The 56636-nt window shown below is 71.5% G+C and carries 52 protein-coding genes, 1 pseudogene and 1 riboswitch (2 of these 54 running past the window's edge); of the genes and pseudogenes, 21 read left to right on the plus strand and 32 right to left on the minus strand.

The window, feature by feature from the left end; all coding sequences use genetic code 11:
- Both U5640_RS09485 and U5640_RS09490 read left to right on the plus strand, forming a co-directional pair.
- A protein-coding gene (locus U5640_RS09485; protein WP_340375355.1) for a PaaX family transcriptional regulator C-terminal domain-containing protein crosses the window boundary here: on the plus strand, positions 1–97 show its 3' end. 716 nt of this gene lie to the left of the window's left edge; only the last 97 of its 813 coding nucleotides appear in the window; its start codon lies beyond the left edge, outside the window; the stop codon is at positions 95–97.
- 211 nt (positions 98–308) lie between these two features.
- The gene (locus U5640_RS09490; protein WP_340375356.1) at positions 309–797 is read left to right on the plus strand and encodes an ATP-binding protein; all 489 of its coding nucleotides are present in this window, start codon (positions 309–311) and stop codon (positions 795–797) included.
- Between the two features lie 13 nt (positions 798–810).
- Here U5640_RS09490 and argF read toward each other — a convergent pair whose 3' ends face one another.
- Together argF and U5640_RS09500 are read right to left on the minus strand one after the other, a co-directional pair.
- The gene (argF, locus tag U5640_RS09495) at positions 811–1818 is read right to left on the minus strand and encodes an ornithine carbamoyltransferase (RefSeq protein ID WP_340375357.1); all 1008 of its coding nucleotides are present in this window, start codon (positions 1816–1818) and stop codon (positions 811–813) included.
- 99 nt (positions 1819–1917) lie between these two features.
- Positions 1918–3141, minus strand: a complete 1224-nt coding sequence (locus U5640_RS09500) for an arginine deiminase (protein ID WP_340375358.1) — start codon at positions 3139–3141, stop codon at positions 1918–1920.
- Positions 3142–3288: 147 nt separating this feature from the next.
- Here U5640_RS09500 and U5640_RS09505 point away from each other — a divergent pair, with 147 nt between their 5' ends.
- From U5640_RS09505 to U5640_RS09515, 3 genes are all read left to right on the plus strand, one after another.
- A complete protein-coding gene (locus tag U5640_RS09505; RefSeq protein ID WP_340375359.1) occupies positions 3289–4452 on the plus strand; it encodes an SPFH domain-containing protein in 1164 nt (387 codons plus the stop codon).
- A complete protein-coding gene (locus tag U5640_RS09510) occupies positions 4449–5348 on the plus strand; it encodes a hypothetical protein (RefSeq protein ID WP_340375360.1) in 900 nt (299 codons plus the stop codon). The genes U5640_RS09505 and U5640_RS09510 overlap by 4 nt, the downstream gene beginning before the upstream one ends.
- Positions 5349–5454: 106 nt before the next feature.
- Positions 5455–6552, plus strand: a complete 1098-nt coding sequence (locus U5640_RS09515) for a hypothetical protein (protein WP_340375361.1) — start codon at positions 5455–5457, stop codon at positions 6550–6552.
- Between the two features lie 2 nt (positions 6553–6554).
- On the opposite strand, the gene U5640_RS09520 is transcribed toward U5640_RS09515, so the two are convergent.
- From U5640_RS09520 to U5640_RS09560, 9 genes are all read right to left on the minus strand, one after another.
- On the minus strand, positions 6555–9107 hold the full coding sequence (locus U5640_RS09520; protein ID WP_340375362.1) for a polynucleotide kinase-phosphatase: 2553 nt from the start codon (positions 9105–9107) through the stop codon (positions 6555–6557).
- Positions 9104–10588 (minus strand): 3' terminal RNA ribose 2'-O-methyltransferase Hen1, encoded by a 1485-nt coding sequence (locus U5640_RS09525; protein ID WP_340375363.1) that lies wholly within the window; start codon positions 10586–10588, stop codon positions 9104–9106. Before U5640_RS09525 ends, U5640_RS09520 begins: the two co-directional genes overlap by 4 nt.
- A 96-nt stretch (positions 10589–10684) precedes the next feature.
- The gene (locus U5640_RS09530; RefSeq protein WP_340375364.1) at positions 10685–11104 is read right to left on the minus strand and encodes a YeeE/YedE thiosulfate transporter family protein; all 420 of its coding nucleotides are present in this window, start codon (positions 11102–11104) and stop codon (positions 10685–10687) included.
- Positions 11104–11742 (minus strand): YeeE/YedE thiosulfate transporter family protein, encoded by a 639-nt coding sequence (locus U5640_RS09535; RefSeq protein WP_340375365.1) that lies wholly within the window; start codon positions 11740–11742, stop codon positions 11104–11106. The genes U5640_RS09530 and U5640_RS09535 overlap by 1 nt, the downstream gene beginning before the upstream one ends.
- 411 nt (positions 11743–12153) lie before the next feature.
- On the minus strand, positions 12154–13107 hold the full coding sequence (locus U5640_RS09540; RefSeq protein ID WP_340375366.1) for a DUF4232 domain-containing protein: 954 nt from the start codon (positions 13105–13107) through the stop codon (positions 12154–12156).
- Between the two features lie 102 nt (positions 13108–13209).
- Positions 13210–14130: an LLM class F420-dependent oxidoreductase gene (locus U5640_RS09545; RefSeq protein WP_340375367.1), complete on the minus strand. Its 921-nt coding sequence runs from the start codon at positions 14128–14130 to the stop codon at positions 13210–13212.
- Between the two features lie 58 nt (positions 14131–14188).
- On the minus strand, positions 14189–14698 hold the full coding sequence (locus U5640_RS09550) for a DUF6099 family protein (protein WP_340375368.1): 510 nt from the start codon (positions 14696–14698) through the stop codon (positions 14189–14191).
- A 224-nt stretch (positions 14699–14922) separates the two neighbouring features.
- Positions 14923–15249, minus strand: a complete 327-nt coding sequence (locus tag U5640_RS09555) for a nucleotide pyrophosphohydrolase (protein ID WP_067247192.1) — start codon at positions 15247–15249, stop codon at positions 14923–14925.
- On the minus strand, positions 15246–16394 hold the full coding sequence (locus U5640_RS09560; RefSeq protein WP_340375369.1) for an ATP-binding protein: 1149 nt from the start codon (positions 16392–16394) through the stop codon (positions 15246–15248). The genes U5640_RS09555 and U5640_RS09560 overlap by 4 nt, the downstream gene beginning before the upstream one ends.
- Before the next feature lie 39 nt (positions 16395–16433).
- On the opposite strand from U5640_RS09560, the gene U5640_RS09565 reads away from it, so the two are divergent.
- Complete coding sequence (locus U5640_RS09565) at positions 16434–16688, plus strand: hypothetical protein (RefSeq protein ID WP_340375370.1); 255 nt, start codon at positions 16434–16436, stop codon at positions 16686–16688.
- Positions 16689–17364: 676 nt separating this feature from the next.
- Here U5640_RS09565 and U5640_RS09570 read toward each other — a convergent pair.
- Positions 17365–17745, minus strand: a complete 381-nt coding sequence (locus U5640_RS09570; protein ID WP_067247198.1) for a cell division protein SepF — start codon at positions 17743–17745, stop codon at positions 17365–17367.
- A 246-nt stretch (positions 17746–17991) separates the two neighbouring features.
- Here U5640_RS09570 and U5640_RS09575 point away from each other — a divergent pair, with 246 nt between their 5' ends.
- Positions 17992–19683, plus strand: coding sequence for a hypothetical protein (locus U5640_RS09575; protein WP_340375371.1), 1692 nt, complete (start codon positions 17992–17994; stop codon positions 19681–19683).
- Between the two features lie 11 nt (positions 19684–19694).
- On the opposite strand, the gene U5640_RS09580 is transcribed toward U5640_RS09575, so the two are convergent.
- Complete coding sequence (locus tag U5640_RS09580; RefSeq protein WP_340375372.1) at positions 19695–20210, minus strand: YceI family protein; 516 nt, start codon at positions 20208–20210, stop codon at positions 19695–19697.
- Between the two features lie 113 nt (positions 20211–20323).
- Here U5640_RS09580 and U5640_RS09585 point away from each other — a divergent pair, with 113 nt between their 5' ends.
- Positions 20324–20932, plus strand: a complete 609-nt coding sequence (locus U5640_RS09585; RefSeq protein ID WP_340375373.1) for a MarR family transcriptional regulator — start codon at positions 20324–20326, stop codon at positions 20930–20932.
- A gap of 270 nt (positions 20933–21202) precedes the next feature.
- On the opposite strand, the gene U5640_RS09590 is transcribed toward U5640_RS09585, so the two are convergent.
- Both U5640_RS09590 and U5640_RS09595 read right to left on the minus strand, forming a co-directional pair.
- Positions 21203–22816 (minus strand): MFS transporter, encoded by a 1614-nt coding sequence (locus U5640_RS09590; RefSeq protein ID WP_340375374.1) that lies wholly within the window; start codon positions 22814–22816, stop codon positions 21203–21205.
- A gap of 184 nt (positions 22817–23000) precedes the next feature.
- Positions 23001–23651 (minus strand): TetR family transcriptional regulator, encoded by a 651-nt coding sequence (locus U5640_RS09595; protein WP_340375375.1) that lies wholly within the window; start codon positions 23649–23651, stop codon positions 23001–23003.
- Between the two features lie 208 nt (positions 23652–23859).
- Between U5640_RS09595 and U5640_RS09600 the strand changes: the two genes are divergently transcribed.
- The 3 genes from U5640_RS09600 (at position 23860) to U5640_RS09610 (ending at position 27482) form a co-directional block, all read left to right on the plus strand.
- Positions 23860–24306, plus strand: coding sequence for a Fur family transcriptional regulator (locus U5640_RS09600; RefSeq protein WP_067247206.1), 447 nt, complete (start codon positions 23860–23862; stop codon positions 24304–24306).
- Between the two features lie 27 nt (positions 24307–24333).
- The gene (gene katG / locus U5640_RS09605; RefSeq protein WP_340375376.1) at positions 24334–26520 is read left to right on the plus strand and encodes a catalase/peroxidase HPI; all 2187 of its coding nucleotides are present in this window, start codon (positions 24334–24336) and stop codon (positions 26518–26520) included.
- Between the two features lie 365 nt (positions 26521–26885).
- Positions 26886–27482, plus strand: coding sequence for a histidine phosphatase family protein (locus tag U5640_RS09610; RefSeq protein WP_340375377.1), 597 nt, complete (start codon positions 26886–26888; stop codon positions 27480–27482).
- A gap of 46 nt (positions 27483–27528) precedes the next feature.
- On the opposite strand, the gene U5640_RS09615 is transcribed toward U5640_RS09610, so the two are convergent.
- The 4 genes from U5640_RS09615 to U5640_RS09630 form a co-directional block, all read right to left on the minus strand.
- Positions 27529–28281, minus strand: a complete 753-nt coding sequence (locus U5640_RS09615) for a CbtA family protein (protein ID WP_340375378.1) — start codon at positions 28279–28281, stop codon at positions 27529–27531.
- A gap of 19 nt (positions 28282–28300) precedes the next feature.
- Positions 28301–28522: a CbtB-domain containing protein gene (locus U5640_RS09620; RefSeq protein ID WP_055632059.1), complete on the minus strand. Its 222-nt coding sequence runs from the start codon at positions 28520–28522 to the stop codon at positions 28301–28303.
- 36 nt (positions 28523–28558) lie between these two features.
- Positions 28559–28716, minus strand: a riboswitch (cobalamin riboswitch).
- A gap of 536 nt (positions 28717–29252) precedes the next feature.
- On the minus strand, positions 29253–30914 hold the full coding sequence (locus tag U5640_RS09625; RefSeq protein ID WP_340375379.1) for a hypothetical protein: 1662 nt from the start codon (positions 30912–30914) through the stop codon (positions 29253–29255).
- A gap of 34 nt (positions 30915–30948) precedes the next feature.
- On the minus strand, positions 30949–31155 hold the full coding sequence (locus U5640_RS09630) for a hypothetical protein (protein WP_340375380.1): 207 nt from the start codon (positions 31153–31155) through the stop codon (positions 30949–30951).
- A gap of 594 nt (positions 31156–31749) precedes the next feature.
- On the opposite strand from U5640_RS09630, the gene U5640_RS09635 reads away from it, so the two are divergent.
- The 8 genes and pseudogenes from U5640_RS09635 to U5640_RS09670 all read left to right on the plus strand — a co-directional run bounded on the left by U5640_RS09635 (position 31750) and on the right by U5640_RS09670 (position 39011).
- The gene (locus tag U5640_RS09635; RefSeq protein ID WP_340375381.1) at positions 31750–32094 is read left to right on the plus strand and encodes a hypothetical protein; all 345 of its coding nucleotides are present in this window, start codon (positions 31750–31752) and stop codon (positions 32092–32094) included.
- Positions 32095–32126: 32 nt separating this feature from the next.
- The gene (locus U5640_RS09640) at positions 32127–33269 is read left to right on the plus strand and encodes an EcsC family protein (RefSeq protein ID WP_340375382.1); all 1143 of its coding nucleotides are present in this window, start codon (positions 32127–32129) and stop codon (positions 33267–33269) included.
- A 472-nt stretch (positions 33270–33741) separates the two neighbouring features.
- A pseudogene (gene aspA / locus U5640_RS09645) lies at positions 33742–34012 on the plus strand (aspartate ammonia-lyase); the annotation flags it as partial.
- 17 nt (positions 34013–34029) lie between these two features.
- Positions 34030–35478, plus strand: a complete 1449-nt coding sequence (locus U5640_RS09650; protein ID WP_340375383.1) for a four-carbon acid sugar kinase family protein — start codon at positions 34030–34032, stop codon at positions 35476–35478.
- The gene (locus U5640_RS09655) at positions 35478–36341 is read left to right on the plus strand and encodes a class II fructose-bisphosphate aldolase (RefSeq protein WP_340375384.1); all 864 of its coding nucleotides are present in this window, start codon (positions 35478–35480) and stop codon (positions 36339–36341) included. The genes U5640_RS09650 and U5640_RS09655 overlap by 1 nt, the downstream gene beginning before the upstream one ends.
- Positions 36342–36440: 99 nt before the next feature.
- The gene (locus tag U5640_RS09660; RefSeq protein WP_340375385.1) at positions 36441–37190 is read left to right on the plus strand and encodes an aspartate/glutamate racemase family protein; all 750 of its coding nucleotides are present in this window, start codon (positions 36441–36443) and stop codon (positions 37188–37190) included.
- A 189-nt stretch (positions 37191–37379) separates the two neighbouring features.
- Positions 37380–38192 carry a 2-oxo-tetronate isomerase gene (gene otnI, locus U5640_RS09665; RefSeq protein WP_340375386.1) on the plus strand — a complete coding sequence of 271 codons (813 nt, stop codon included), beginning with the start codon at positions 37380–37382 and terminating at the stop codon, positions 38190–38192.
- Between the two features lie 465 nt (positions 38193–38657).
- A complete protein-coding gene (locus U5640_RS09670) occupies positions 38658–39011 on the plus strand; it encodes a cupin domain-containing protein (protein WP_340375387.1) in 354 nt (117 codons plus the stop codon).
- Positions 39012–39085: 74 nt separating this feature from the next.
- On the opposite strand, the gene U5640_RS09675 is transcribed toward U5640_RS09670, so the two are convergent.
- The 8 genes from U5640_RS09675 to solA form a co-directional block, all read right to left on the minus strand.
- Entirely contained in the window at positions 39086–40069 is a 984-nt protein-coding gene (locus tag U5640_RS09675; RefSeq protein WP_340375388.1) for a D-2-hydroxyacid dehydrogenase, read from the minus strand.
- Position 40070: 1 nt separating this feature from the next.
- A complete protein-coding gene (locus tag U5640_RS09680; RefSeq protein WP_340375389.1) occupies positions 40071–41522 on the minus strand; it encodes an NAD-dependent succinate-semialdehyde dehydrogenase in 1452 nt (483 codons plus the stop codon).
- Between the two features lie 41 nt (positions 41523–41563).
- Positions 41564–42844: an FAD-binding oxidoreductase gene (locus U5640_RS09685; protein ID WP_340375390.1), complete on the minus strand. Its 1281-nt coding sequence runs from the start codon at positions 42842–42844 to the stop codon at positions 41564–41566.
- A 369-nt stretch (positions 42845–43213) separates the two neighbouring features.
- Positions 43214–43981: an amino acid ABC transporter ATP-binding protein gene (locus tag U5640_RS09690; RefSeq protein ID WP_340375391.1), complete on the minus strand. Its 768-nt coding sequence runs from the start codon at positions 43979–43981 to the stop codon at positions 43214–43216.
- The gene (locus tag U5640_RS09695) at positions 43978–44895 is read right to left on the minus strand and encodes an amino acid ABC transporter permease (RefSeq protein ID WP_340375392.1); all 918 of its coding nucleotides are present in this window, start codon (positions 44893–44895) and stop codon (positions 43978–43980) included. The genes U5640_RS09690 and U5640_RS09695 overlap by 4 nt, the downstream gene beginning before the upstream one ends.
- Before the next feature lie 43 nt (positions 44896–44938).
- Complete coding sequence (locus U5640_RS09700) at positions 44939–45958, minus strand: ABC transporter substrate-binding protein (protein WP_340375393.1); 1020 nt, start codon at positions 45956–45958, stop codon at positions 44939–44941.
- A gap of 119 nt (positions 45959–46077) precedes the next feature.
- Positions 46078–46758 carry a haloacid dehalogenase type II gene (locus U5640_RS09705; RefSeq protein WP_340375394.1) on the minus strand — a complete coding sequence of 227 codons (681 nt, stop codon included), beginning with the start codon at positions 46756–46758 and terminating at the stop codon, positions 46078–46080.
- 132 nt (positions 46759–46890) lie between these two features.
- A complete protein-coding gene (solA, locus tag U5640_RS09710; RefSeq protein WP_340385022.1) occupies positions 46891–48027 on the minus strand; it encodes an N-methyl-L-tryptophan oxidase in 1137 nt (378 codons plus the stop codon).
- 279 nt (positions 48028–48306) lie between these two features.
- Here solA and U5640_RS09715 point away from each other — a divergent pair, with 279 nt between their 5' ends.
- Entirely contained in the window at positions 48307–49929 is a 1623-nt protein-coding gene (locus U5640_RS09715) for a PucR family transcriptional regulator ligand-binding domain-containing protein (protein WP_340375395.1), read from the plus strand.
- 43 nt (positions 49930–49972) lie between these two features.
- On the opposite strand, the gene U5640_RS09720 is transcribed toward U5640_RS09715, so the two are convergent.
- The 3 genes from U5640_RS09720 to U5640_RS09730 form a co-directional block, all read right to left on the minus strand.
- Complete coding sequence (locus U5640_RS09720) at positions 49973–51031, minus strand: tartrate dehydrogenase (RefSeq protein ID WP_340375396.1); 1059 nt, start codon at positions 51029–51031, stop codon at positions 49973–49975.
- Between the two features lie 73 nt (positions 51032–51104).
- Positions 51105–51989, minus strand: a complete 885-nt coding sequence (locus U5640_RS09725) for a LysR family transcriptional regulator (protein WP_340375397.1) — start codon at positions 51987–51989, stop codon at positions 51105–51107.
- Between the two features lie 385 nt (positions 51990–52374).
- Complete coding sequence (locus U5640_RS09730) at positions 52375–53643, minus strand: aminotransferase class III-fold pyridoxal phosphate-dependent enzyme (protein ID WP_340375398.1); 1269 nt, start codon at positions 53641–53643, stop codon at positions 52375–52377.
- Between the two features lie 225 nt (positions 53644–53868).
- Here U5640_RS09730 and U5640_RS09735 point away from each other — a divergent pair, with 225 nt between their 5' ends.
- Complete coding sequence (locus U5640_RS09735; protein WP_340375399.1) at positions 53869–55554, plus strand: PucR family transcriptional regulator ligand-binding domain-containing protein; 1686 nt, start codon at positions 53869–53871, stop codon at positions 55552–55554.
- Between the two features lie 285 nt (positions 55555–55839).
- On the opposite strand, the gene U5640_RS09740 is transcribed toward U5640_RS09735, so the two are convergent.
- Positions 55840–56118 carry a hypothetical protein gene (locus U5640_RS09740; protein WP_340375400.1) on the minus strand — a complete coding sequence of 93 codons (279 nt, stop codon included), beginning with the start codon at positions 56116–56118 and terminating at the stop codon, positions 55840–55842.
- Between the two features lie 127 nt (positions 56119–56245).
- Positions 56246–56636 carry the 3' portion of a CoA transferase subunit B gene (locus U5640_RS09745; protein ID WP_340385024.1) on the minus strand. The gene runs 245 nt beyond the window's last position, so 391 of the gene's 636 nt are visible here — the last part of the coding sequence; its start codon lies off the right edge, out of view — the gene reads right to left on this strand; it ends in the stop codon at positions 56246–56248.

Genomic DNA, 56636 nt, shown 5'->3' on the forward strand with positions numbered 1-56636 from the left:
GCTCCCGGCGGACTGGCCCGGAGCCCGTTCGGCGGCGGTCTTCCACGGACTGCACGAGCGACTGCGTGACGCGGGCGCGGAGTTCGCGGGGGTGTGACCCCGCACCGGGGCGTTCGTCCTGGGACAAAGGTAAGTATTCTTACCGCCCTCCACACCGGGAGGGCGGTTTTTCCTGTACGGCCCCCTGCCGTGTCACCGCTCGTCAATAACGCGGTAACAACGGGAGCAGGCAGGCGAGATGGGGCGTTGGGCGGGGTAAGCAACCCGTTAGTCGTACCATTCCTGAAAGTTGAAGGCAGGACCACCTGATGTCGATCACGGGACCCTGCGCCAAGAACGGACTCGCCTTGCAAGATCGCCCCTCCGACTCGGCCGCCTCCTGGCGGATCGCACTGCCGCACTCCGCCGCGGCCGTGCCGGTGGCCCGTGCCCTGGTCCGTACGGCGCTGGCGGAGCTGGAGCACGGAGCGGACAGCGACACGGCGGAGCTGCTCACGGCCGAGCTGGTGGCGAACGCCGTGGAGCACACGGCCGCCGGGGACGCCCCGATAGAGCTGGTGGTGGAGCTGCGCCCGAGCGGCTGCCAGGTCGAGGTGCACGACCCCGACCCCATGCCGCCGGGCGATCTCACCCGTCCCTCCGGCGCGGAGCCCGACCCCTGGCTGGAGCACGGGCGGGGGCTGCTGCTGATCCGTGCCCTCAGCTCGTCGTGCGGGCACCGCCCCACCGCCCAGGGCAAGGCGGTGTGGTTCCGGCTGGCCGTGGTGCCTCCGCAGTGGCGGCCGCGGCCCGAGTGAGGCGGGCCCCGGGTCAGGCGAGGGTGGCGACCAGGACGGCCTTGATGGTGTGCAGCCGGTTCTCCGCCTCGTCGAAGACGACCGAGTGGGCGGACTCGAAGACCTCGTCGGTGACCTCCAGCGAGTCCAGGCCGTGGGCCTCGAAGATCTCGCGGCCCACCTTGGTGCCGAGGTCGTGGAAGGCCGGCAGGCAGTGCAGGAACCGGACGTCCGGGTTGCCGGTGGCGCGCAGGACGTCCATGGTCACGGCGTACGGGCCGAGGGCGGCGATCCGCTCGTCCCAGACCTCCTTCGGCTCCCCCATCGACACCCAGACGTCGGTGGCGACGAAGTCGGCGCCCTGCACGCCCTCGGCGACGGACTCGGTGAGCGTGATCCGGGCGCCGCTGGCCTCGGCCAGCTCACGGGCCCGGTCCACGACCTCCTGGGCGGGCCAGTAGGTCTTCGGCGCGACGATCCGTACGTCCATGCCGAGCAGGGCCCCGGTGACCAGGTAGGAGTTGCCCATGTTGAAGCGGGCGTCGCCGAGGTAGGCGAAGGCGATCTCCGGCAGCGGCTTGGCGGTGTGCTCGGTCATCGTCAGGACGTCGGCGAGCATCTGGGTGGGGTGCCAGTCGTCGGTCAGACCGTTGTAGACGGGCACACCGGCGTACGCGGCGAGCTCCTCGACCTTGTCCTGGCTGTCGCCTCGGTACTCGATGCCGTCGTACATCCGGCCCAGCACCCGCGCGGTGTCCCTGACCGACTCCTTGTGGCCGATCTGCGAGCCGGAGGGGTCCAGGTAGGTGGTGGCGGCGCCCTGGTCCGCGGCGGCGACCTCGAAGGCGCAGCGGGTGCGGGTCGAGGTCTTCTCGAAGATCAGCGCGATGTTCTTCCCGCGCAGGTGCTGGACCTCGGCCCCGGCCTTCTTGGCGGCCTTCAGCTCGGCGGCCAGCTCGATCAGGCCGCGGAACTCCTCCCCGGTGAAGTCCAGTTCCTTGAGGAAGTGGCGGCCGGCGAGGGCGGTCGGGACAGTCGCCATGGGGGCGCTCCAGAGGTACGAGAACGGGACTGTGGAAGTCTATACGACGAATAGCATTTCTATACAGTCCCGTCGGCCGGAACGTCGCTCACGCGTTCGTTACACGGCCCCCCGTTCGACGGGGCAGCTCATACAGCGCGGCCCGCCCCTGCCCCGCCCCAGTTCACTGCCCGGGATCTCGATCACTTCGATGCCCTGCTTGCGCAGATGGGTGTTGGTGGTGGCGTTGCGTTCGTAGGCGACGACGACACCCGGTTCGACGGCGAGGACGTTGCAGCCGTCGTCCCACTGCTCCCGCTCGGCCGCGTGCACGTCCTGGGTGGCGGTGAGCACGCGGATCTCGCTGAGGCCGAGGGCGGCGGCGACGGCCCGGTGCATGTGCTCGGGCGGATGGTCGGTGACCTTCAGTTCCTTCTCGCCGACGCCCGGCTCGATGGTGTACGAGCGGAGCATGCCGAGGCCGGCGTACTGGGTGAAGGTGTCGCCGTCGACCATCGTCATCACGGTGTCGAGATGCATGAAGGCGCGCCGCTTCGGCATGTCCAGGGCCACGATGGTCTGCGCCGAGCCCGCCGCGAACAGCTTGTGGGCGAGCATCTCCACGGCCTGCGGGGTGGTCCGCTCGCTCATGCCGATGAGGACGGCGCCGTTGCCGATGACGAGGACGTCGCCGCCCTCGATGGTCGACGGATAGTCGGCCTGACCCTCGGACCAGACGTGGAAGCCCTCCCCGCGGAAGAGCGGGTGGTGGCGGTAGATCGCCTCGAAGTGCACGGTCTCCCGCTGCCGGGCGGGCCAGCGCATGGCGTTGACGGCGACGCCGTCGTAGATCCAGGCGGAGGTGTCGCGGGTGAAGAGGTGGTTGGGCAGCGGGGCGAGGAGGAACTCGTCGAGGTCCATGACGTGGAAGCGCACGGAGGTCGGCTCGGGGTTGGCCGCCAGGAACTCCCGTTTGGTCATGCCGCCGACGAGGCTCTCGGCCAGGTCGGGCGCGGACAGGTTCTCGAAGGCGGCGCGGAGGTGGTCGGTGGCGAGCACCCCGTACTCCTTCTCGTCGAAGACGCGGTCCAGGACGAGCGCGCGGGCCGCCGGGACCTCCAGGGCCTCGACGAGCAGATCACCGAACAGATGGACCTCGACGCCCCGGTCGCGCAGGACGTCGGCGAACCCGTCATGCTCGGCGCGTGCCCGGCGCACCCAGAGCACGTCGTCGAAGAGCAGCGCGTCCTTGTTGCTGGGGGTGAGCCTCTTGAGCTCGAGATCCGGCCGGTGCAGGATGACGCGGCGCAGCGGCCCGGCCTCGGAGTCGACATGGAATCCCATGCCTCCATCCTGACCACCGGCGCCCGCCTTCACCCCCTCTTGTGTCGTTTCGCAACCGCTTGTTTCCGCCCTTTTTTCGTCCCCTTGACGACAAGTGATCCTTCCGATTATCGTCTCAGTGACGACAATCAAGGCGAGGGGGGCCTCATGGCCGACATCACCCGCCGGTTCGGCTGGCGCCATCTGCGCGGCGCACCGACGGCACACATCCGCCACCACCGCGCGGGCACCCTGGTGCACGACGGCCCGGGGCTCAGCTTCTGGTTCCGCGCGCTCACCGCCGCGCTCTCCGAAGTACCGGTCGACGACCGCGAGCTGGCCATGACCTTCCACGCCCGCACGGTCGACTTCCAGGACGTCACCGTGCAGGCGACGGTGACCTACCGGATCAGCGACCCGGCCGTGGCCGCCGCCCGCCTCGACTTCTCCGTCGACCCGGACACCGGCGTCTGGCGCGGCGCGCCGCTGGAGCAGCTCGGCACCCTGCTCACCGAGACGGCCCAGCAGCACGCCCTGGACGTCCTCGCCCGTACGACGCTGGCGGCGGCGCTGGTCGACGGCGTGACGGCGGTACGGGAACGGGTCGCGGCGGGGCTGGCGGCGGAACCGCGGCTGCCCGCGACGGGCATCGAGGTGGTCGCCGTACGCGTGATGGCGCTGCGCCCCGAGCCGGAGGTGGAGCGCGCGCTGCGCACCCCGGCCCGGGAGCAGATCCAGCAGGAGGCCGACCGGGCGACGTACGAACGGCGGGCCGTGGCGGTCGAGCGGGAGCGCGCCATCGCCGAGAACGAACTGGCCAGCAGGATCGAACTGGCCCGGCGCGAGGAGCAGTTGGTCGAGCAGCGCGGCACCAACGCCCGCCGTGAGGCGGAGGAGACCGCGGCGGCCGACCGGGTCCGGGCGGAGGCCGAGGCGACGCGGACCGTCCGCCTCGCGGAGGCGGAGGCCGCGCGCTCGGTGAAGCTCGCGGAGGCCGAGGCCGCCAAGCAGGTGCATCTCGCGGACGCCGAGGCGCGGCGCACCGAGCGGCTGACCGAGGCGGAGTCGGCGCGCACGGTGAAGCTCGCGGAGGCCGAGGCGGCCCGTTCGGTACGGCTCGCCCGCGCCGAGGCCGTCGGCGCGCGCGAGGTCGGCGAGGCCCGCGCCCAGGCGCAGGCGGCCTGGCTGCGGGTCCACGCGGACGTCGACGTCACGACCCTGCACGCGCTGACCGGCACCCGGCTCGCGGAGAACCTGCCGCACATCGACAGCGTCACCATCTCGCCGGACGTGCTGACCGGCCTGCTCGCCAAGCTGGGAGCGCGGGAGTGAGTCTCGCCCCGCGGGCCGTACTGGTCCACCGCACCACGGAGTACGAGGACCTGGTGGCCCGGCACGGCACCCACGGCCAGGCCGCCTTCTTCCTCTCCTCCCGGGGCCGGGACGTCGAGGAGATCGCCGAACGGCACCGCCGCACCCGGCGCGCGCTGGCGGAGGTGACCTCGGCGATCCCCCTGACCTGGCGCCAGAGCCAGGTGGAACGGGCCGACCTGGACCGCTTCCTGTTCGCACCGGAGGACGTGGTCGTCGTGGTGGGCCAGGACGGTCTGGTGGCGAACGTCGCCAAGTACCTGACCGGGCAGCCCGTGGTCGGCATCGACACCGACCCCGGCCGCAACCCGGGCGTCCTGGTCCGCCACCGCCCCGCCGACGCCGCCGCCCTGCTGCCCTCGGCGCTCGCCTCCGCGACCGGGGTGTCGGAACTGACCATGGTCGAGGCCGTCGCCGACGACACCCAGCGGCTGCTGGCCCTCAACGAGATCTACCTGGGCGCCGCCGGGCACCAGACCGCCCGCTACCGCCTGGGCCTCGACGACGACGGGGGTGTCGTCGAGGCCCAGGCCTCCTCGGGTGTGCTCGTCGGCACCGGCACCGGCGCCACCGGCTGGATCCGCTCGGTGTGGCAGGAGCGCGGCGGGGGACCCCGGCTGCCGACGCCGACGGAGGAACGGCTGGTGTGGTGCGTCCGGGAGGCGTGGCCGTCACCGGCGACCGGGACCTCGTACGTCGCGGGCGAACTGACCGGCGGGAGCCGGCTGACGCTCACCGTCGAGTCCGAGCGGATCGTGGCGTTCGGGGACGGCATCGAGAGCGACGCGGTGGAGCTGACCTGGGGGCAGACGGTACGGGTCGGGGTGTGCGGGCAGCGGCTGCGGCTGGTGGGGTGAGCGACACGCCCTGAGCCGATAGGGCTAAATACGGGACCGTGGCGGCGCGTCGGCACGGGGGCGTGGGACACCTCATGTAAACGCCCCCCGATGACGGGAGTCCGCCTTGCCCCCCATACGTACGGTCCCGCGGAAATGGCGCGCCCGCTGCGCCCTCACCGGGATCCTCGCCGCCGTCGCGGTGCTGTGCGGGATGCTGCCCGCCGGTGCCGCCACCGGACTGAACTGGATCACGCTGCCCTCCGAGCCGACGGCTCTCGCGAGCGCGGCCGGCACCGCCGCACCCTGCCCACGTGGGCAGACCGGCAACTGCCTCTACTCCGTGGGCGGTGTCGTCGACGACACCGCCCTGGCCACGGTGCGCTCGTACAACCGGAGCACCAACAGCTGGACGACCCTGTCGAGCCTTCCCTCGCCGCGGAGCCTCCTGGGAGCGGCCGCAGCCCCGTGTCCGGCGGGGCTGAGCGGAACATGCGTGTACGCCGTCGGAGGCGAGCGGGACAAGGTCCCGCTCGCGACCGTCCAGTTCTACAACCCCGCGACGGGCAGCTGGTCCACGGTGACGTCGCTGGGGACGGCCCGGTCGGCGCTCGGGGTGGCGGCGGCGCCCTGCCCGACAGGTCAGACCGGGACCTGCGTCTACGCCGTCGGCGGTGTCGGTGCCAGCGGCGCGCTCGCGACCGTGGAGGCGTTCAACCCCGCCACCAGAACCTGGACCACGGTCGCGTCACTGCGCCGGGCCCGCCAGAACCTCGGCGCGACGGCCGCACCCTGCCCGGGCACCCAGACGGGTACCTGCGTCTACGCGGTCGGCGGGTTCGACTCGGACTACTCGGACACGGTGGAGTCCTACAACCCGGTCACCAGGGCCTGGAGCCTCGTGACACGGCTCCCCGTCGCCCGGTCGTCCCTGGCCGTGGCCTCCACGACCTGCCCACCGGGCCAGACGGGCCTGTGCGTGTACGCAGCGGGCGGCGTGAACATCGACGCGCAGGACACCGCCCTGTCGTTCAATCCGGCGTCCAACGCCTGGACCACCCTGCCGTCCCTGCCGACTGCCCGCTACCGGGCGGCCGCGGCGGCTCTTCCCTGTCCCCCCGGAGCCACCGGCAACTGCTTCTACGTCGCCGGTGGCTACACGGACACCGGTGAGGTGGCCACCCTGGAGGCCCTCGACCCGCCGCTGGCGCGCGGCGGGCGCTGACCTCACAGTCGCGGGTCGACCGGCTCCGACTCCAGGGCCAGCACCCCGAACACCGCCTCGTGGACGCGCCACAGCGGCTCGCCCTCCGCGAGGCGGTCCAGGGCCTCCAGGCCCAGCACGTACTCGCGGATCGCCAGCGAACGCTTGTGGTTGAGGAAGCGTCCGCGCAGCCGGGCGAGGTGGTCGGGGCGGGTGTACTCCGGGCCGTAGATGATCCGGAGGTACTCCCGGCCCCGGCACTTGATGCCGGGCTGCACCAGGCGGCCCTCGCCGTCGCGGACCAGGGCGCCGAGCGGTTTGACGACCATGCCCTCGCCGCCCCGGCCGGTCAGCTCCAGCCACCAGTCGACACCGGCGGCCACCGACGCGGGGTCGCCGGTGTCGACGTGGAGCCGGCGGGTGGTCTGCAGCAGCCCGCTGGCGTCGTGCTCCACCAGCCGGTCCAGCAGGGCCAGTTGCTCGTCGTGCGGCAGGCCCGCGAGGCTGCGGCCCTGGACGGCGAGCAGCTGGAACGGGGCCAGGCGTGCACCGTCCAGGCCGTCCGTCGGCCAGCAGTAGCGGCGGTACGCCGCCGTGAACGCGGCCGCGTCCGAGGCACGCTCCCGCTGCCGGGCCAGCAGGTCCGTGACGTCGACGCCCCGGGCCGCGGCGCCCTCCAGCGCGGCCAGCGCGCCCGGGAAAACGGCTCCGGAGGCGGCGCCGACCGCCGCGTACTGGGACCGCAGCAGCCCGGACGCCTTCAGCGACCACGGCATCAGCTCGGCGTCCAGCAGCAGCCAGTCGGTGTCCAGCTCCGTCCACAGGCCCGCCGCGTCCACCGCCGCCCGCAGCCGCCCGAGGACCTCCTCGGTCACCGCCGCGTCGTCGAAGAACGGCCGGCCGGTACGGGTGTAGAGCGACCCGGTGGCCCCTCCCCCGACGCCGAAGCGCCGGCGCGCGGCCTCCGCGTCGCGGCACACCAGGGCGACCGCGCGCGAGCCCATGTGCTTCTCCTCGCACACGACCCGCTCCACGCCGTCCTTCGCGTACTGCGCGAACGCCTCCGCAGGGTGCTCCAGATAGCCCTCCACCTGGCTGGTGGCGGTCGGAGCCATGGTCGGCGGGAGGTACGGCAGCAGCCGCGGGTCGACCGCGAACCGGCTCATGACCTCCAGTGCCGCCGCCGCGTTCTCCTCCCGGATCGAGACGCGCCGCTGCCCGTCGTAGCGGGTCTCGACGATCCGGCGGCCGTGGACGTCCGCCAGGTCGAGCGGCCGCCCGTCGTGCCCGCCGGGCGCCTCCGACCGCAGCGGCTTCACCGGCTCGTACCAGACCTGCCGCGCCGGTACGTCGACCAGCTCGCGCTCCGGCCAGCGCAGCGCGGTGAGCTTGCCGCCGAAGACGGCGCCGGTGTCCAGGCAGATGGTGTTGTTCAGCCAGGTCGCCTCGGGGACGGGGGTGTGGCCGTAGACGACCGCGGCCCGGCCCCGGTAGTCCTCCGCCCACGGGTAGCGCACCGGCAGCCCGAACTCGTCGGTCTCGCCGGTGGTCTCGCCGTACAGCGCGTGCGAGCGGACCCGGCCGGAGGTGCGGCCGTGGTACTTCTCCGGCAGACCGGCGTGGCAGACCACCAGCCGGCCGCCGTCGAGGACGTAGTGACTGACGAGTCCGTCGATGAACTCCCGTACCTCGGCGCGGAACTCCTCGCTCTCGCCCTCCATCTGCGCGATGGTCTCGGCCAGTCCGTGGGTGTGCTGGACGGTGCGGCCCTTCAGGTGGCGGCCGTACTTGTTCTCGTGGTTGCCCGGCACGCACAGCGCGTTGCCCGACTTCACCATGGACATCACACGGCGCAGCACCCCGGGGCTGTCCGGGCCGCGGTCGACGAGGTCACCCACGAAGACGGCCGTCCGGCCCTCCGGGTGCACGCCGTCGGCATAGCCCAGCTTGCCCAGCAGCGACTCCAGTTCGGCGGCGCAGCCGTGGATGTCGCCGACGATGTCGAACGGACCCGTGAGATGGGTCAGGTCGTTGAAGCGCTTCTCGGTGACGACGGTGGCGTTCTCCACGTCCGCCACGCCCCGCAGCACGTGCACCTTGCGGAAGCCCTCGCGCTCCAGGTGGCGCAGCGAGCGGCGGAGTTCGCGGGTGTGGCGCTGGATGACGCGGCGCGGCATGTCGGCGCGGTCGGTGCGGCCCGCGTTGCGCTCGGCGCACACCTCCTCGGGCACGTCGAGCACGATGGCGACGGGCAGCACGTCGTACTGCTTGGCCAGGTCGATCAGTTGCCGGCGGGAGTCCTGCTGGACGCTGGTGGCGTCGACGACCGTACGGCGGCCGGCGGCCAGCCGCTTGCCCGCGATGTAGTGCAGGACGTCGAAGGCGTCCCGGGTGGCGCTCTGGTCGTTCTCGTCGTCGCAGACCAGGCCGCGGCAGAAGTCGGAGGAGATGACCTCGGTGGGCTTGAAGTGCCGCCGCGCGAAGGTGGACTTGCCGGAGCCCGAGGCGCCGATCAGCACCACGAGGGAGAGGTCGGTGACGGGAAGCACCCGGCCCTTGTCCGCTGTCTCGGTCATGCCGCCTTCGCCTCCTTCTTCTGCGGGGTGCCGGCCGTGGGGGTGGTCAGGGTGAACACGGCCATCTGGGTGGGCGGGCCCACCTCGGGGTCGTCCGGCCCGACAGGGACGAACTCCACGATGTAGCCGTGCCGTTCGGCGACGGCGCCCGCCCAGCCGCGGAACTCCTCGCGGGTCCACTCGAAGCGGTGGTCGCCGTGCCGTACATGTCCGGCGGGGAGGGACTCCCAGCGGACGTTGTACTCGACGTTCGGGGTGGTGACGAGGACCGAGCGGGGGCGGGCCGCGCCGAACACCGCGTACTCCAGGGCGGGCAGCCGGGGCAGGTCGAGGTGCTCGATCACCTCGCTGAGCACGGCCGCGTCGTAGCCCTTGAGCCGGGTGTCGGTGTAGGCGAGCGAGCCCTGCACCAGCCGGACGCGGGACGCCTGCCGCTCGCCCATCCGGTCCAGCTTCAGCCGGCGCGCGGCGATGGTGAGCGCGCGCATCGACACGTCCACACCGACGATCTCGGTGAACCTCGGGTCCTTCAGCAGGGCCTGCACCAACTGGCCCTGGCCGCAGCCGAGGTCGAGCACCCGGGCGGCACCGGCGGTGCGCAGCGCCTCGATGAGCGCGTCGCGGCGCTGCACGGCCAGCGGGGTCGGCTTCTCCTCGGTCTCGGCCTCCTCCCCGACGGCGTTGTCGATGTCCTCGACCGCGCTGTCGTCGGTCTCGGCGAGCCGCACCAGCTCCAGCCGCTCCATGGCCTGCCGGGTCAGCGACCAGCGGCGGGAGAGGTAGCGGCTGGTGATCAGGCGCTGCTCGGGGTGCTCGGACAGCCAGCCCTCACCGGCGCGCAGCAGCTTGTCGACCTCGTCGGAGGAGACCCAGTAGTGCTTGGCGTCGTCGAGGACCGGCAGCAGCACATAGAGGTGGCGCAGGGCCTCGGCGAGGGTCAGGGTCCGCGACTCCAGGACGAGCCGTACGTACCGCGAGTCGCCCCACTCCGGGAACGCGGGGTCCAGGGGCACCGGGTCCGCGGTCACCGTCCAGCCGAGCGGCTCGAACAGCGCCCGGACGAGAGCGGGGCCGCCGCGGGCGGGCAGCGCGGGCACCTCGATGCGCAACGGCCTTGCCTGCGCGGGCAGTTCCGGTTTCGCGGCGCACACGGCCCGCATCGCGCTGGAGAAGACGCCGCTGAGCGCGACGGCCAGCAGCGAGGAGGCCGCGTACGGGCGGTCGTTGACGTACTGGGCGAGCGCCGCGTCGGGTGCGCCGCCACGGCCCTTTCCCTTGCCGCGCCGGACCAGCGCCACGGCGTCCACCTCCAGCAGCAGCGCCGCCGTGCAGCGTTCGGGGTCGGCCTCGGGGTAGAGGACGTGGGCCCTGCCGTAGGACGTGGAGAACGCCTGCGCCTTGCCGGGATGCTTGTGCAGCAGATAGCCCAGGTCGGTGGCGGGGCGTTCGGGGGTGCCGGTGGTGGTGATCGTCAGGAACACGTGACCGAGTATGAGCGCCCGTGGGCCCCGGGCGGTAACGGATTACCCCAGGGCGATCGGCGCCCCTTGCGGGGCCGCACAGGTCACCCGCCGCGCTCACCCTTCGCAGGAGCCCCTCTCGATGCGGATGAGGTGCCGGCCGCTGGCCCAGCGGCACAGCCTGACCCCGACGACGATGCCCGCGATGGTGGCCAGGGCGGGCAGGTAACCACTGGCGACCTGGACGACCGGGATCGCCGGGCATCCGCCGGAGATCGCCCAGCCGATACCGAACAGGACCGCGCCGGGGACCACACCGGCGTGGATGCGCCCTCCGCCCCGGCGCACCCGGAGCAGGGCGAACACACTCGCGATCACCACGACGGCGCCGAAGAAGGAGAGGAGCATCCGCGGGTCCTGGAAGGTGAACATGCGGTTCAGCTCGGCGTAGTCACCGAACCCGATGCGGGTCACGGTGAAACCGAGAGCCAGCCCGGTCAGGAGGTTGGCCAGCAGGAGTCCGCCCCGCGTGCGCATCAGATCACCTTCCACAGGAGGAACGACACCGCGACGGCGGTTCCGAAGAACGTGGCCGTGGCGACGAGACTGACGGGGCTGAGCCGACCGCAGCCGTTGAGCCCGTGCCCCGAACTGCAGCCACCGGCCAGCCGGGTGCCGAAGCCGACCAGTACGCCTCCCGAGAACAGCAGGGCGATCATGGCGACGGGGTTGCCGGTCACCAGGTGCCGGTAGCCGGCGCCCATGTCGAAGCGGAGGTCGAAGCGCCCGGAGGTCACGGCGGCGATCAGTCCGCCCACAAAGATCGAGATCAGCAGGACGGCCTGGGTGACCAGCGGAGCGGGGCGCGACTGTGCGCCTCGACGGGATTTGGCCGGAGGCGTGGGGGCAGCCCCGGTGGGCACGGGCGGGGCGGACGCGGGCGCGGCGGGCAGGGTGCCGAAATGGTCGGCGGTGGCAGCGACGAGGGCGGCGACGAGAGCCTGTTCGTCCGCCAACCCCGCTTCCCTTCGCTCCACTTCGGCTTCGCGCCGCCAGTGCAGTACGCGCTCCCAGGCCCCGGACACCCCGAACGACCGGTCCGTCGCGAGGGTGTAGCCGATGGTCAGCACGGCGAGCCCGAGAGCACCCGCCCACCATGGCCAGTAGGCGCTCATGCGTTACCTCTCATCCACTCCGCCAACCGGGCCCACCAGCCCGGCTCGGGCTTCTCGGGGGCCGGCGGCGGCTGTTCGGCGAGTCCGGGACCGCGCTTCGCGGGAGCGGTGGGTGCTGTCCTGGGCGCCAGATGACGGGCGTGCCGCCCGTTGGGCAGGAGGGTGATCGGCACCCGCTCACCGGTGAGTGAGACCTGGTAGCGCGCGCAATCACGCCAGTTGGCCTCGTTGTCACAGTAATAGGTGCGCCAGCCCGCCAGACTCTCGTTGAGATGAGGGAAGAGCGGGCACGTCGAAGAATGTAAGCAACCCACGGAAAGATCAAATCATCATTCGCATCGGCCAACAAGGCATGTGAATACTAAAGCGTCGCCTGCGGAGCAGCGGCCCCGGGGGCGTGGGAAGGTCCGGTCAGTGGCCGGCCGGCTTCCAGGCGCCGACGCCCAGCCTGCCGGTGGTGCCGAGGTCGAGGCGGGGGGCGATCATGACCGGGGCGGCGCCGGACCTGGCGCGGATGCGGACGTACGGGACGTTCACGGGGTCGGTGCCGGCGTCGGTGGTGTTGCGCCAGACCAGGCCCGAGACGGCGCTCTCGCCGGGCTTCAGGGTGAACGCGCGGGGCGGGTCGTCGTAGCCGGTGCCCGTGGCGATGCTGTCGCCGCCGTGGAGGATGCGTACCCCCTCGACCGGGGCGCGGTCCTCGCCGAGGAGGGTGAGCAGGGGGTAGCCGTCGAGCGGGTAGTCCTTCTCGCCGCAGTTCTCCAGGCGCAGTCCGACGACGCGCAGGCCCATCGCGGCGTCGCCGTCGTCGGCGGTGAGGCGGATCCCGGTGGCCGGGCAGACGCCCGCCTGCGCCGGGGCCTCGGCAGCGGGCACCTTGAGGACCTGGGCCACCTTCACCGTGGTCACCGGCGAGGCACCCGGGGCGAGGACGCCCAGCTCGACGGTGCCGCGTACGGTCCTGCCCGCGCCCACGTCCCGCACGGTCACCCACTGGTTGCCCATGACCTCGCCCGCGCTCGTCGTGAAGTCGAAGAGCACGGTGTACGTCAGCGCCTCTTCACCGTCGTTGGCGACCTCGTAGGCGGCGGAGACGCCGGAGTCGTCGGCCAGGCGGTCGGCATGGACGGTCCAGTCGGACGCGCTGGGCCCGGGGGTGGGGGTGGCGGCGGGGAGGGTCACGGCGGTGACGCGGACGCCGTCCACGGGCGGGGCGGTGACCGGGGTGCGGGACGCCGGGAAGGCGGCTCCCACGCCGCCGCGGCCGTCGCCCGCGCGGTCCGTTCCGCAGGCCGTGGCGAGCAGGAGCACGGCGGCGACGGCCGGCAGCAGGCGGGGGCGGCGGAGGGTGCGGGGTGGGCGCATCCGCTCACCCCATCAGCCGGGGCCCGCACGGACTGTGACGGAGGCCATAGTTCCGGTCACAGGCGTGTCACAGACCACCGGATGCGCCGCGCCGCCCCGGGACTACAGCTGGGACTGCACCTCGGCGGAGATCAGCTCCAGGTGGTCGAGGTCGTGCAGGTCGAGGATCTGGAGGTAGAAGCGGCGGGAGCCGGTCTCGGCGTAGCGGCCGATCTTCTCGACGACCTCGGCCGGGGTGCCGGCCAGGCCGTTGGTCTTCAGCTCGTCGACCTCGCGGCCGATCGCGGCGGCCCGGCGGGCGACCTCCTGGTCGTCCTTGCCGACACAGACGACGAGGGCGTTGGAGTACGTGATGCCGTCGGCGTCGCGGCCGGCCTCCTCGGCGGCGGCCCGGACCCGGCCGAACTGGCGCGCGCTGTCCTCGACCGAGGCGAACGGCATGTTGAACTCGTCGGCGAACCGGGCCGCGAGGCGGGGCGTGCGGGTCGCTCCGTGACCGCCGATCAGCACGGGGATCTTCGGCTGCGCGGGCTTGGGCAGCGCGGGCGACGCGGTGAGGTCGTAGTGCTCACCGTGGAAGTCGAAGGTCTTGCCGGACTCGGTGGCCCACAGACCGGTCACGATCTCCAGCTGCTCCTCCAGGCGGCCGAACTTCGCCTGGGGGAAGGGAATGCCGTACGCCTTGTGCTCCTCCTCGAACCAGCCCGCGCCGAGGCCGAGTTCGACGCGCCCGCCGGACATCTGGTCCACCTGTGCGACCTGGATGGCGAGGACGCCGGGCAGCCGGAAGGTGGCGGCGGTCATGAGCGTGCCGAGTCGGATGCGGCGGGTCTCGCGGGCGAGGCCCGCCAGCGTGATCCAGGCGTCGGTGGGGCCGGGAAGACCGTCGACGTCGCCCATCTTCAGATAGTGGTCGGAGCGGAAGAAGGCGTCGAAGCCCAGGTCCTCGGTGGCCTTCGCCACGGTGAGGAGGGTGTCGTAGGTGGCGCCCTGCTGGGGCTCGGTGAAGATACGAAGATCCATGCCTCCCATCCTGCACCGCGGGGTCCCCGTCCGCCCCGGGGGTCCCGGTCCCCGGGAGTCATCGCTCCGGTAAGGCCACCCCCGCCACGCCCTCCTTCTCTCCCCGCGCCTCGCGCTCCTCCCGCTCCTCCCTCGCCGCCAGTTTGCGCAGCATCTCCAGGACGCGGTCCCGGGACTCGTCGGCCGCGTCGATGGCCTCCATGCACTGCCAGTAGGTGCCCTGGTCGTCCGCCGCGCTGGCCAGGGCCACCAAAGCGATGCCGACCTCGCCGAGCAGCGCGCCCAGGTCGAGCAGGGCCGCGCGGGCGTCCTCCAGCGCGGTGAGCTGTGCGGCCAGCAGATCGGCGTGGTCGAGGTCGGGGGTGTCCAGCACGCCACAGCCCCGGCCCGCGAGCTCGGTCAACCCAAGGGCCTCGCCGCGCAGTTCGGGCGGGCCCGAGACGGCCAGCCGACTTCCCAGTGCCTGGGCCAGTGCCTGGGCCTGCCACACCTCCGTGAGAATCTCCGCCCGGCCCACGCTGCCCGCGAGCGCGTGCCTGCTGGTCAGGATGAGCCGCACGGCGTCCATGCGCCACCCCCGTCTGTCCGACGTGCTCCTCGCACGTCCGTCCGGACTCCCTTGCGCACCGCCCTCGCGCACAGAGAGCGTTCCACTACCCAGAGTGAAGGCCTGTGGGGCGAAAAGCCAGAGGAAGACGGAAATCTGTGGACAACAAATCGATTTCGGCCCGCCGGACGACTCCGGAGAGTGAAACCGGACCGGAGGAGTCCAGGGTCAGCCGTACGGCAGGCCTACGGCGCCGGGAACCTGCGTTCGTTGCGGTCGATCTTCGCGTCGAGGGCGGCGAGCGGATCGACGCCGAGCACCTCGCAGAGCTGGAGCAGATACGCGAGGACGTCGGCGACCTCGTCCGTCACCCGGTGCGCGGTCTCCGGGTCGTCCATGACCCGCGCGGACTCCTCCGGGGTCAGCCACTGGAAGATCTCGACCAGTTCCGAGGCCTCCACGCTGAGCGCGGAGACGAGGTTCTTGGGGGTGTGGAAGGGCTGCCAGTTCCGTGCGGCCGCGAACTCGGCCAGTCTGCGCTGGAGTTTCGCCACGTCGAGGTGTTCTGTCACTTACCCAGGTGTACCACCGTGACGCCGGGGGTCCGGGCCGCCCAGGAGGGGTCGCTGACCGTGCCGACGCAGCGGATGTGCCCGCGGTCCGCCATCCGCACGGCGAGCCGGAGCAGACCGGCGCGCTGGCGCGGGTCCAGGCCGCGGTCGAGGTTGTCGCAGAGCAGGGTGAGCGCCTGCATCGCGGAGGGCACCTCGCCGGCCGTGTCCAGGTCGAGGACGCCGGGGCCGGTGAGGAGGACCAGGGCGAGGGCGACGTAACGCAGTTCGCCGTAGCCGAGGCGGGCGAGTTCCGTCCCGGTGCCGTCGCCGCGGTCGAGCACCGCGCGGACCGTGCCGTCGGGCAGGGGGTCGGCACGCAGGTCGACGATCCGTCCGGCGCAGCCGGCGTCGAGGGCGGCGACCAGTTGGCCGTGGCGGCGGGCGCACTCCTCGCGGGTGCGCCAGAGCACGTCGGCGAGGTTGTCGCAGCCGCCGAGCAGCCGTCCGGAGCCGAGGGGCACCGGGGTGCCCATCCACTCCGGCTGGGGGTCGCAGACGAAGACCGAGCGCAGGGCGACGACCATCTGTTCGGCGGCGGCGAGGACCTGCCGCTGCCCGTCGGTCCGGCCGGAGACGCGCAGCGGCAGCAGGGCGGTGCCGAGGCGGTCGTCGGGGAGGGGGGCGCGGGTGACGGGGGCGGATCCGCCGGTGTGCCAGGCGGCCTGCACCGTACGGCGTCCGGGATCGCGCAGCGCGGTCTCCAGCAGCACGAGTCCGTCGGTGCTCAGCCGCTCCCCCACGATCCGCAGCTCGGGTTCGGCCTGCACGGCGATGTCGAGGCGGACCGGGCCCTCGGGGCCGTCGGCGGTGCAGCCGATCCGGAAGCCGCGGCGCCGCTGCGCGTCGGGGCGGGCCCGCTCGGGGACGCAGGAGAGCGGATCGGGGAACACGTCGGCGACCCGCGCCCCGCCGCCCAGCCGTGCCAGCGCTTCGTACGCCCGCACCGCCGAGGTCTTTCCGCTCCCGCTGTCCCCCGCGATCACGGTCACGGCGCCCAGCGGAACCCGCACCCGCCGATGCCCGGCGAACGCGGCCAGCCGCAACTCGGTCACACAGGGGCGCAGGGGCCGAGGCGGTACGACCGCGGCGCCGGAAACCCGCACACCCTCAAAACCGTCCGCAGGCACGGAGTCCTCGACCGGGTGACCGCCGACGAGCGCCTCACCGAGACCGGCCCCACGGTCGCCGACACCCGCACCGACGGCCCTCCCGGTGACGAGCGGGAGGGGGCCACCGGGCGGGGTGGGACGGCCACCGCCGGACACACCGTCACAATCGGCGACACCGTCGACGCCGGTCGCGCCGTCCGGACACCCGGCGCCGCCCGAGACGGGCCCGGCAAGGGGGTCAACAGCGGGCACGCCGTCCCAAGCGGCAGGGCTGCCGGGAGCAGCTGAGCCCTCCGGACGCCCGACATCGACCAGGACGGGCCCGGCAGGACGGCCAACGACGGGCACACCATCACAAGCGGCGGCACTGTCGACGCCAGCCGCACCCGCCGGACACCCGGCGGCGGACCGCACGGGAGCCACGGCGCCGTCGACGCCAGCCGCGCCCGCCGGGCGCCCGGCAGCGAACGGGGCGGGAGCCGCGGTGCGGTCCCGGGCAGCCGGCCCGTCGGGAGTTGCAGCAGGGGCAGCGGGAGCCATGCCGGCCGAACCGGCCGGACGACCGACGGCCAGCGGGACAGAACCGGCAGGGCGGCCCGCGGCGGCAGCCGGGCCGGCCGGGCGAGCGGCGGCGGCGGCAGCCGGACCGTCCCGGTCGGCAGGGCGAGCAGCAGCGGCAGCGGCAGCCGGACCGTCCCGGTCGGCAGGGCGAGCGGCGGCGGACGGGGCGCGGTCGCAACCGGGCGCCGCAGCGCGGTCGGCGGCGGTGCTGTCGGCGCGAGCCGCGTCGGCCGGGCGGTCGGGGGCCGGTAGGGCGGCCCGATCCGCCGGACGGTCGGTGTCGGGGTGGGGGGACGGGGCGGGGGGCGCGGTCATATGCGGACCGTAGGGGTCCGGCCGGCGGGCGAACCGTTCCGGCCCGGAGGACTTCCTACGATCGAGCGACAAGCCCGGCTGACACCCCCTACACCCCCGCGCCCTCCATGAGCCCGCTCACCTCGGTGCCCGGCGGGGTGAGGAGGAAGACGTTGCGGTCGACGCGGTGCATACCGCTGGCGAGGCCGAAGACGACCCCGGTGGAGAAGTCCAGGACGCGCTTGGCCACGTCGGTCTCCGCGCTGGTGAGGTCGAGGAGGACCGGGATGCCGGCCATCAGGGTCTCGGCGACCTCCCGGGCGTCGGCGAAGATGTTGACCCGCAGCACGACGAAGCGCCGGCGGGTCTCCGTCACGTCGTCGGGGAGCGAACGGTGGTTCACCGCCGACGGCCAGGCGTCCCGGCCCCGCAAGGGGACCACCTGGGCGAGCCCTTCCCACTGCTCGTCGGTGACGTCGTATCGGTTCACCGGGTCCCCCCGAACTGACTCGCACTCAATGCCTGCACCAGCCAATTCTTACGCCAAGTCACCCGTTCGGCCCAACAGCGACACGGACGGCGACCGGATCGGGCCTCCCACGGACGCTTCTTACCCGCCACACACCGGAATCTTCACGTCCCGGAACGGCTCGTTCACCGAGCGCGACTACGTTCACGTGCCGTGCACTTGGCAGATACCCCGCTGGTGACACCCGGTCGGCGGACACAGTCGGCGGTGTCCGCCCTTCCGGAACCCCCCGCGCAGTGGCACCGCGTACTGACCGTCCTCTCCGCCGTGACGCTCTTCATCGGCACCCGCTCGGTGTGGTCGACGGCGGCGAGCCACAAGGTCGTCGTGGCCGCCGTCATCTCGGTCTGCTACGCCTCGATCCTGGTCTGCGGAGTGCTCGCGCTCGTCGTGCGCCGGGCCCGCTCGCTGGCCCGCGTCGACCTGGGCGTGCTCGTCACCGCCGGGGTCCTGGTGCTGTGTGCCTGGGCGGTGTACCACCAGGGCGGCGACGAGGCGGTGCTGACCACCCGGGCGGCCCGGGAGATCGCCGCCGGGCGGCCCGTCTACGGCCGGCCCTGGCCCTGGCTGTTCGGCCACGGCACCGTCGCCCTCACCCCGACCGTGTACGGCGGCTACGACTTCACGTACGGCTACCCCCCGCTCGCCCCGCTGCTCACCGTGCCGCTGCTGTGGCTCGGGCACGGGGGCGCCCCGGCGACGGCCACGGCGACCGGCGCGCTGCTCGTGGGCGCGGCGGCTCTGTGGCGGATGCTGCCCGCACCGTGGCGGCCGGCGGCGACCATGGTGTGCCTCGGCTTCTCGTTCCTGCCGATGTACGGACGCCAGGGCTATCCGGCGATCCTCGCGCTGGCCCTGCTGCTGCCGGCCGTGGTGCGCTGGCCGCGCACGGGCCGCGGCGGAGTGCTCGGGCTCGCGGGCGTGGCCCGGGCGGTGTGCCTCGGCGCGGCCTGCGCCGCCCAGCAGCTGTCCTGGTTCGTGGTGCCGTTCCTGCTGGCCGGGATCTACGCGGTGCGCCGCGGCGAGCTGGGCCCGCGCGCGGCGGCGGGCGTGGTGCTGCGCATCGCCGGGGTCGCCGTCACCGTATGGCTGCTGATCAACACGTACTTCCTGGCGCAGCAGCCGGCGGCCTGGCTGAAGGGGATCGCGCTGCCGCTCACCCAGGGCGCGGTGCTGCACGGCCAGGGGCTGATCGGTGTCTCGCTGTACCTCACGGACGGCAGCGACCGGCTCGACTGGTACGGGCACGCGAGCCTGCTGCTGGCGGCGGGGCTGCTGGCGGTGTTCGTGCTGTTCGTCCGGCGGCTGGGGCCGGCCGCGACCGTGCTGCCGTGGTGCGCCTTCTTCCTGGCCACGCGCTCCCAGGACGGCTACTACCTGATGATGACGCCGCTGTGGCTGGCGTCGGCGGTCACCGCGCCGCTGCCGGAGTTCGCCGGCGCGTGGCAGCCGAGGCCCCGCTTCCTGGCGGGGCCGCGGCGGCACCCGGCGCGGGTCGCCGCGGCCGTCCTGGTGCTGCTGCCCGCGCTGGCGAGCGCGACCGCGGCGGCCACCGGGACGCCTCCGCTGCGGATGCGGGTGACGGCGGCCCGGCACGAGGGGGCGACCGCGGTGACGCTGATGACCGTACGGGTGACCAACACCGGGGGCAGCGGGCTGAGCCCGCACTTCACCCTCACCACGGGCCAGGGCATGGACCCGTACTGGACCGTGGCCGCGGGGCCGAGCACGCTGCCCGCGCACGGCACGGCCCGCTACGAACTCCGGCCCCCCAAGGGGACGTTCCGCCTTCCCCGACCGAGCGTGCGGATCCGGTTGCGGGCCTTCACCGCGGATCCGCAGACGCTGTCGAGCGCAGACGTGGGCTCCGCACTGCGCACGTCCTCCGTACGACGGTGAGGTGCCGCGGGTCAGACCGTCGCGCGGGTGAAGCGGAGCGTGCCGGTGACCGTGGTCAGGCCGCGGATCATGCCGAGCTGGTTCCAGCCCAGGCCGAACTCGGCGCGGTCGACGGTGAATTCGGCGTCCAGGGTGAGGGCGTCGGCGCTCGCGCCGGTCAGCTTCGCAGTGAAGGAGTGCGGGCGGCTGATGCCGCGCACGGTGAGCTGCCCGGAGACCTCGACCGCGTCGGCGCCGCGCAGGGCGGCGGAGCGCACCGCGTAGGTGATCTCGGGGTGGTTCGCCGCGTCGAAGAAGTCGGCGCCGCGCAGGTGCTCGTCACGCTTGGCGTTCTTGGTGTCGAGGGAGGCGACGTCGAGGACGAGAGACCCGGTGGCGGAGCCGTCCGCGGCCACCTCTCCCCCGCCGCGCACGGTCCCGAAGGCGCCCTTGACGGTCACCAGGCCCCACATCGTCTTGTGCTTCAGGGCGACGGCGGAAGCGCTGGTGTCGAGCTGCCACAGTCCGGTTTCCACGGCGACGGTCATGGTCGTTTCCTGTCCAGAGTGATGATTCAAATTTGGATGACTCGACGCTAGCCGAATATCCAAAACTGGACAACCCCCGTCGTCCAAAATTGGACCACGGTTACACTCGAAGCATGGCCGCCCCCGAGGAGCACACCCCTGACCTGCCCGCGTGCCCGTCCGCCCGGGGCACCGGGCTGCTGCCGCCCGAGCTGCGCGCCTGGATGGTGCTGCTCGCGGCGACCGGCGCCGTGGAGCAGCGGCTGCGGACGGTGGTCAAGGAGCGGCTGGACGTCTCGCACGACGAGTTCCTGATCCTCTGTCTGCTCGCGGAGCACCCGGAGGAGGATCTGCGCATGACACGGGTCGCCGAGCTGCTGGGCCGCCCCAAGACCCGGCTGACCTACCAGGTCGCCTGCCTCCAGCACGCCGGGCTGGTCACCCGCCGCTCCGTCTGCGGGGACAAGCGGGGCATCGAGATCGCCCTCACCGAGAAGGCCCGCACCCTCCTGCGCGAGGCCTCCACCACCCTCGCCGGGACGGTCACCGAGGCGCTGGCCCATGTCATAGGCCCCGAACAGTGCGAGGCGATGGGCGGCCTGGTGCCGGGAAAGGGGTCCGGCGACACCGGCGAGCAGACGGGAACCGGGACGGTCGCGCCCGGCGCGGGGAGCGGCACGGGGACGGAGACCGCCGGAGGCCAGGCGGAGCCGCACACGGAGGCGGTCGGCACATCCGACTGAGGCCCGGTTCCGGTCCGGGCCCGCGCCCACACCGCGGGACGCTCCCGGCCCGGCCGCGCCCGCCCGAGCACTCCGCCGCCGCCCGGATCACACGGGCACCCCGGCCAGCACGCCCGGACCACGAGGCACCTCCCGAGCCGCCCCCTGCCCGGACCCCAGGGCGCCGTCTCGCGGAGTCGCCCCAGTCCGGTGGAACGGTCGTACGCACGCCCCAGCCGTCACGCAAGCGAGCGCGGCCCGAAGGGGTCGGGGGCCGCCCGGCGGGATGGCCTACCTCGCGTTCGCCAGATCCTCGGCGCGCTCGGCCCGTGCCGGTTCCTCGGTGTGGCCGTCGTCGAAGCTGCCGCGGCCGGGAAGGAAGGCCAGGACGATCATCGTGCCGGCCGCCATGATGACGCCGCCGACGAGGCTGGTCAGGGCGACGCTGTGGGCGAAGGCCTCGTGCACCGCGTCCAGCAGGGCCTGAGCCTGCTGCGGGCCGCCGGCCGGGCTCTTCGCGATCTGTTCGGCGACCGCGATGCCGCCGCCCACCGAGTCCTTCGCCGCGTCCAGCGCGGCACCCGGGAGGTGCCCGCCGACCAGGTCGGTCAGCTTGTCGCGGTAGGCGGTGCCCAGCACCGAGCCGAGCACGGCGATACCGAGGGAGCCGCCCAGTTCCAGCGCGGTGTCGTTGGCACCGCCGCCCACGCCCAGCTCCGACTCCGGGAAGGAACCCATGATCGTGTCGGTGGCCGGGGACACGCTCAGCCCGATCGCGAACCCGAGCAGCAGCAGCGACGGCAGGAAGTCGGTGTAGCCGGAGCCGGTCCCGATGCGGGTGAGCAGGAAGACGCCCGCGCTGCCCAGGGTCATCCCGGCCACCACCATGGCCTTCACGCCCAGCCGCGGGGTCAGCCACCCGGTGACCGCCGCGCCCGCGAACACCGCACCGGCCAGCGGCAGCAGCCGGACCCCGGTCTCCAGGGCGTCGTACCCGAGGACGAACTGGAGGAACTGGGTGGAGTAGTAGATCGAGCCGAACGTGCCGAAGAAGAAGAACAGCACCGCGAGCATCGACCCGCTGAACGCGCGCCCGGCGAACCGGCGCACGTCCAGCATGGGCCGCGGGTGGCGCAGCTCCCAGGCGACGAAGGCCGGCAGGCCGACCCCGGCGACCAAGGCCGCGGCGACCGGGCCGGCGTCCCAGCCGAAGTGCGGGCCCTCGATGGTGGCGTACACCAGGGAGCCGACGGAGACGATCGACAGCAGTCCGCCGACGTAGTCGATCCGGCCCATGCCCGCCGCCCTCGACGGCGGGACGAGGGTGAGCGCGCCGACGACGGCGACGACCGCGACGGGGACGTTGATCAGGAAGGTGGAGCCCCAGGCGTGGTCCCGCAGCAGCCGGCCGGCGACCAGCGGGCCGACCGCGATGGCGAGACCGGAGGTGGCGGTCCACGCGGTGACGGCCCGGGCGCGCTCCCCCTTGGGGAACATCGCGACCAGCAGCGACAGCGTGGCCGGCATGACCACGGCGGCGCCGACACCCATGATCGCGCGAGCCGCGACGACCAGGGCGGTCCGGTCGACCAGGCTTCCCATCACCGAGCCGCCCGCGAAGATCAGCAGGCCCAGGATCAGGGCGCCGCGGCGGCTGTACTTGTCGCCGATCGAGCCCAGCACGAGCATCAGCGCCGCGTACGGGACGGTGTAGCCGTCGATGACCCACTGCAGGTCGCTGCTGGAGAGGTCCAGGTCCTTGGTCATGTCGGGCGCGGCCACGATGAGCGAGGTGTTCGCCATGACGACGATCAGCAGGCTCAGGCAGAGCACGAGAAGCGCCCACCATCGCCGTGCGTACGGCCCCGTCATCTTCTCCACGGGCGTGTTGGCGAGCAAGGGCATCGGGGACTCCTAGCGACGACGAGATAATTGCCCACTGGCGTGCAGATTAATTGATTGCCCCGTGACGTGCAAATAAAGTCGCGGTCCCGGAAACGCCGAAGGGGCCCTCCGGGGAGGACCCCTTCATCGAGTGCGGCAGGTGCCGGTCGCGAGCGAAGGCGCACCCGCGGCCGCCCACGCGCCCCTAGTCCGGAAAGTCGGGCTCCACGGGCGGCACGTCCGGCGTGACCGCCTCGACCACCGCGCCCGCGCGGTCCGCCGGCACCCCGGCCGCGATGAGCGTGACCACGGCCACCCGGGTGCCGTCGTCCTCCAGCGCGCCGGTGTTGACCTGCTCCAGCAGGGCGAAGTGCATGGCCTCCAGGGCCGCGCTGAGCACGGCGGGCGGGAGCTGCGCGTGGAAGACCCCTTCACGCCCGCCGCGCTCCAGGATGGACGTGACCTCCTCCCGGGCGGGCGCCAGGATCTCGGCGACGCGCTCCATGCCGAGATCACGCCGGGCGAGCGCGAGCAGCAGCCGGTAGCGGTCGCCGACGGGCCAGATGCACCGCATGAAGTGGGCGAGCGCCCGCTCGGCCGGCTCCTCCGGCCACCGGGCGGTCTCCAGCACCCCGCGCAGCGTCTCGGACGCCTCCTCCGCGAGCGCCTCCAGCAGCGCGGCCCGCCCGGGGAAGTGCCCGAACAGGGTGCGCCGTACGACACCGGAGGCGCGCGCCAGCTCCTCCAGGGTGACGTCGGGGTTCCGGCCGAGCTCCCGGCGGGCCGTGGCCAGGATGCGCGCCCGGTTGGACCGCGAATTACGGCGCTGCGGCTCGCGGGCCACGGGCTTGGTCACGGGGCACCTCGGTGATCGGCGGCGACGACGGGACGCCCATTCTGGCACGGTCCCCACCCGCCCCACCGGCCCCGTCCGGCCCGGTGGAACCCGCACCCGCAGGCCCCGTACGCCACCATAGCGGGACGAAGCGGTCCCGACGCGACACACCAAACTTGTTTCGATCGCTTTCTTGAACTCTTCGTGTTTAGCCGGGTAGGTTGTCCCCATGACCACGCCCCAGCCCCGAACCGTCGCCGAAGAGCTGCGCGGTGCCGGCCTGCGGGTGACGGCCGCACGCGTCGCACTGCTGGAGACCGTCCGCGGCGGCGACCACCTCGACGTCGAGACGATCGCCTCCGGCGTGCGCGACCGCGTCGGCCACATCTCCGTACAGGCCGTGTACGAGGCGCTGCACGCGCTGACCGCGGCCGGACTCGTCCGCCGTATCGAGCCGCCGGGCAGCCCCGCGCGGTTCGAGGGGCGCGTCGGGGACAACCACCACCACCTCGTGTGCCGCTCGTGCGGCGTCGTCGCCGACGTCGACTGCGCGGTCGGTCACGCCCCCTGTCTCACCGCGTCCGACGACCGAGGCTTCTCGATCGACGAGGCCGAGGTCATCTACTGGGGCCTGTGCCCCGCCTGTTCCACCGCCGGTACCGCAGCAGCACCCTGATGTCCCCCTTCGGAAGGAATACCCCCTATGTCCGAGAACCCCTCGTCCGAGGCGAAGTGCCCCGTCGCCCACGACCGTGCGGCACACCCCACCCAGGGCGGCGGCAACCGCCAGTGGTGGCCCGAGCGCCTCAACCTGAAGATCCTCGCCAAGAACCCGGCGGTGGCGAACCCGCTCGGTGAGGACTTCGACTACGCGGAGGCGTTCAAGAACCTCGACCTGGCGGCCGTCAAACAGGACATCGCCACGGTACTGACGGAGTCCCAGGACTGGTGGCCGGCCGACTTCGGCAACTACGGCCCGCTGATGATCCGTATGGCCTGGCACAGCGCCGGCACCTACCGCATCTCCGACGGCCGCGGCGGCGCCGGCGCCGGTCAGCAGCGCTTCGCGCCGCTGAACAGCTGGCCGGACAACGGCAACCTGGACAAGGCCCGCCGTCTGCTGTGGCCGGTGAAGAAGAAGTACGGCCAGGCGCTGTCCTGGGCCGACCTGATGGTCCTGGCCGGCAACGTGGCCCTGGAGCAGATGGGCTTCGAGACCTTCGGCTTCGGCGGCGGCCGCGCCGACGTCTGGGAGGCCGAGGAGGACGTCTACTGGGGTCCCGAGAAGGTCTGGCTGGACGACCAGCGCTACACCGGCGACCGCGACCTGGAGAGCCCGCTCGGCGCCGTCCAGATGGGCCTCATCTACGTCAACCCCGAGGGCCCCAACGGCAACCCGGACCCGGTCGCCGCGGCCCGCGACATCCGTGAGACGTTCCGCCGCATGGCGATGAACGACGAGGAGACCGTCGCCCTCATCGCCGGTGGTCACACCTTCGGCAAGACCCACGGCGCCGGCCCGGCGGACAACGTGGGCGCCGAGCCCGAGGCCGCGCCGATCGAGGCGCAGGGCCTCGGCTGGGCCAGCACCTACGGCTCCGGCAAGGGCGGCGACGCCATCACCTCCGGCCTGGAGGTCACCTGGACCGCCACGCCGACCCAGTGGAGCAACGGGTTCTTCAAGAACCTCTTCGAGTACGAGTACGAGCTGACCGAGTCCCCGGCCGGCGCCAAGCAGTGGGTCGCCAAGAACGCCGAGGCGATCATCCCCGACGCGCACGACGCGTCGAAGAAGCACCTGCCGACCATGCTCACCACCGACCTGTCGCTGCGCTTCGACCCGGTCTACGAGCAGATCTCGCGCCGCTTCTACGAGAACCCGGCCGAGTTCGCCGACGCGTTCGCCCGCGCCTGGTACAAGCTGACCCACCGTGACATGGGCCCGAAGTCCCTGTACCTCGGCCCGGAGGTGCCCGAGGAGACCCTGCTCTGGCAGGACCCGCTGCCGGCGGCCGAGGGCGAGCCGATCGACGCGGCCGACGTCACGGCCCTCAAGGCCAAGCTGCTCGCCTCCGGTCTGACCGTCTCCGAGCTGGTCTCCACCGCCTGGGCGTCCGCCTCCACCTTCCGCGGCAGCGACAAGCGCGGCGGTGCCAACGGCGCCCGGATCCGCCTGGAGCCGCAGCGCTCCTGGGAGGCCAACGACCCCGACCAGCTGCGTCACGTCCTCAGCGTCATCGAGGGCGTCCAGGCCGAGTTCAACACCGGTGCCAAGAAGGTCTCCGTGGCCGACCTGATCGTCCTCGGCGGTGCCGCCGCGGTCGAGAAGGCCGCCAAGGACGCTGGCTTCGACGTGGAGGTCCCCTTCACGCCGGGCCGTGTCGACGCGACCGACGAGCACACGGACGCCGAGTCGTTCGCCGCGCTGGAGCCGACCTGGGACGGCTTCCGCAACTACACCGGCAAGGGCACCCGCCTGCCGGCCGAGTACCTGCTGCTCGACAAGGCGAACCTGCTCACCCTGAGCGCCCCCGAGATGACGGTCCTCGTCGGCGGTCTGCGCGTCCTCGGCGCCAACAGCGGCGGGTCCAAGCACGGTGTGTTCACCGACACCCCGGGCGTCCTGACCAACGACTTCTTCGTCAACCTGCTCGAGCTGGGCACGACCTGGAAGTCCACCTCGGAGGACCAGCACACCTTCGAGGGCCGTGACGACGCGGGCAACCTCAAGTGGACCGGCACCCGCGCCGACCTCGTCTTCGGCTCCAACTCCGAGCTGCGCGCCCTCGCCGAGGTCTACGCGGGCGACGACGCGAAGGAGAAGTTCGTGAAGGACTTCGTCGCGGCCTGGGCCAAGGTCTCGGACCTGGACCGGTTCGACCTGGTCTGACCCTGAACCGACCCTGAACTGAGCGAGGGCGCCCGGGCCTGCCCCGGGCGCCCTTCGCGTTCAGCTCCGGGGTCCTGGGGCAGCACCGGTTGGGGACCGGCCCCGTCGAGCGGCGTGCCGTCGAGCGGCGTGCCGTCGGCGGTGGTGGCGGGGAGAACGGCCGCCTTGCCGAAGACGGGGTCGATCTCGGCCCACGACAGCACGGCGTGGTGGCCGTCCGCCCCGTGCACGCCGATCCGGGCCGGCCGTCGGGCCGTGGTAGCTTGCCGAAGCCACCGTCACCCGGGCCGCCCCCTGCGGACCGCCCGCACCTACGCTTCCTGGGCACGCTCCCGACCGCACGGACCGCACCCCCAAGGAGCCTCGTGACCAGCCGTGTCAGCTTCGTCCCGCCCGCGATGAACGACTCCCTGCGCCGGGCCCGCTTCGACGACGGTGGCTCGCTGGACGCGGGCGGCCTGGCCCGGGCGCGGGCCGCCGCCGGGTCGCTGCCCGCCGCCGTACGGGTGGTGCTCTCCCCGAGTGTGCGCTGCCGGGAGACGGCGGCCGCCCTCGGGCTGGACGGGGTGGAGGAAGGGGACCTGGCGGGCCTGGACGTGGGGCGATGGCGGGGCCTGACCCTCGCCGAGGTCGGCGCCGCCGAGCCGCAGGAGGTGGGCCGCTGGCTCGCCGACCCCGACGCGGCACCGCACGGCGGGGAGTCGGTGGCGGACCTGTGCGCGCGGGTGGAGCGCTGGCTGCGGACGGCGGCCGGGACGGCCGGGCACACGGTCGCGGTGGTCGAGCCGGAGATCGTACGGGCCGTGGCGGTGCGGGTGTTGGGGGCGCCGACGGCGGCGTTCTGGCGGCTCGACGTGCCCCCGCTGGGCGTCACCTCGGTCAGCGGGCGGGACGGCCGCTGGAACCTGCGGCTCGGACAGCCGCCGGCCCCGGCGGGCGAACAGGGCGACGACCACGCATGACAGGGCCCCCGGACGATCCGGGGGCCCTGGTGTCATGACGGTCGGCTCACTGCGGGACGGTCATCGCCGCCCGCGCCGAGGCCTTCACGGGCCTGGGGTTCAGGAGCCGTTCGGCCAGTTCGCCGAAGAGGAGGCCGAAGGCCGTCCACAGGGTGATCTGGAGGGCCAGGGTGGACAGGCGGAACCGCCACAGCAGGGTGGCCGGGAAGTCCGCCGGGACTTCGTTGACCGCGGGCAGGAACGCGTACGCCAGACCGATCAGGGTGACGAAGCCGAGCACGGCGACGACGGTGGCGTACCAGGTGCCGAGCCTCGGCGCGAGGCGCTTGCCGGCGATCACCGCGGCGATCGCGAGGAGCACGCCGAGCAGCATCATCAGGAAGAACAGGGTGGTGCGTTTGGCGATCGTGTCGTGGTCGCCGACCGCGGGCGGGTTGGCCGGGTACTTCAGGAACGGCACGACGTACACGGCCAGCAGCGCGGCCCCCGACAGCAGCAGCGCCGTGGCCCGCGGGCCGAATCGGCCGACCCGGCCGAGGGCGAAGCAGTAGGCGAGGGCGGCGATGCCGCCGAAGGCGACGCCGTAGACCAGGACGCCGGTGGCGAGACCTGCGGTGGACTGCAGGGAACGGGAGACGAGTTCGACCTCGTGCTCGTGGGCGTGGGACTCCTCGAAGCCGATGGCGCTGTCGACGTTCGGCTCGCCCAGGAAGTAGGCGACGACGAGGGCGAGCACGCCGGCCGCGAGGCCGGCGAGCATGCCCCGCACCAGAAGGTTTCGCACGGTTGCGGAATTCATGGTGGTGCGGCGCCCCTCGTCAGTGGCAGGGGAAGCCGAGCAAGTGGCGGGCGTCGTGCACCCACTCGTGGACTCCCTCGCCGGAGACGACGGAGGTGGCGCCCTGCTCGGCGCCGACGAAGTACAGCAGGACCAGCATGAGGATGCCGAAGAAGACCGCCCACGGAGCGATGTCCTTGAGCGGCAGCTTGGCGGGAACGGCGGGTGCGGCGGTGGTCGGCTGGGCGACGTGCTGCGCCATGGGCAGGGCCTCCTCTGGGAGTTCGCGTCCCATCTCGGTGGTGCACAGGACGACGGCCCCGGGTCTGACTCGCGGTCCGCTCCCGCTGCGGGGAGCGCACCGTTCACAGTGGCGCGACCGTGCCGGATTTCCACCGGCTTCCGTGTTTCCGTCGTCGATATCAGAGTGAAGGTACCGTGCCCCGCGGAACTGGCCAAGAGCGCATGGTCCGACGTGATCGGACTCTCCCCGCCCCCGACGGCCGCGCGGCCGGCCGCTCCGGGGCCGCTTGATCGTCTTCATGGTGCAGTGCGAAGTGACGTTCCTGATCCGCGGGATGGTCATGACCGGGCTGGACACCTCCGTCGCCCTCGGCCGTGAGACGGCGTCGGGGGCGGGGACGGGCCGCCTGCCACGACCGGGGCCGGCCCGGTGCGCCGCTGCGCCGCTGCGCGCGAACGGGAGCGCCGGCCGGTCGGCCGCGATGGCCGCCACGGTCCCCTCTGTGGCCGCACCGATCAGTCCGCGGGCGCTGCGCGCCGCCTACGACCGTGTGCCAGGCGCAGGTGCTCAGCCTGACCGATCCCGAAGCCTTCGGGCGGACTACCGGCGTCTGCTGACCAGGCCGGGAGACACCACGGGTTGCCGCTGGCGGCTCTGCCCGGTGGGTGCCCCCGGCCGGGACAGGGCACTGCGGCGGGAAGTCGACGAATGCCTTCCGGGGGGCTTCGTCGCACCGCTGCGTCGGGAGTCAGGGCCTGCCGCCGACGATGGTGGCTAGGGCTGTTACTGCGCTTCGGGTCCAGGCGTACTGGGCTTGGGCGCGTGTTGCCCGGTCGTCGCAGGCCGGGTATCCGAAGGCTCCCGTTGTGTTCTGCTGTGCGATGAGGAAGGAGATGGCGTCCTGGGTGATGCGGTGACGGCCCCACCCGTCCTGGGCAAGGCTGCGGATGGCGGCTGCGATCTGGCCGAGGTGGTACGTCTCTCTGGCTTCGCGCAGGGAGACGGCGGCCTGAAGCGGGTAGAGAGGCTGTTCGTGCGGCACAGCCTGACGGGGGACGGCGGCGGTTGACGGGCCGAGGAGACCGAGGTCGACAAGCCGGTGCACATTGTCGTAGATGTCGGCAGGGACCATGTCGAGTGAGCTGACCACATCGGCTGTGGCCTTGAGGAAGTGTTCCAAGGACGGACAGCCGACTCCCGCTGTGCGGAGGGCCAGGGCGAACTCTCCCGCGACTTCCATGCCCTGTTCCTGCCAGAGGGCCGGGGCCGAGTCGGCCAGGCGCGCCGCGTAGTGCTCGAGCGCCGGCCGGGCGAGGTGGTGTTCCCGGATTGCGGCGGCCCCGACAGCAGCGGCCGCGACACCGGGAAGCCCCACGCGCGGGTCTTTCATCATGCTTTCGTCGCACAGCCACAGGACAGCGCGCCTGAGGGGCGCTTCCAGAGGGACATCCGCAGTCGGCAGATCCGGGCGTGGCTTGGCGGGCCGTCGGGGGCTTCGCTCGAGAAGGCCGGCCAGGGCGGCGACGATGGTGGTGTGGTACCCCTCCGCCCAGTGGCGGAACTCGTCATCCCCACTGTCCAGTCCGGGGTGGATGATGCCTTCGGGCCCGTTCACCCGCCCGTTGTCCTCCTGGACGGATTCCAGGAACCGCCATGCCCGGTCTGCCGCTGGGGAGTCGGTGATGCCGAGGCAGTACAGGCAGCACAACAACTCCCCGGCCAGGTCGGCGTTCGCACGGGCCTCGGCCAGCACGAGGAGCGCTTCGAGGAGTTCGACGGCCTCGCCCGGGCTGTAGCCGCGGGGCCATACAGGCTCACGCAGACCGAAGTCCGTGACGTAGAACAGCGTGTGCGTGATGGCGTAGACGTCGCGGTCGCCCAGCTTGAGGACGTTCGGGCGTCGGCACAGAACGGTGAAGGGCAGAACCTCGTCCATGGAGGACAGGTCGTTTTCGATCCCGCACAGGTACAGGGTGTGGAGCAGATCCAGCTGCCGATAGGGCACTCGCTCGAACGCGGCCGCGTATCCGCCGCCCGAGGCCTGCTGGACAATCCGCCGGAATTCCGGGTCTTCACGACCGCAGAGCCGCAGTGCCGCGTATGTCCCTGCATACAGCAGGAGGGCAGCTTCGTCCCGCGCAATCATTTCCCGGTAAGAGGGCTGCCGGGCGACGTCCTCGACCTGTTCGAGAACGGCCGCATAGCCACCGGTAAGAGGTGCACCATCAAGGCGTGCACGCAATCCCACCAGAAAGGCCGTCTCGATCAGAGCTTTGCGGGTGAACAGTACTTGGTCCGGCTGGGATTTGCGCGGGTCCAACATGGCCCGGCGCGCAGCGAGCCAGGCAACGGCCCGGTCCTCCACCGCGCGCCTTCGAGATGACCGGACGCCGGGTTCTTCTGTTTCCACCGTTTTCCTCCCGGCAGTCACCTTGTTCGGCAGATCAGCCTTCTGCAGGCACCGAGACGTCGGCTACTTCGTTGGCGACGACCAGGACGTAGCGTTCCCAGGCGAGCACATAGCCTGCGACATCGTCCAGCTGGCTGACCTGACCGACCACGCGCTCCAGGGGAACACTGAGGTCGACCAGCCCACTGGTCCTGAGGAAATCCAGCGCTTTACGCGCATCAACCGACGGTGGACAGGACATGACGAACCTCCTGCTCGAAGTCCAGCATTTCCCTTCTACTGTCGTCCAATTCACCATGGCAGCGGAATATGCGAGCGGAAACTCATACATTCACACTTGCCCTGCGCGACTGCCGTTCGGCCTCAGGACGACCGACGCTGCCGTACCGTCGACGACCGGCCTGAGAGCATCCTCACCGCACCATGAGGGCGCTCGCTTCGCCCACCGCCCTGACGTGGCAGGCGTAAATCGGTCCGGGCGCACCGCAGGCCGCTCGGGTCCGGGCGGGCGGACAGAGCCCGGCCCAGCGGGTCGAGCGGGATCAACTCCGGTTCCGGGTGTGCGAGGTGAGCGCGACGAACCGGGACGAGCCCGAAGGCCGCCGAACACAGCCGGTGCACGTCCTCCGTCGGGCACCGACACCAACACCGACCGTTCGAAAGTACGTTGACCGCGTGAACGCGCAAACTCCTGCCGATCGCCCGCATCCCCGTCTACTGTGACGGCTGCGTCGCCCTCTGTGCCGAGGCGAGGGGCGGCGCGGCAGGATGCAGAAGGGGGCGCGTCCACCAGGGGGTCGGCGGGAACGCGTGCCGAGAGCAGAGGAGCGGGGCAGTGACTCACGAGCTCGTCGACGGCGGCTTCCGCATCGAGCGCGGCACCGGCAGGCGAAGCATGGGGGAGGCCCACCTGGCCGATGACGTGCGCGCTCCTGAGGAAGCCTCCGACGCTACGGTCTCCGTCACGACGAGCCTCCGCCGAGGTACCGGGGTGCGCATCGGCACCGGCAGCGACGGCGACGATCCGCCCCACCCGGCGACGGCGTACCGAGGCGGCGAGTCGCTGCGCGACCTCGTCGAGGAGGCGCCCCGGCTGCCGGGCTCCCGGGCCGCCGCCACCGGCACCCGGATCGCCGCCGCCCGCCCCCAGGACGTCGTCCGTCCAAGCCACCCCGCCTGACAGCTCGTCCAGAGACAGGAGCTCCACGGACCATGAGCGACCCGCAGTACCGGCAGCAGCCCGATGGGCTTCCCTCGACCTACGAGCTCGAGGCATGGCGTGCCCTGCAGCAGTTCAGGGGCCGCCCGCTGTCACGAGCGATGACCAACGCCGGCGAGCACGTTGCCAACGGCGTCGCGCATCTCGGCAAGCAGGCGGCGAAGCAACTGGAGAAGCGCCCGCGGGCCCGGTCGGCGGTCTCGCGGGGACAGCAGTTCGTTGCCAAGGGCGCTCAGAAGATCGGCGCGGGGGCTCGCGGAACCGTCGACGCCCTGCCGGACTGGAGCGGTACGGCCGTTCAGTCCGTACGGCAGACCCTGGGGCGTGTCTCGCGAGCGGGGCTCTCCTCCAAGCGCGTGGTGGCGCTCCACAACAAGCGTGGGCACGAGGTCGAGTCGCTTCCCGACCTGCGTCGCCTCGACCTGGAGCTCGTCGATGCTGTCCGTGGACGGAGGGCAAGCTGGTACTACCCGGCCGCCGCGGCGCTCTCGGGAGCGGGCGCGGGGCTTGTGATCTCCGGAGGAGAGCTCGTCATCGCCGCATCCGCCGGCGCCGCGGCGGCGCCTTCGGGAGGCGCGATCGCAGGGGCGTTCGCCGCCGACACCGCTGCCGTCCTCGGACTCGCGTCCCGCGCCGTCGGCCAGGTCTCGCTGTTCTACGGTTACGACCCCGAAGAGCCTGCCGAGAAACTCTTCGTGATGTCAGTCGTCAACGTCGGGACGGCCAGTTCGGCCACCGCCAAGAACGCCGCGATGGCCGACATCTCGCGGCTGACCCAGGCGCTCTTCCGCGGCAAGACGTGGGAAGTCCTCAGCGAGTCGGTCGTCACCAAGGTCTCCCAGCAGTTCGCGAAGGCGTTCGGCTTCCGTCTCACCAAGAAGGGACTCGGCAAGGCCGTACCCGCGTTCGGGATCGTCGTGGGAGGCACCCTCAACTGGACCACCCTGGAAGGGATCGTCGACGCAGCCGAGATGGCCTACCGGCGGCGTTTTCTGCTGGAGAAGTACCCGCATCTCGCCGACGAGGAGGTCCCGGGACCGTTCCTCGGTGACGACCCCGACGTAGCGGACGACATCGACGAGGAGATCAGCGTGCTCGACGAGATCGTCGAGGCGGGCGGACCGGACCTCCACTGACCCTGGTGTCCCGGCGGTGGACGCCATCACGCGACCACCCGTCACGCCCGACGGCGAAGTACACGCGCACGTCCTCGGAGTCGCGTAGACGGTCGGACTGGGCGGTGGGCGCCGGGCCCCCGGCAGGAGGTGGCGGCTCATACCTTCGGGTATCCCCCGGACGGACACATGGCGAGCTCTTCGAGTTCTGCCGGATCCTTCAGGCGGGGTCCGTGTCGTCGGCCACGTATCCGCGCCGCTTGTCCATCACGTTGCGGCCGCCTTATAGGGCGACCTTATAAAGAACATCGGCATTGCGTCTTGGACGCGCTGCCCGGCCCGCTGCTGCAATCGGCCGTATGACGACGAACCCAGAACCACCGCATCACCCTCATCCCCGGTGACGACATCGGGACCGCAGGACCGATGTCCTGCCGCCCGTCCGGTTTCCGCCGTTCGGCCGCGCCTGCTGCAGGGCGGAGGAGAAGTCCTTCCGCGCGCGGGTCTGCACGAGATCAACCTGCCGCCGGTGCAGGCCGGCTCCAGCTGAACGCCTTCGAGCCGGTCGTCCTGCACTCCCTCACAAAGAGCATCACGCACCTGGCGCGCGCCTGCCTGCGCACATCGGCCACGAGGCGGCCACCGGCATCGCCAAGGAGGCCCTCGCCGCTGGACGCGGAGTCGCCGAACTCGTACGGGACAAGGGCCTCCTCCCCGCCGGCGCCCTCGCCCAGCTGCTCCGGTTCCCCCTCAACCACTCGTAACAGAGCAGGAATTCGCCATGTCTCTACCCCTTCATGCCCAGACGGGGCCCGTCCCCGAGGCAGCGGTGCTGGAAGGGCTGCCTCCGGTCCACGACGTGAGCGCCGCGGAAGTGGCCGCCCGCATATCCGGCGGCCCCCGTCTCGTCGTCCTCGACGACGATCCGACCGGCACCCAGACGGTCGCCGACGTGCCCGTCCTGACGTCCTGGACGGTGGACGACCTGCGCTGGGCGCTGCGCCAGGACAGCGCCGTCCTCTTCGTACTCACCAACACCCGCAGCCTGTCCCCCGAGGACGCGGCCGCCCGCAACCGCGAGGTCGTCCGCGCCCTGCACGCGGCCTCGTCGGCCGAGGGCACCGGCTACGTCCTGGCCAGCCGCGGGGACTCCACGCTTCGCGGTCACTTCCCGCTGGAGACCGATGTCCTCGCAGAGGAGCTGACGGAGCTGGGCGCAGGTGCTCCGGACGGCGTGGTAGTCGTCCCCGCCTACATCGAGGCGGGCCGGCTGACCGTCGGCTCCCGCCACTGGATGCGGACCGCCGACGGACTGCTCCCGGTCGGCGAGAGCGAGTTCGCCCGCGACGCCACCTTCGGCTACCGCAGCTCCTCGCTGCCCGAGTGGGTCGAGGAGAAGACGGGCGGACGCATCCCCGCGGACGAGGTTCTGCGCGTCACCCTCGACGACCTGCGCGGCGGCGGCCCGGCGCACACGGCGCGGCTGCTGTCCTCACTGCGCGGCGGACGTACGGCCGTGGTCGACGCGGTGTGCGACGACGATCTGCGGGTGCTGGCCCTGGCACTCGCGGAGGCGGAGGCGAACGGCACACGGCTGGTGTACCGGGTCGGGCCGTCCTTCGTCAGGGCCCGCGCCGGACAGGCTGCGCGGGCACCGCTCACCCCGGCCGAACTGCGCCCGCTGCGCGGCGACGCACCGCACGGTCTCATCGTCGTGGGATCTCATGTCGCGCTGACGACGCGGCAGTTGGACCGGCTGCGGGAGCGAGGTGGGATCGCCGAGTACGAGCTGGACGTGGCCCTGCTGCTCGACGAGGGGCGGCGTGACGCCCACATCGCCGAGGTCGCGGCCGCGGCCGCCGGCGCGCTGGACTCGGCCGACGCCGTGATCCGCACCTCTCGCGTGCCGGTGACGGGTGCCGACGCGGACGACAGTCTGGCGATCTCCCGCCGGGTCTCCGCCGCGCTCGTTCAGGCCGTGCGGCAGGTCAATGCCTCGCGGCGGCCCGCTTTCGTCCTCGCCAAGGGCGGGATCACCTCCAGCGACACCGCCACCCACGGCCTTCGGATCCGCCGTGCCTGGGCCCGGGGCACGCTGTTGCCGGGCATCGTCTCGCTCTGGGAGCCGGTGGACGGCCCCGCCGCCGGCATCCCCTACATCGTCTTCGCCGGGAACGTCGGGGGCTCCGACGCCCTTGCCGACGCCCTCGACCTGCTGAGGAGCGCCTGATGCTGCTGCACGGAACCGATGCCCTGAAGGAGGCCGCGGCCGCCGGTCACGCCCTGCCTGGCTTCGTCGCCTACAACCTGGAGACGGTCCAGGGCATCACGGCCGCCGCCGAGGCCGCCGGACGGCCGGTCATCATCCAGGCGGGCTCCAGCCCCTTCAAGCACGCCGGGCGCGACGCCCTGATGTCGCTGGCGCTGCACGCGGCCGGACACTGCGCCGCCCGCCTCGGGGTGCACCTCGACCACAGCCGGGACCTGGAGGAGATCACCGCCTGCCTGGAGGCGGGCTACACCTCTGTCATGGTCGACGGCTCCCACCTGCCGTTCACCGAGAACATCGCCTTGACGAAGGAGGCGGTCCGCCGGGCCCGCAGCCACGGCGCCTGGGTGGAGGCCGAGCTCGGTGCCCTGCCGGGCGACGAGGACGTCTCCACCGACGCCGTCGCGCAGACCGCGGCGATGACCGACCCGCAGCAGGCGGCCGACTTCGTGTCCGCGACGGGTGTGGACGCGCTCGCCGTCGCCGTCGGCAACGTCCACGGCTTCACCGAGCACCCGGTCCGCCTGGACCTGGAGCGGCTGGCCGCGATCCACGAGGCCGTACCGGTCCCGCTCGTCCTGCACGGCGCAAGCGGTCTGCCCGTCGAGGAGCTGCACGGCGCCCTCGCCCGAGGAGTCGCCAAGGTCAACGTCAACGCCGAACTGCGCCGCGCCTACTTGGAGGCCACCCGCGTGGCCCTCCCGTCCGCGTTGCCCGGCTCCGACGTCGTCTCCCTGTGGGCGGCCGGCCGTGACGCGGTCCGGGACGCCGCCCTGGATGTCATCAGCCGCCTGAGCCCCCACGCCGAAGGGGGAAACGCCTGACCTGAACTCGGCCCCGCTGACCTGGACCGTACCGCTTCGTCTCGTGCTCTCGTGCCGTCATCGGCACGCGGCCCGATACCTCACCCTGTTGGAGACACCTTGTCCACCACTGCCTCGATCGCCGTGTTGCACACCAGCCTGCTGTTCATCAACCCCGATTCGGTCATCAACGAGTACCTCGCGGAACTCGCGCCGGACGCCAAGGTCCTGCACTTCGTCGACAGCGACGTGCTCGCGGCCGTGGTGCGCGACGGTGAGGTCTCCCATGCCAGCACGCAGCGCATGGTGCACCTGGCCCAGGCCGCCGAGTCCGCAGGGGCCGCCGTCATCTTCTCCGCCTGTTCCTCGGTCGGTCCGGCCATCGACGTGGCCCGACGCCTGGTCTCCGTCCCGATCGTCAAGATCGACGACGCGATGACCGCGTCAGCAGTCGAGTCCGCTGACGCCGTCGGCGTCCTGGCCACGGTCCCCACGACGCTGCCGCCGACCCGTGCCCTCGTCGAGGAGAAGGCCCGGGCGGCCGGTCGCGAGATCACCGTCCGAGAACGGCTCTGCGAGGGCGCCTTCTCGGTGCTGATGTCCGGTGACCGCGACCGCCACGACGCGATGGTGCTGGACGGGGCACGGGCGCTGGCCACCGAGGTCGACGTGATCGTGCTGGCCCAGGCGTCCATGGCACGGCTGGCTCCCGCGATCGCCGAAGCCGTCGGCAAGCCCGTGCTCTCCAGCCCACGCAGCGGAGCGGAGGACGCGGTGCGTGTGCTGAACGAGCAGGCGTCTGAAGCTGTCCGTGCCACAGCCGGGGCCTTCGAGACCACGGAATGGCAGGGAGACTGCGGAGCCAGATAATGGCACCGCATCACTTCGGTCCGGCCTTGATGACGCGGTCCACGGTGCTGCGGTCTCTGCAGTGCGTGGCGTCGTGCCCGACCGGGCGCCCTCCGCCAGATCCCTTCCCTGCGGATGGCCGGCAACCCTCAAGAAGCAGGCCGTCAACCACTGCCCTTGGCCGTCCCCGGCCGGAACACAGGAGCCAGCATGCCGAGGTTCGCAGCGAACCTGTCCATGATGTACACCGAGCACGATTTCCTCGACCGCTTCGCCGCGGCCTCGGCTGACGGCTTCGAGGCCGTGGAGTACCTCTTCCCTTATGCGTACGACGCCGCCGAGCTGCGCCGCCGGCTCGACGACCACGGCCTGGAGCAGGTGCTCTTCAACGCCCCTCCTGGAGCGTGGGAGTCCGGAGAGCGCGGGACGGCGGCACTGCCCGGACGCGAGGCGGAGGTGCGTTCCGGGATCGACCGGGCGCTGGAGTACGCGGCGGCGCTGGGCTGCCCGCGGGTGCACCTGATGGCCGGGGTGGTCCGGCCGGACGCGCCACCGGTCGAGCGGGCCAAGCACCGTGACACCTACCTGACCAACCTGGCCTGGGCCGCGGAGCGGGCCGCCGCGGCCGGCGTCGACATCCTGATCGAGCCGATCAACGGCCGCGACATGCCCGGGTACTTCCTGAGCACCCAGGCCGAGGCGCACGCCGTGGTGCAGGAGGTGGGAGCCTCGCATCTCAAGGTGCAGCTCGACCTCTACCACTGCCGGATCGTCGAGGGCGACCTCACCGCGACCCTGCGCCGCGACCTGCCCACCGGCCGGGTCGGACATCTGCAGATCGCGGGCGTGCCCGACCGGCATGAGCCCGACCAGGGTGAGCTCAACGTCCGCCACCTGCTCGACGTGGTCGACGGGCTGGGCTTCGACGGGTGGATCGGCTGCGAGTACCGCCCCCGCGCCGGTACGAGCGAAGGTCTCCGCTGGCTCCACGACCACCGGAGTCGGCGAGGGAAAGACGCATGAGCGCCTCGTTCACGGGTGGCGTGGGCTTCCTGGGCGGACGGGGCGCCGCGGATCGGTCGCCACGGGCGCATCCAGCGGCACGGACGGTTGCGACTCCCCTTGGACCGATCGGAGCCGTGAATGCCCCTCCGGCCTCACGCCTGACACAACGTCCGAACATCGTGTCCGCGACGGACAGATCACGCGTGGGCTCCGTGCGGGGCGTCGGAAATACTCGAGGGGCCGGGGCAGTCGCACGCTCCACACCGCCGGTGCGGGCCGGTTCCAGCATCACGCCCGGCACGGTCGATCCGGTGCTTGCCGAGGCCGCCCGTCGGGTCGCCTGCGGTGATCGGCACGCCGTCACCCCCCACCCTGGCGGCGGAGGACGGACAGATGCGCGAGGAGTGGGGGCGGACTCGGCCCGGTGACGCCCGGTATGTCCGCTCCCGATGTTCGTCGTTGTCACATCCACTGAGGAAGAACATGTCGCTCCTGAAGACCATCGATCCCAACCCCTCCTTCGCACCCCAGGAGTCCGGCCCGCTGCCGGAGCGCCTGATTTCCGGCAACCCGACCTACAGGACCTGGGCCCAGGACGCCGCCCGCGGGGAAACGATCAAAACGGGCGTCTGGGAAGCCACGCCCGGCGAGACGCACTCGATCAAGGGCGAGCTCTTCGAGTTCTGCCACATCCTTTCCGGCGTCATCGAACTCACGCCGGAAGGCGGCGAGCCGGTGATCTACAAGGCGGGCGACAGCTTTGTCATGAAGCCGGGCTACGTCGGTGTCTGGAAGACCATCGAGACCGTGCGCAAGATCTACCTGACCGTTTCATAAGCGCTGCTCAGCGAGGCGGTACGGGGCGATGGGACCGGGCGGCCACCGCCCGGTCCCATCCGTGCTGCCCGCCTTCAGGCTGGGCGCGTGTCGTCGACCACGTATCCGCGCCGCTTGTCCACCACGTTGCGCAGCGGCCGGCCTTCGAGGTGGCGGGCGAAGTTGTCGAAGAACACCTCGATCAGCGCCTCCCGCTCACTGGTGGTCTCGCCCGCCGTGTGCGGGGAGATCATCACGCCGGGCATGTTCCACAGGGGAGACTGGGCAGGCAGCGGTTCCTGGGCGAACACGTCCAGGGCTGCGCCGGCGAGCCGTCCGGCGGCGAGGTGGTCGACCAGCGCCTCCTCGTCGACGAGTCCGCCACGGCCCACGTTGATCAGCCGCGCCCCCGGCTTCATGGCGGCGAGCACGGAGGCGTCGACCATGCCCCGGGTGTCCTCGGTGAGGGGTGCGGCCAGGACGACGTAGTCCGCTTCCGTCAGCGCACGGCGCAGGGTCCTCGCACCGTGGACCGTGCCGAAGTCGGGGTCGTCCGTGCGGGCCTCGCGGCCCGCGCCGCACACAGGCATCCCCACAGCGCGCAGCAGCCGGGCGATGGCCCGGCCGATCGGCCCCGTCCCCCAGACCAGCACGGTGCGTCCGGTGATGCCGTCGCTGGGGCGCGGACGCCACTCGCGGCGCCGCTGGTGCTCCCACGTACCGGGGAAGTCCTTGGCGAGGGCGAGGATCAGGGCCAGGACGTACTCGGCGGTCGGCTGCTCGTAGACCCCGCGGGCGTTGGTCAGGACAACGTGCGGGTCGTCCACCAGGGCGGGGAACAGGAAGGAGTCCACGCCCGCGGAGGACGCGTGGACCCAGCGGGGCGCCTTCTGCGGATCGTCGGGCCACGCCTCCCGGAGGGCCGGGGTGATGGTCACCCAGGCCAGGAGGACGTCGGCGCCGGGGAGGAGGTAGGGCAGTTCCTCCTCGGTCGCGTAGACGGTGTCGGCGAGGCTTTCGATGCGTGCGGTGGCGGGGGGCCGGTTGCCGCGGTAGAGGACGACGAGTCGCTCGCGCATGTCAGGCTCCGACGGGGACGGCCAGGTACTTGTACTCCAGGAACTCGTCGATGCCGACGCGTCCGCCCTCGCGGCCCAGGCCGGACTGCTTGACGCCGCCGAAGGGCGCGGCGGGGTTGGAGACCAGTCCGGTGTTGATGCCGATCATGCCGCTTTCGAGTCGTTCGGCCACCCGCAGGGCACGGTCGAGGTGCTGGGTGAACAGGTAGGCGGCCAGGCCGAATTCGGTGTCGTTGGCGGCGGCGACGGCCTCGTCCTCGGTCTCGAAGGTGCGGATCGCGGCGACGGGGCCGAAGATCTCGTTGTCGATGATCGCGGCGTCGGGGGCGATGCCGGTGAGGACGGTGGGCGGGTAGAAACAGCCCGGCCCTTCGGGCAGTTCACCGCCGGTCAGGACGGTGGCACCGCGCTTGACGGCGTCCTGCACCAGGTCGTGGGCCTTGCTGCGGCCGGCGGCGTCGATGAGGGGGCCGACGTCGGTGCCGGCTTCGGTGCCGGGCCCGACGGTGAGGGCGGCCATGCGGGCTGCGAGGCGGGAGGCGAACTCCTCGGCGACGGCGGTGTGGACGAGGATGCGGTTGGCCGCGCAGCAGGACTCGCCCATGTTGCGCATCTTGGCGACCATGGTGCCCTCGACGGCGGTGTCGAGGTCGGCGTCGTCGAAGACGATGAGAGGAGCGTTGCCGCCCAGTTCCATGGAGGTGCGGACGACGGTGTCGGCGCACTGGGCCAGCAGGACCCGCCCGACCTGGGTGGAGCCGGTGAAGGAGAGCTTGCGGATCTTCCCGCCGCGAAGGAGGGGTTCGACGACGCCGGCGGCGTCGGAGGTGGTGACGATGTTCAGCACACCGGCCGGCAGGCCCGCTTCGGTGAGGATCTCCGCCAGTGCGAGGCTGGTCAGGGGGGTCTGGGGGGCGGGTTTGAGGACGATGGTGCAGCCGGCGGCGACGGCGGGACCGATCTTGCGGGTGCCCATCGCCAGGGGGAAGTTCCAGGGGGTGATGAGCAGGCAGGGGCCGACGGGCTGACGGGTGACCAGCAGACGGTTCCTGCCGTCGGGGGCAACCATCATGCCGCCGTCGATACGCACGGCTTCCTCGGAGAACCAGCGGAAGAACTCCGCGCCGTAGGCCACTTCGGCACGCGCCTCGGCCAGGGGCTTGCCCATCTCCAGGGTCATCAGCAGCGCGAGGTCCTCGGTGCGCGCGACGATGATGTCGTAGGCGCGGCGCAGGATCTCGCTGCGCACGCGCGGCGGGGTGGCGGCCCAGGCGGCCTGCGCGGCGACCGCCGCATCGAGGGCACGCCGGCCGTCGGCGGGTGAGGCGTCGGCGACCTGGCACAGTTCCTCGCCGGTGGCCGGGTTGTCGACGGACAGGGTCCGGCCGGACTCCGCGTCCTGCCAATCGCCGCCGATGAACAGCTGCTTGGGAACATCACGGACGACAGTCATCGTGGGTGTCTCCTTGTGGGTGTAGAGGGGCTGCCGACCGGTCAGCGGATGCGGTCGAGCGTCTTGTAGTAGGCGCCCGCGAAGGGCAGGAACCAGGCGGTGCCGTTGTAGAGGGGGATGCGGGGCGGGGCGAGGTCGCGGACGGGGCTGACCTCGGGGTGGCCGTCCATCACCTCGGCCATGACCTGCCCCATGTGGGTGGCCATCTGGACGCCGTGGCCGGCGTATCCCATGGAGTAGTGGACGCCGTCCTCGGTCTGCCCGGCGTGCACGATGCGGTCCATGGCGAAGCCGACGGAGCCGCCCCACACGTACTCGATCCTGGTGCGGGAGAGCTGGGGGAAGATCTCGCACATCTCACGGAACAGGACGGCCCCGCTCTTCTTGTCCGAGGTGGGGTCGGACGGTGCGAAACGGGCGCGGCCGCCGAACAGCAGCCGGTTGTCCGGGGTGAGCCGGAAGTAGTGGCAGACCTTGTTGGAGTCGACGATGAGGCGGGCCTTGGGAATGATGTCCCGGGCGAGCTCCTCGCCGAGCGGCTCGGTGACGATGATGAAACTGCCCACGCAGACCTGCTGTCGGCGCAGCCACGGGAAGTTCTTGTCGGTGTAGGCGTCGGTGGCCATCATGACCTGCCCGGTACGGATGACGCCGCGCTCCGTGCTGACCTCGAACCGGCCGGCGGCGGTACGCCGCACGCCGATGGCCGCGTTGCGCTCGTGGATCTCGACACCGGTGCGCTCGCACGCCTCGGCCATACCGCGCACGAAGCGGCCGACGTGCAGGGCCGCGCTGAACGGGTCGAGCAGGCCGCCGTGGTAGGCGTCGGAGCCGATCTCGGAACGCAGCTCGGCCTTGCCGATCAGAGTGGTCTCGTGTCCGAAGTACTTGGCCAGGTCGCGCTGTTGGGCCTTCTTGCTCTCGAAGTGGGCGGGGCGGGACGCGACACCCAGGCGTCCGACGCGGCGGAACTGGCAGTCGATGGACTCCTCGTTCACGAGCCGCTCGACGGTGTCCACGGCCTCGCCGTAGGAGGTGTAGATCTCGCGGGCCCGTTCGAGTCCGTACCGGCGGATGGCCTGGCCCACGCCGATGGTGAAGCCCAGGTTGGCCATACCGCCGTTGCGGGCGGAGGCACCGGAGCCGATCTGGCCCTTCTCGAGGAGGGTGACGCGGGCGCCCTTGCGGGCGGAGTGCAGGGCGGTGGACAGACCCGTCAGGCCGGCGCCGACGACCACCAGGTCGGTGTCCTCGGTCAGCGGCTTGCCGGATCGGTCGGGAAACGCCCCGGCGGTTTCTATCCAGTAGGGAATCGTCTTCATCTCGGGTCCTTAGCGGGGGGTTTCGAAGGGGGCACGGCCGGGCAGCGCCAGGGGCCCGGCCGACGGCGATGTCAGCGGTGGCGAGGCCCGTGCCGGCGCAAGGCTCAGGTGACGGGTTCTGCGAGGAGGACGTTCTGGCCGTCCCGGTGGCCGCCGACTCTGCGAACGAGAGCGACCGATGAGGGGCGAGGACGCCAGGACGATGAGGAGCCCGCACCGCGCTGACGGCTGTGACGGCCGGGGCGACGTGTAAACGGCGGGCGTCGGAGACCAGGACCGGCAGGGCGCGGGTGTCACGTTCACCGCAGTCGGGTCAGCGTCTCCTCCAGCCTCGCTGCCGGAGCCGCTGCCACCCGTCGGTGCCGCTGCCTACAGCACCCTTTCGAGGAAGGCCTGGGTTCGTTTCTCACGGGGGTTGGCCAGCACTTCGCGGGCGTCGCCGCGCTCGACCGCGATGCCTTCGTCCATGAAGAGCACTTCGTCGGCGACCTCGCGGGCGAAGCCCATCTCGTGGGTGACGAGCAGCATGGTCATTCCGTTGCCGGCGAGGTCGCGCATGACTGCGAGTACTTCACCCACGCGCTCGGGGTCCAGCGCGCTGGTGGGTTCGTCGAACAGCATGATGGTGGGTTCCATCGCCAGCGCGCGGGCGATGGCCACGCGCTGCTGCTGGCCGCCGGAGAGTTGAGCGGGGTACTTGTGGCCACAGCCCTTGAGGCCGACCTTGGCCAGCAGCTCCTGTGCCTGCTCCCGGCAGGTGGCGCGGTTCTTCTTCTGTACCAGCACCGGTCCGGACATGACATTGCTTTCGGCGGTCATGTTCGGGAACAGGTTGAACTGCTGGAACACCATGCCGATGCGGGCCCGCTGCTCGGCCAGCCGCCGCGGGCGGACGGCGTGGTAGGCGTCGTCCTTCTCGACGTAGCCGAAGTCCTCTCCGTTGACCCGCAGGACTCCTCGGTTGACGGTCTCCAGGCCGTTGATGCACCGCAGCAGTGTCGATTTGCCCGATCCGCTCGGCCCGATGATGCAGGAGATCTCCCCGGCCGCAACGGTCAGGTCGATGTCACGCAGGACCTGGTGACGTCCGAAGCTCTTGCACAGCTTGCGTGCGACGATCGTTCCGTCGGCGTTCACAGCAGGGACTCCCTCGTGGTGGGAACTGGCTGGCCCGCCCCCGGCTCGGCCGACGTGGCGGCCGGGGTCAGCCGCGTCCGGGTCGAGCGGGAGAAACGGCGCTCGATCATGGACTGCGGCACGCTCAGCACCAGCGTCATGATCAGATACCAGAGGCTGGCCACGATCAGCAGCGGAATCGTCTGGTAGTTGCGGGCGTAGATCGACTGTGCGCTGTTCAGCAGGTCGGCGACGCCGAGCACGCTCACCAGCGAGGTCTCCTTGAGCATGCCGATCACCTGGTTGCCGGTGGCCGGGATGACTGCCGGCATGGTCTGCGGGATGATCACATGCCGGAGCTTGGTGAACCCCGACATGCCCAAGGACTCCGCCGCCTCGTGCTGTCCGCGACTGACCGAGGCGAACCCGCCGCGGATGATCTCCGACATGTACGCGGCCTGGTTCAGCGTCAGCCCCACCACGGCCGCGGTCATCGGGGTCATGATCGCGTTCACGTTGACCGGCGTGGAGATGTCGGTGAACGGGATGCCGACGGAGAGGTTCGGGTACAGCGCCGCGATGTTGAACCAGAAGACCAGCTGCACGAGCACCGGGGTGCCGCGGAAGAAGGCGATGTAGAGCTGCGCCAGCCCGGAGATGGGCCGCTGGTGCGACATCCGCATCACCGCCAGCACCAGCCCCAGCAGCGTGCCCAGAGCCATGCTCGCCACGGTCAGAAGCAGCGTGATCAGCAGGCCGTTGAGGATGGTCTCCGTGGTGAAGTAGCTGAACACCACCGGCCAGCGATAGTTCTCGTTCGTCACCGCGGTCCACGCCAGACCGGCGACGACCGCGATCGCGACGCCCCAGGCGACGTAGTCGCGCGGTCGTTTCGGCGTGATCCGCTTCTTTTCTTCGGCCGGCAGTTGTGACACGGGTCGGCTCCTGGTCTTCGTACCGATCAGATCCGTGGACATGTCAGTCCTGCGGGACGGCCATGGCCGCGGTCTTGATCCCGAGGTCCTTGAGACCCCAGCGGCCCAGCGCCTCGGTGTACTTGGGGTCGTCGATGATCGACTGGATGGCGGCCTTCACCGCGGGGGTCAGCGGTGAGTCCTTCTTCAGCGCGACGGTCGCGGGCTTGGTGGCCACCAGGGGCCTGAGGACGTCGAACGTCCTGGGCTGCTGCGCAGCCGCCCACTCGAGCGAGACGAAGTCGTACATCACCGCGTCGATCCGCTTGGAGACCAGCTGGGTCAGAGCGTCGTTGACGCTGGGCAGGGTCACTGCCTTGATGGCCGGCTTGCCCTTGCTCGTACAGTCCTGCTTGGACAGCTGGGGCAGCCACTGCAGCTCCGCGGTGCTGCCGGAGGGGACGGCGACACGGTGCCCGCACAGCGTGTGGGTGCCCAGCTTCTGCGGGTTGCCGTAGGGGACGGACACGCCGGTTCCGGAGTTGACGTAGTCCACCATGTCGAGCACCTTCAGCCGGTCGCTGGTGGCGCCCATGGTGGAGGCGGTGAAGTCGTACCGATCGGCCTGCAGTCCGGTGATGATGGTGTCGAACTTGACGTTGTTGATCTGGAGTTTCAGGCCGAGCTTGGCAGCGATCAGCCGGGACATGTCCGGGTTGAACCCGATCGGGGTCTTGTTGTCCGATGCCATGAACGTGGTGGGCGGGTACGCCAGGTCCATGGCCACCGAGAGCGTGCCCTTGGCCTTCACCGCCGCGGGCAGCAGCTTCACCGCCTCCGGGTCCGGCTTCACGCTCACCGCGATGTCGTCGGTGTGCTCGGCCGACGCGCCGGACCCTCCACCCTGCGTCGTGCTCTTCGCCCCCACGTTCTGCCCGGTGCCGCTCGCCCCGCACGCGGCGAGCGCGAGGGCCAGGGCGGTCGTGACGATCGGGACGCCCAAGTGCCTGTTGACCTGCATGGCGGCGGCCACAGCGCCTGCGGTGCGGAGTACGGTTCTGCGGGCTGTCCGGTTGGTTTCCATGGCGGTGCCTCCTGGAGAATGCCGGGGATACGGGGATACGGGGAATCCGTGATGCGGGGACGACGTGCGGATCGGACGGGGGGGCTGAAGGTGCTGGGTGAACGGGTGCGCGTCGCGCGTCAGATGCCCAGCATCTGGTTGAGCTCGTCCAGGGACTTGACGGTCACGTAGTCGTAGCCGTGGGTGACCGGGTCGCAGCCGCGGTCCAGCAGGACGAGGTTGCGGAAGCCCATGTCGTGCATCGGCATCAGGTCGTAGCGGGTGTGCGAGGAGACGTGCACGAAGTCCTCGGGGGACGCGTCGAGCTGGTCGAGCATGTACTCGAACGCGGCGTAGCGGGGCTTGTAGTAGCCGGCCTGCTCCGCGGTGAAGACCGCGTGGAAGTCCGCGCCGAGCCGGGGCACGCTCTCGGCGAGGAAGGAGTCGTCGGCGTTGGAGAGGATCACCAGCTTGTAGTTCTCGCCCATCCTCTTCAGGGGTTCCGGCACGTCGGCGTGCGGGCCCCAGCTGCGCACGCCGTCGGCGAGCCGCTTGCCCGCGTCCGGGGCCGCCTTGATGCCCCACTTGCGGCAGACCCCCTCGAAGGCGGCCTGCAGCGTCTGCTCGTAGGGGTAGTACTTGTCGAGGACCGAGTCGTAGCGGTAGCCGCGGAACTCCTTGACGAACTGGTCCCAGTGCTCGGCCTGGATCTGGTCGCCGACGAGCTCACGCGTGATGGGGGTCATCGGCCACTCGATCAACGTGCCGTAGCAGTCGAACGAGACGTACTTCGGGCGGAACTGGAACGAGGGAATGGGCATGGAGGTGCTCCACTTTCTTGCGTCGGGGGATCGGTCAGGGCCGGCGCGGGCCCTTTTTAGGCATGCTCATGACAGAGATGTCGGGAGTGGGGAGTGGAGTGGGCGGGCGATGACGTCGACCATCGCCGGGGATCAGGCGGCGCCGACTCCTGCCGGAGCAAGGAAGTCGACGGGGTGCTCCGTGGTGCCGTCGACCGCCAGGTCGGCGGCGATCTCTCCCATCGCGGGCGAGAACTTGAAACCGCTGCCGGAGAACCCGGCCATGACGATGATGTCGTCCTCGCCGGGGAGATGACCGACGATCGGGTGTCCGGACTCGGTGTAGCCCTCCATGTAGGCCGACATCCTGATGGGATCGGGGTTCAGGTCGGGCATGAGTTCACCGATGAGCTCGCGGAAGTCACCGAGTTCTTCGGGGCGGACGGTACGGTCGAGCCGATCGGGCTCGGGCACCGGCGCATGGTATTTGAAGGAGAGACCGAGCTTGACGGAGATGCCGTCGGGCGACGGGATTCCGAAGCAGTCGTGGGGTGCGGCGCGCACGAAGGACGGGGCACCGCCCGCGAACCAGTCGTGGCGGGTGGGCAGGTGCCAGGAGCAGACCACCCGGCGGACGTCGACGGTCCGGGGGAGGTCCGGGAGCAGGGTGTTGATCCAGGGGCCCACGGTCACCACGGCGGCGTCCACGTGGTCCGTGCCCAGGTCGGTGACGACCCGCACCCCGCCGCCCGCCGCGGGGACGACCTCGCGCACCGTGGTGTAGCGGTACAGCCGGGCGCCCAGGTGCTCGGCACGGGCGGCGGCGGCCTGGATGGACGCCTCCGGCCTGATGACGGCGCCCAACCGGTCGAGGACGGCGGTGTGTCCGTCCGGGAGCCGGTGCTGCGGGTAGCGGCGGGCGAGTTCCTCCCGGTCCAGGACCTCGTGATCCAGCCCGTGCGCGGCGCTGGTGGACAGGAGGAGGCGCATGGACGGAGAGGCGGTCCCTCCCATCACGAGGCTGCCGCTGCGGCGTCGCAGCGACCGGCCCGTCTCCGCCTGGAGCTGCTCCCACATCCGGTCCGCCAGCCGCAGCAGCGGAATGTACGCGGGCTCGCCGAGGTGGGCGGCCCGGTAGATCCTGCTCTCGCCCCCGGCCGCGCCTCGGTCGTGACCCGGTGCGTAACGGTCGTAGCCGATGACCTCGGCTCCCCGGGCGGCCAGTCGCCACATGGCCTGGCTGCCCATGGTGCCGGCACCGATCACGGCGACGCGCTTCGGGATGCGCATGAGGTCGCTCCTCTCGATGGTGTGGTCCGGGTGGCAGTCGGGCCCCAGCACGGTGCGGAACACCGTGCGGACCTTTCCAGTCCGGATCCTGCTGGGGATGGCGTTCACTTTCCGCCCGGCAGAACCTGCAGGTCAACCCACACAGTGTTCCGACTCGGGGCCTTCTCAAGACGGTCTGTCACTGCGGACGGCCGCACTGCACCAATGAGGGCTCTCCTCTTGTCACGATGAGTGGCCGGTGCGAAGGTGAGCCCGATTCCCTCGGATGAAAGACCCCCTATGCCGCCCAGACACCATGCAACCGGGCACTTCCCTACTCTTAAGGAGGTACTGGGCCTGCCCGTGCTCGCCGAAGGGATGCCGCGCGTCCTGGCCGGCGAGTCGCAACTGGACAGCCTGGTGCGCTGGGTGCATGTCACCGAGCTGCTCAACCCCGCGGACTTCCTGGAGGGCGGCGAGCTGATCCTGACGACCGGTGTGCCGCATCCCGAGGACGCCTCCGAGCTGCGCGGCTACGTCGACCAGCTCGCGGATGTCGGCGCGGCCGGCCTGATCGTGGAGCTCGGTTACCGGTACCAGAAGGTGCCCCAGGAGCTGGTGGCGGCGTGCCGCGCTCGCGGCGTGCCGCTGGTCGAGCTGGCCCGGGGCGTCCGGTTCATCGACGTCACGCAGGCGGTGCACGCGCTCATCCTGGACGCCCAGGGGGCCCTGCTGCGCCGCGGACGGGACATCCAGGACATCTTCACCGCTCTGACGCTGCGGGGCGCGGACCCCGAGGAACTGGTGCACACCACCGCGGAGCTCACCGGAGCCCCGGTGGTGCTGGAGGACCTCACCCACCGGGTCCTGATGTGCGAGCTGCTCGGCAGGCCGTACGAGCCGGTGGTATCGGCCTGGTCGCGGCGTTCGCGGGCCGCCCCTACACCGGAGAGGCTCACGCCGAGCGGCCCGGAGGGGTGGCTGATCGCGCCGGTGCAGGACCACCACGGCCCGTGGGGGCGGCTGGTCCTGCTGGAGGACCGGCTGAGCGCCGAGCCCGACCCGGAACACGTCCTGGTGCTGGAGCGTGCGGCGATCGCCCTGACCATGGCGCGTCTGGCGGGGCAGGCCTGGTGGGAGCGCCGGGCCCACCGCTCCGTACTGCGAGACCTGTACGAACGGCGTTTCCGCTCCCCCGCGGACGCCCGCGCCCGCGCCGAGGCACTGGGACTGCCCACCCTCGGACACCGCCTCTTCGCCGTGGTCATCCGCCACCCGTACAGCGGCACCGGTGGTGAGCACCTCGACGAACGGATCGCGAAGGCGCTGACGCACACCGGCATCCGTGCCCTGGTCGGTGAGACGGCCCCGGGCCGCATCGGGGTACTCATGGCTCTGGCCCAGGCGAGCGCCTGGCAGCCGGTCGCCGAGCAGATCGGCCGCCTGACCCGGGAAGAGCTCGGACCGCGGGCAGTCGTCGCCGTCGGCCCCGGGGTGACCGACCTCGGCGGGATCGCCAGGTCGTGGCAGGAGGCGGAGCAGACGGCCGAGGCCGTCACACCGGCCTCCCCGGAGCGGTCGTTCTACGTCCCCGCCGACGTCCGGCTGCCGGAGTTGCTGGGCGTCCTGCGCGAGGACACCCGTCTTCAGCGGTACGCGGAACGGCAACTGACCCGCCTCATCGAGCACGACGACCGCAACGGCGGCGATCTGCTCCCGGCACTGCGCGCCTATCTGGCGGCGGCCGGGAACAAGTCGGTGGCGGCGAAAAGCGCCGGCATGTCCCGGCAGGCGTACTACCAGCGCCTCCACACCATCGAACGGCTCCTCGGCTGCGACCTGGAATCAGGTCTGCAGCGCACGTCCCTGCATGTCGCGGTGCTGGTCCTGGACGCGGGTGAGGCTCCTGTTCCCGGCGCATGACCCCCTCGCCCGGCCGGGACGCGCAACGGCCCCAGGAGACAGCTCAGAGGAGCTCGATCAGCCGGTCGGTGAACTCGGCGGTGGTCGCGGTTCCGCCCAGGTCACGGGTGCGGGTATCGGTCTTGGCCAGGACCGACGCGATCGCGTCCGTGATGTCCCCGGCCGCGGCGGGATGGCCGAGGTGGTCGAGCATCATGGCCGCGGACCAGATCGCGCCCAACGGGTTGGCGATGCCCTGGCCCGCGATGTCGGGCGCGGAGCCGTGTACCGGCTCGAACATCGAGGGGAAGTCACCCTCGGGGTTGAGGTTGGCCGCCGGGGCGATACCGATGGAGCCGGCGACCGCGGCCGCGAGGTCGCTGAGAATGTCGCCGAAGAGGTTGGAGGCGACGACGACGTCGAAGCGGGCGGGGTCGAGGACGAACTTGGCCGCCAGCGCGTCGATGTGCTCCTGGTCCCAGGTGACGCCCGGGTGCTCGGCGGCCCGCTCGGCGATCAGCTCGTCCCAGAACGGCATGGTGTGAATGATGCCGTTGGACTTGGTGGCGGAGGTGAGCTTCCCCCGGCGGCGGGCGGCGAGCGAGAACGCGTAGTCGGCGATACGGGTGACCCCGGCCCGGGTGAACACCGCTTCCTGGACGGCCAGCTCCTCGGGCGTGCCCTGGTTCAGCCGTCCGCCGATCTCGCTGTACTCGCCCTCGGCGTTCTCCCGCACGACGACGAGATCGACCTCGCCCGGCTGTGCGCCGCGCACCGGACTGTCGATGCCTGCGAAGACACGGACGGGCCGGAGGTTGACGTACTGGCGGAAGCTGCGCCGTATCGGGATCAGCAACCCCCACAGCGAGACATGGTCCGGCACCCCCGGGTAGCCGACGGCGCCCAGCAGGATCGCGTCCTTGTCGCGCAGCTGGTCGATCCCGTCGGCGGGCATCATCGCGCCCTCCCGCAGGTACCGCTCGCACGACCAGTCGTACGACGTGTAGGACAGGCTGAAGCCGTGGCGGCGGCCGAGAACGTCGAGCACCTGCTGTGCCGGGGGCAGTACCTCGGCGCCGATGCCGTCGCCGGGGATCAGGGCAATGCGGTGGTTGGTGGTCATGCCGTCGATTGCAGCAAGGCGGTCCGCGGGGCGTCCAAGACGCAAAGCGGATATCCCTGATAAGCGGCGCCTATCAGCTGCCGGCGGCCGAGACGGCGGCCGTGACGAACGCGGCAGCCGCCGGCGACAGGCTGCCGCGGCGGCTGACGAGAGCGATGTCCAAGGTGGTCTCCGGCTCGATGTCCAGGACGCGGGCGCCCAGCTGCCGGGCGAGGTCCCGCCAGGAATCCATGATCACCGCGAGGCCGACACCGGCCAGTACCAGGGGCATGAGCGACACCCGGTGCTCGGTCTCGGCGGCGACGGTGAACTCGATGCCATCTTCCCGCAGCGCGTCGACGTAGGCGCGCATCCCGGTACCCGGCTGCCCGACGATCAGGCGCTGTCCTGCGAGCTCCTCGCAGTCCACCGCCGTCCGATCAGCGAACGGGCCGTCGGCCGGCACCATCAGAACGAAGCGCTGCCGCCCCAGCGCATGGGAGACGACCTCCTTGTCGGAGAGCGGCCCGGCGGACGCCAAAAGCCCCAGTTCCACGGCACCCGTGCGCACCATGTCGATCACATCACGCGAGGTGAACGCCGCTTTGATGGCCACGGAGACGCCGGGGTACCGGTGGCTGAAGGCACTCACCAGACTCGTCAGCGGCTCCACGGCCTGCGACGGCACGGACGCCACGTCCAGGCGCCCCTCACGCAGCTCATGCACCGCCACGACACTCGCCCGCGCCGTCTCCAAACTCCGCACGGCCTCCCGGGCGGGCTCGATCAGAGCCCTTCCGGCCTCCGTCAGCACCGCCCTGCGCCCGATGCGATGGAACAACTCGGAACCGAGATCACGCTCCAGTGCCCGCACGGCCTGCGACAGCGACGGCTGCGACACGTACAGAGCCGAGGCCGCACGGTTGAACCCCCCACGATCAACGATCGCAAGGAAGTACTCCAGCTGCCGAATGTCCATGACGCACCCTCTGCCCTTCAGCGAAGCAGCCGACGACTCGATGGTCCCGACCATGGTCGCGTGAAGGACAGCCTCGACGAAGCACGCTCCGAGGTCCGAGGACCGGCAGTGGATCAGCGTGCCGTGCGCACCGTGCTGCGGGCGCTGCGCCCGTGCCGTCCGTGGCGAGGCCGAAAGTCCAAGCGGACCCGGATGCGTACGGACTACGCCCGGCAGCCCGCTGGCGCGGGCCTTCGCCGCGTCCGCGTCGTCACCGTCGAGTCCGACGTACGACCCGGCACGTCCTCGGCTGCGTCGACCACGTCGTCATGTCCTGTGCGGCCGCCACCGGGCGGACCGTCGCCGCGGTGACGACCGCACAGGAGCCCTCGGTGCGGTGGATCTGTTATCGCCGCGCCGCTCCCGATGTGCCGGCCTCCACCGCGGCCGCCCATGCCCGGAGTCCCTGGTCCACCGCCGTCTCGTCGATCACCAGGGCCGGGATCATCCGCACGACCTGGTTCCAGGCGCCGCACAGGAGCAGGAGCAGGCCCTGGTCGACAGCGGCACGCTGCACGCGGGCGGCGGTCTCGGGGTCCGGACTGCCGTCCTCGGTGACGAACTCGGTGGCGAGCATGAGGCCGAGGCCGCGTACGTCGCCGATGCCTGCGGTCCGGCCGGCCACCGCCTCCAGGCCGTCGCGAAGGCGCTTGCCCATCGCCTCGGCGTTCTCGACGAGCTTCTCGTCGCGGACGATGTCAAGGGTGGCGCAGGCCGCGGCGCAGGCGACGGCGTTGGCGCCGTACGTACCGCCCTGCGATCCCGGCCACGCCTTGGCCATCAGCTCGTCGGAGGCGGCGATCCCTGCCAGCGGGAAGCCGCTGGCCAGGCCCTTCGCGGTGATGAGGATGTCGGGTGTGACGCCGAAGTGCTCGAGTCCCCAGAATCGGCCGGTGCGGCCCACTCCGGTCTGCACCTCGTCGAGGATCAGCAGGAAGCCGTGCCGATCGGCCCGCTCCCGCAGGCCCTCCAGGAAGGCGCGGGTCGCGGGCACGTACCCGCCCTCGCCGAGCACCGGCTCGACGATGACGGCGGCCGTGTCAGCAGGTGAGGAGATCGTCTGGAGTGTGTAGTCCAGCTCCTGCAGGGCGAATCGTGTCGCGGTCTCCTCGTCCCAGCCGTAGCGGAAGGCCGAGGGGAAGGGGGTGACGACGACACCGCTCATCAACGGGGAGAAGCCGGACCGGAAGCGGGTGCCGGAGGTCGTCATCGAGGCGGCGGCCACCGTACGGCCGTGGAAGCCACCGTGGCAGACCAGGACGTTCGGCCGACCGGTGGCCTGCCGGGCCAGCCGCAGCGCCGCCTCCACCGCCTCGCTGCCGGAGTTGGTGAAGAACAGGCTGTCGAGCCCCTCGGGCAGGACCTCGCCCAGCTTGCCGACAAGACGCTGCAGCGGCTGGTGCATGACTGTCGTGTACTGGCCGTGGACGAGGGTGCCCACCTGTTCCCGGGCAGCCGCCACGACCTCGGGGTGGCAGTGGCCGGTGCTGGTCACGCCGATGCCGGCGGTGAAGTCGAGGTAGCGGCGGCCGTCCTCACCGTAGAGGTGGACGCCCTCTCCCCGGACCGCCACCACGGGCGTGGCCTGGCGAAGGTGCGGCGACAGTGCAGTCATGATCGTCTCCCGGCGGGTCGTCGGTCTGGCTCCGGTCCGGTCGAGCATCTCCACGTTCCTCGATGACGCCAACGCGCGATCTGTCCGCCCGCGCCGCGGCATCTGGACGTTGTGTCAGCCGCACCGGGCATCACGCCCCGCTCGTCCGGCTCACAGCAGCCCTTCCAGAGCTCTTGCGCAGGTCAGTGCGGCTTGTCAGGGTGACGGAGCACCCACGGAGGTCCCATGCGCGAGCAGCACCACACGGCCGCAAGGCCCGTCACCGACGGTCTGGACACCTCCTCGGCAGGCCCGGACATGGCCACCGCCGGCCATCCGCTCACCGTGGCCGACGTCCTGGCCCTTCCCGTCCTGTCCGCCGGGCAGCCGCAGGTCGTCACCGGAGCAGACCTGCTCGACCGCCCCGTCCGCTGGGTTCACATGACCGAGCTGACCGACCCTGCCTCTTTCCTCAAGGGCGGCGAGCTCGTCCTGACCACCGGTATGCCCCTGCCGGAGGAGCCGGCCGGCGTACGCCGCTACGTGAACGAACTCGCCGACATCGGCGCGGCGGCCCTGGTCATCGAACTGGTCCGCCGTTACCACCGCCCGCCCGACGCCCTGGTCCAGGCCTGCGAGGCCCGCGGGCTCCCTCTCGTGACCCTGGCCAAGGACGTCAACTTCCTCGAGGTCACCCAGGTCGTCCACGCTCTCATCCTCGGCAACCAGGCCGAGGAGATGCGGCGGACCCAGCGCATTCACGAGGCGTTCACCGCCCTCACCCTGCGCGGCGCTGTGCCCGAGGAGGTCGTACGCGCCGCCGCCGAGATGAGCGGCCACACCGTCGTACTGGAGAACCTGGCCCACCAGGCACTGATCTGCGCGCCCTCCGCAGGCACGGTCGAGGCAGCGCTCAGCGACTGGGAACGGCGCTCACGAGCGACACCTCACGCCGGCCGCACCTCCGTGTCCGGACCCGGCGGCTGGCTCGTGACATCCGTGGAGTACCAGGGCGAAAGCTGGGGCCGGGTGGTCATGCTGCCCGCCCCGCCGCGCCAGCCCACCCCCTCGGCGTTCGGCCCCACGGCTGTGACGGTCCTGGAGAGAGCCGCGATGGCCCTCACCATCGCCCGCGTCATCCACCCCGTGCCCTGGGAACGCACCGCGCACCGCAATCTCCTGCGCGACCTCGTCGGACAGCGTCACCACTCTCCTGCGGACGCCGATGCCCGGGTCGCCGCACTGGGTCTGCCCACCAAGGACCGCAGCTTCATGGCCGTGCTCGCGGACTTCCCTCAGGAGACCGACGCGACGAGGAGCGAGGCCCTCCTCTGCGAGGAGCTGAGGAAGCAAGGGACACAGGCCGTCGTCGGCGTTCTCGGCCCCACGCGCCTCGGCATCCTCCTGTCCCTGCGCCCCGGCCGGCCCTGCCCACCCGTGGTCGAACACCTGAGCCGCACCGTACTCGAGTTGGCGCCGGGGGCCACCGTCAGCGCAGGCAGCGAGGCGACGGACCTCTTCGACGTCGCCCGATCCTTCCGCGAGGCGACCCGTGTCACCGAAGCCACCGGGCCCGGCCAGCCGCTCCCGCCGGGACGCTCCTACCACCAGCCGTCCGACATCGGCCTGCGCCGCCTGCTCTTCGCGCTCCGGGAGGACACCCGGATCCAGGACTTCACCGAGCGCCGGCTCAGCCGGCTCCTCGACCATGACGCCCGCCACGGGACGGACCTGCTGACGACCTTGCGCCACTACCTTGACGCGGCAGGCAACAAGACCCTGGCAGCCCGCTCCGGCTGTCTGTCCCGCGAGACCGTCTACCAACGTCTGCGCAGCATCGAGCGGATACTCGACTGCGATCTCGAGTCCGGCGAACACCGCACCGAACTGCACGTGGCACTCACAGCGCTCGACGTCCTACGGGCCGGGTGAGCCGACAGGGAGAAATCGGAAGAGCAGCAGGTCAGGCACCCTTTGCCGCGGGTTCGAGAATCGCCACGCACTCCACGTGATGCGTCATCGGAAGGGTGTCGGCCTGAGCGCGAGTAAGGAAACCAACAGGTCAGAGGTCATTTCCTGGCCCTGCAAAGATCGCGTGAGGAGCTCGGAGCGTCAAACGAGCGTCACGGCCGGCGATCCGGCCTACCCTGCTCAGCCCCCCACGTGGTCACAAGCCGAAGACATCGCCCTCGATCAGGATGAGCAGGCCGAGGCCGATCAGGACCGGCAGGAGGATATGACCCCGCCGGCTGAGTGCTTCCGATGACCGGGCGGGTGGCGAAGAAGCGGCCCGCGAAGCACCAATACGTGGACCCCGATGTTGTCACCGCCGTTGGCAAAGATGACGTCGGCGAGCGTCTTGGGACCGCCTGCGATCGTCTGCTGCTCCCCGCCGCCGTCGTCGTGGTGCCGCCATGCCCGCCGGACCGCCTTCATGCCGAGCGCGAAGGGCAGCAGGCCCAGGTACGGGATGGCCGATTCGGGCAGGAACGTCACCCCGAACGCCGCGGCCACCGCGACGGCGAGGACGGCGGCGGAACCGAGGTCCTGCGGTGGTGAGAACAGGACGCAGACCGTCGGGCGGCGGTAACCGTGGTACCTGTCCGCCCGACCCGTCCGTGGTTCACGACTTCCGGATCAGAGGTGCATCGGTGCGGGCGGCGATGTCCTCGGCGGTGACATCCGGCGCGCATTCCACGAGAGCGAGGCCCTCGGGTGTGACGTCGAGGACGCCGAGGTTGGTGATGATGCGGTGGACGCACTGTTCGCCGGTGAGCGGCAGGGTGCATTCGGTGCGGATCTTCGGGCTGCCGTCCTTGGCGGTGTGTTCCATCAGGACGATGACGCGGCGGGCGCCGTGGACGAGGTCCATCGCGCCGCCCATGCCCTTGACCATCTTGCCCGGGATCATCCAGTTGGCCAGGTCGCCTGCGGCGGAGACCTGCATCGCGCCGAGCACGGCAGTGTCGATGTGGCCGCCCCGGATCATGCCGAAGGACAGGGCCGAGTCGAAG

Source organism: Streptomyces sp. SS7, assembly GCF_037993025.1.
Lineage (GTDB): Bacteria > Actinomycetota > Actinomycetes > Streptomycetales > Streptomycetaceae > Streptomyces.

What these genes read in the sequence shown, in the direction of transcription:
- U5640_RS09580 (WP_340375372.1), bottom strand. Translation starts at nt 20,210, where the DNA reads ATGACCGTCGCCGTGGAAACCGGACTGTGGCAGCTCGACACCAGCGCT.
- U5640_RS09620 (WP_055632059.1), bottom strand. Translation starts at nt 28,522, where the DNA reads ATGGCGCAGCACGTCGCCCAGCCGACCACCGCCGCACCCGCCGTTCCC.
- U5640_RS09545 (WP_340375367.1), bottom strand. Translation starts at nt 14,130, where the DNA reads ATGGATCTTCGTATCTTCACCGAGCCCCAGCAGGGCGCCACCTACGAC.
- U5640_RS09675 (WP_340375388.1), bottom strand. Translation starts at nt 40,069, where the DNA reads ATGCGCGAGCGACTCGTCGTCCTCTACCGCGGCAACCGGCCCCCCGCC.
- U5640_RS09540 (WP_340375366.1), bottom strand. Translation starts at nt 13,107, where the DNA reads ATGCGCCCACCCCGCACCCTCCGCCGCCCCCGCCTGCTGCCGGCCGTC.
- katG (WP_340375376.1), top strand. Translation starts at nt 24,334, where the DNA reads ATGTCCGAGAACCCCTCGTCCGAGGCGAAGTGCCCCGTCGCCCACGAC.
- U5640_RS09725 (WP_340375397.1), bottom strand. Translation starts at nt 51,989, where the DNA reads ATGGACATTCGGCAGCTGGAGTACTTCCTTGCGATCGTTGATCGTGGG.
- U5640_RS09550 (WP_340375368.1), bottom strand. Translation starts at nt 14,698, where the DNA reads ATGGACGCCGTGCGGCTCATCCTGACCAGCAGGCACGCGCTCGCGGGC.
- U5640_RS09520 (WP_340375362.1), bottom strand. Translation starts at nt 9,107, where the DNA reads ATGACCGAGACAGCGGACAAGGGCCGGGTGCTTCCCGTCACCGACCTC.
- U5640_RS09670 (WP_340375387.1), top strand. Translation starts at nt 38,658, where the DNA reads ATGTCGCTCCTGAAGACCATCGATCCCAACCCCTCCTTCGCACCCCAG.
- U5640_RS09535 (WP_340375365.1), bottom strand. Translation starts at nt 11,742, where the DNA reads ATGAGCGCCTACTGGCCATGGTGGGCGGGTGCTCTCGGGCTCGCCGTG.
- U5640_RS09505 (WP_340375359.1), top strand. Translation starts at nt 3,289, where the DNA reads ATGGCCGACATCACCCGCCGGTTCGGCTGGCGCCATCTGCGCGGCGCA.
- argF (WP_340375357.1), bottom strand. Translation starts at nt 1,818, where the DNA reads ATGGCGACTGTCCCGACCGCCCTCGCCGGCCGCCACTTCCTCAAGGAA.
- U5640_RS09715 (WP_340375395.1), top strand. Translation starts at nt 48,307, where the DNA reads ATGCCGCCCAGACACCATGCAACCGGGCACTTCCCTACTCTTAAGGAG.
- U5640_RS09585 (WP_340375373.1), top strand. Translation starts at nt 20,324, where the DNA reads ATGGCCGCCCCCGAGGAGCACACCCCTGACCTGCCCGCGTGCCCGTCC.
- U5640_RS09640 (WP_340375382.1), top strand. Translation starts at nt 32,127, where the DNA reads ATGAGCGACCCGCAGTACCGGCAGCAGCCCGATGGGCTTCCCTCGACC.
- U5640_RS09685 (WP_340375390.1), bottom strand. Translation starts at nt 42,844, where the DNA reads ATGAAGACGATTCCCTACTGGATAGAAACCGCCGGGGCGTTTCCCGAC.
- U5640_RS09700 (WP_340375393.1), bottom strand. Translation starts at nt 45,958, where the DNA reads ATGGAAACCAACCGGACAGCCCGCAGAACCGTACTCCGCACCGCAGGC.
- U5640_RS09650 (WP_340375383.1), top strand. Translation starts at nt 34,030, where the DNA reads ATGTCTCTACCCCTTCATGCCCAGACGGGGCCCGTCCCCGAGGCAGCG.
- U5640_RS09590 (WP_340375374.1), bottom strand. Translation starts at nt 22,816, where the DNA reads ATGCCCTTGCTCGCCAACACGCCCGTGGAGAAGATGACGGGGCCGTAC.
- U5640_RS09705 (WP_340375394.1), bottom strand. Translation starts at nt 46,758, where the DNA reads ATGCCCATTCCCTCGTTCCAGTTCCGCCCGAAGTACGTCTCGTTCGAC.
- U5640_RS09655 (WP_340375384.1), top strand. Translation starts at nt 35,478, where the DNA reads ATGCTGCTGCACGGAACCGATGCCCTGAAGGAGGCCGCGGCCGCCGGT.
- U5640_RS09720 (WP_340375396.1), bottom strand. Translation starts at nt 51,031, where the DNA reads ATGACCACCAACCACCGCATTGCCCTGATCCCCGGCGACGGCATCGGC.
- U5640_RS09730 (WP_340375398.1), bottom strand. Translation starts at nt 53,643, where the DNA reads ATGACTGCACTGTCGCCGCACCTTCGCCAGGCCACGCCCGTGGTGGCG.
- U5640_RS09680 (WP_340375389.1), bottom strand. Translation starts at nt 41,522, where the DNA reads ATGACTGTCGTCCGTGATGTTCCCAAGCAGCTGTTCATCGGCGGCGAT.
- U5640_RS09490 (WP_340375356.1), top strand. Translation starts at nt 309, where the DNA reads ATGTCGATCACGGGACCCTGCGCCAAGAACGGACTCGCCTTGCAAGAT.
- U5640_RS09600 (WP_067247206.1), top strand. Translation starts at nt 23,860, where the DNA reads ATGACCACGCCCCAGCCCCGAACCGTCGCCGAAGAGCTGCGCGGTGCC.
- solA (WP_340385022.1), bottom strand. Translation starts at nt 48,027, where the DNA reads ATGCGCATCCCGAAGCGCGTCGCCGTGATCGGTGCCGGCACCATGGGC.
- U5640_RS09530 (WP_340375364.1), bottom strand. Translation starts at nt 11,104, where the DNA reads ATGCGCACGCGGGGCGGACTCCTGCTGGCCAACCTCCTGACCGGGCTG.
- U5640_RS09735 (WP_340375399.1), top strand. Translation starts at nt 53,869, where the DNA reads ATGCGCGAGCAGCACCACACGGCCGCAAGGCCCGTCACCGACGGTCTG.
- U5640_RS09615 (WP_340375378.1), bottom strand. Translation starts at nt 28,281, where the DNA reads ATGAATTCCGCAACCGTGCGAAACCTTCTGGTGCGGGGCATGCTCGCC.
- U5640_RS09500 (WP_340375358.1), bottom strand. Translation starts at nt 3,141, where the DNA reads ATGGGATTCCATGTCGACTCCGAGGCCGGGCCGCTGCGCCGCGTCATC.
- otnI (WP_340375386.1), top strand. Translation starts at nt 37,380, where the DNA reads ATGCCGAGGTTCGCAGCGAACCTGTCCATGATGTACACCGAGCACGAT.
- U5640_RS09630 (WP_340375380.1), bottom strand. Translation starts at nt 31,155, where the DNA reads ATGTCCTGTCCACCGTCGGTTGATGCGCGTAAAGCGCTGGATTTCCTC.